The 55,070-nt window shown below is 70.9% G+C and carries 58 protein-coding genes and 2 tRNA genes (1 of these 60 running past the window's edge); 39 read left to right on the top strand and 21 right to left on the bottom strand.

From position 1 onward, the window contains the following. The 7 genes from ACZ6S4_RS41435 to ACZ6S4_RS41405 form a co-directional block, all read left to right on the top strand. Positions 1-555, top strand: the 3' portion of a protein-coding gene (locus ACZ6S4_RS41435; protein ID WP_465480136.1) for a uridine kinase family protein. Its footprint begins 54 nt before the window's first position; the window shows 555 of its 609 coding nt (coding positions 55-609); its start codon lies beyond the left edge, outside the window; the stop codon is at positions 553-555. Positions 556-597: 42 nt separating this feature from the next. Beyond that, positions 598-1,668, top strand: coding sequence for a M48 family metallopeptidase (locus tag ACZ6S4_RS41430; protein ID WP_451913631.1), 1,071 nt, complete (start codon positions 598-600; stop codon positions 1,666-1,668). Positions 1,669-1,813: 145 nt separating this feature from the next. Further along, positions 1,814-3,157, top strand: coding sequence for a M20/M25/M40 family metallo-hydrolase (locus tag ACZ6S4_RS41425; RefSeq protein WP_465480161.1), 1,344 nt, complete (start codon positions 1,814-1,816; stop codon positions 3,155-3,157). 1 nt (position 3,158) lies between these two features. Next, positions 3,159-4,625, top strand: a complete 1,467-nt coding sequence (locus ACZ6S4_RS41420) for an FAD-dependent monooxygenase (protein ID WP_465480135.1) — start codon at positions 3,159-3,161, stop codon at positions 4,623-4,625. Beyond that, positions 4,622-5,413, top strand: coding sequence for an HAD-IIB family hydrolase (locus ACZ6S4_RS41415; protein ID WP_465480134.1), 792 nt, complete (start codon positions 4,622-4,624; stop codon positions 5,411-5,413). The genes ACZ6S4_RS41420 and ACZ6S4_RS41415 overlap by 4 nt, the downstream gene beginning before the upstream one ends. Before the next feature lie 98 nt (positions 5,414-5,511). Further along, positions 5,512-5,718, top strand: a complete 207-nt coding sequence (locus ACZ6S4_RS41410) for a hypothetical protein (RefSeq protein ID WP_360554920.1) — start codon at positions 5,512-5,514, stop codon at positions 5,716-5,718. Between the two features lie 240 nt (positions 5,719-5,958). Beyond that, positions 5,959-7,512 carry an ATP-dependent DNA ligase gene (locus ACZ6S4_RS41405; protein WP_465480133.1) on the top strand — a complete coding sequence of 518 codons (1,554 nt, stop codon included), beginning with the start codon at positions 5,959-5,961 and terminating at the stop codon, positions 7,510-7,512. A gap of 9 nt (positions 7,513-7,521) precedes the next feature. Here the strand turns inward: ACZ6S4_RS41405 and ACZ6S4_RS41400 are convergent, their stop codons facing one another. Genes ACZ6S4_RS41400 through ACZ6S4_RS41390 form a run of 3 tightly spaced genes read right to left on the bottom strand, consistent with a single transcriptional unit; the run spans position 7,522 to position 9,031 of the window. Continuing rightward, positions 7,522-7,704 carry a hypothetical protein gene (locus ACZ6S4_RS41400; RefSeq protein WP_465480132.1) on the bottom strand — a complete coding sequence of 61 codons (183 nt, stop codon included), beginning with the start codon at positions 7,702-7,704 and terminating at the stop codon, positions 7,522-7,524. 60 nt (positions 7,705-7,764) lie between these two features. Beyond that, entirely contained in the window at positions 7,765-8,202 is a 438-nt protein-coding gene (locus ACZ6S4_RS41395) for a hypothetical protein (protein WP_360828966.1), read from the bottom strand. 10 nt (positions 8,203-8,212) lie between these two features. Next, positions 8,213-9,031: an SURF1 family cytochrome oxidase biogenesis protein gene (locus ACZ6S4_RS41390; RefSeq protein ID WP_465480131.1), complete on the bottom strand. Its 819-nt coding sequence runs from the start codon at positions 9,029-9,031 to the stop codon at positions 8,213-8,215. A 111-nt stretch (positions 9,032-9,142) separates the two neighbouring features. Here ACZ6S4_RS41390 and ACZ6S4_RS41385 point away from each other — a divergent pair, with 111 nt between their 5' ends. Both ACZ6S4_RS41385 and ACZ6S4_RS41380 read left to right on the top strand, forming a co-directional pair. Beyond that, positions 9,143-10,606, top strand: coding sequence for a cobyrinate a,c-diamide synthase (locus ACZ6S4_RS41385; RefSeq protein ID WP_465480130.1), 1,464 nt, complete (start codon positions 9,143-9,145; stop codon positions 10,604-10,606). 164 nt (positions 10,607-10,770) lie between these two features. Next, complete coding sequence (locus tag ACZ6S4_RS41380) at positions 10,771-11,370, top strand: TIGR03086 family metal-binding protein (RefSeq protein ID WP_465480129.1); 600 nt, start codon at positions 10,771-10,773, stop codon at positions 11,368-11,370. 14 nt (positions 11,371-11,384) lie between these two features. On the opposite strand, the gene ACZ6S4_RS41375 is transcribed toward ACZ6S4_RS41380, so the two are convergent. Continuing rightward, on the bottom strand, positions 11,385-13,571 hold the full coding sequence (locus ACZ6S4_RS41375; RefSeq protein WP_465480128.1) for a transglycosylase domain-containing protein: 2,187 nt from the start codon (positions 13,569-13,571) through the stop codon (positions 11,385-11,387). Between the two features lie 72 nt (positions 13,572-13,643). Between ACZ6S4_RS41375 and cobC the strand changes: the two genes are divergently transcribed. From cobC to ACZ6S4_RS41355, 4 genes are read left to right on the top strand one after another with little or no spacing between them, the layout of a single operon-like run. Beyond that, positions 13,644-14,747 (top strand): Rv2231c family pyridoxal phosphate-dependent protein CobC, encoded by a 1,104-nt coding sequence (gene cobC, locus ACZ6S4_RS41370; protein WP_465480127.1) that lies wholly within the window; start codon positions 13,644-13,646, stop codon positions 14,745-14,747. Further along, the gene (cobT, locus tag ACZ6S4_RS41365; RefSeq protein WP_465480126.1) at positions 14,744-15,796 is read left to right on the top strand and encodes a nicotinate-nucleotide--dimethylbenzimidazole phosphoribosyltransferase; all 1,053 of its coding nucleotides are present in this window, start codon (positions 14,744-14,746) and stop codon (positions 15,794-15,796) included. Before cobC ends, cobT begins: the two co-directional genes overlap by 4 nt. A gap of 11 nt (positions 15,797-15,807) precedes the next feature. Further along, positions 15,808-16,992, top strand: coding sequence for a uroporphyrinogen-III C-methyltransferase (gene cobA / locus ACZ6S4_RS41360; RefSeq protein ID WP_465480160.1), 1,185 nt, complete (start codon positions 15,808-15,810; stop codon positions 16,990-16,992). A 28-nt stretch (positions 16,993-17,020) separates the two neighbouring features. Further along, on the top strand, positions 17,021-17,395 hold the full coding sequence (locus ACZ6S4_RS41355; RefSeq protein ID WP_360823732.1) for a VOC family protein: 375 nt from the start codon (positions 17,021-17,023) through the stop codon (positions 17,393-17,395). On the opposite strand, the gene ACZ6S4_RS41350 is transcribed toward ACZ6S4_RS41355, so the two are convergent. After that, positions 17,384-18,814, bottom strand: coding sequence for an alpha,alpha-trehalose-phosphate synthase (UDP-forming) (locus ACZ6S4_RS41350; RefSeq protein WP_465480125.1), 1,431 nt, complete (start codon positions 18,812-18,814; stop codon positions 17,384-17,386). The two genes, ACZ6S4_RS41355 and ACZ6S4_RS41350, sit on opposite strands and share 12 nt — an antisense overlap. Before the next feature lie 129 nt (positions 18,815-18,943). Between ACZ6S4_RS41350 and ACZ6S4_RS41345 the strand changes: the two genes are divergently transcribed. The 5 genes from ACZ6S4_RS41345 to ACZ6S4_RS41325 all read left to right on the top strand — a co-directional run bounded on the left by ACZ6S4_RS41345 (position 18,944) and on the right by ACZ6S4_RS41325 (position 23,031). Then, a complete protein-coding gene (locus ACZ6S4_RS41345) occupies positions 18,944-19,462 on the top strand; it encodes a hypothetical protein (protein WP_465480124.1) in 519 nt (172 codons plus the stop codon). A 119-nt stretch (positions 19,463-19,581) separates the two neighbouring features. Then, on the top strand, positions 19,582-21,258 hold the full coding sequence (ettA, locus tag ACZ6S4_RS41340; RefSeq protein WP_465480123.1) for an energy-dependent translational throttle protein EttA: 1,677 nt from the start codon (positions 19,582-19,584) through the stop codon (positions 21,256-21,258). Beyond that, positions 21,251-21,655, top strand: coding sequence for an acyl-CoA thioesterase (locus ACZ6S4_RS41335; RefSeq protein WP_465480122.1), 405 nt, complete (start codon positions 21,251-21,253; stop codon positions 21,653-21,655). Before ettA ends, ACZ6S4_RS41335 begins: the two co-directional genes overlap by 8 nt. A 2-nt stretch (positions 21,656-21,657) precedes the next feature. Continuing rightward, complete coding sequence (locus tag ACZ6S4_RS41330; RefSeq protein ID WP_465480121.1) at positions 21,658-22,317, top strand: DUF8185 domain-containing protein; 660 nt, start codon at positions 21,658-21,660, stop codon at positions 22,315-22,317. Between the two features lie 129 nt (positions 22,318-22,446). Further along, positions 22,447-23,031: a type III secretion system chaperone family protein gene (locus tag ACZ6S4_RS41325; protein WP_451916353.1), complete on the top strand. Its 585-nt coding sequence runs from the start codon at positions 22,447-22,449 to the stop codon at positions 23,029-23,031. A 52-nt stretch (positions 23,032-23,083) separates the two neighbouring features. Here ACZ6S4_RS41325 and ACZ6S4_RS41320 read toward each other — a convergent pair whose 3' ends face one another. The 4 genes from ACZ6S4_RS41320 to ACZ6S4_RS41305 form a co-directional block, all read right to left on the bottom strand. Beyond that, entirely contained in the window at positions 23,084-24,343 is a 1,260-nt protein-coding gene (locus ACZ6S4_RS41320; RefSeq protein ID WP_465480120.1) for a delta-60 repeat domain-containing protein, read from the bottom strand. A 62-nt stretch (positions 24,344-24,405) separates the two neighbouring features. Continuing rightward, positions 24,406-24,831: a globin gene (locus ACZ6S4_RS41315; protein ID WP_465480119.1), complete on the bottom strand. Its 426-nt coding sequence runs from the start codon at positions 24,829-24,831 to the stop codon at positions 24,406-24,408. Next, positions 24,828-26,189, bottom strand: a complete 1,362-nt coding sequence (locus tag ACZ6S4_RS41310) for an MFS transporter (protein ID WP_465480118.1) — start codon at positions 26,187-26,189, stop codon at positions 24,828-24,830. The genes ACZ6S4_RS41315 and ACZ6S4_RS41310 overlap by 4 nt, the downstream gene beginning before the upstream one ends. 220 nt (positions 26,190-26,409) lie before the next feature. Next, complete coding sequence (locus ACZ6S4_RS41305) at positions 26,410-27,495, bottom strand: mechanosensitive ion channel family protein (protein ID WP_465480117.1); 1,086 nt, start codon at positions 27,493-27,495, stop codon at positions 26,410-26,412. Between the two features lie 213 nt (positions 27,496-27,708). Between ACZ6S4_RS41305 and ACZ6S4_RS41300 the strand changes: the two genes are divergently transcribed. Next, positions 27,709-28,251, top strand: a complete 543-nt coding sequence (locus ACZ6S4_RS41300; RefSeq protein WP_465480116.1) for an HNH endonuclease — start codon at positions 27,709-27,711, stop codon at positions 28,249-28,251. 21 nt (positions 28,252-28,272) lie between these two features. Here the strand turns inward: ACZ6S4_RS41300 and ACZ6S4_RS41295 are convergent, their stop codons facing one another. Further along, a complete protein-coding gene (locus ACZ6S4_RS41295) occupies positions 28,273-28,866 on the bottom strand; it encodes a class F sortase (protein WP_465480115.1) in 594 nt (197 codons plus the stop codon). Positions 28,867-29,104: 238 nt separating this feature from the next. Continuing rightward, the gene (locus tag ACZ6S4_RS41290) at positions 29,105-29,593 is read right to left on the bottom strand and encodes a hypothetical protein (protein WP_465480114.1); all 489 of its coding nucleotides are present in this window, start codon (positions 29,591-29,593) and stop codon (positions 29,105-29,107) included. 216 nt (positions 29,594-29,809) lie between these two features. On the opposite strand from ACZ6S4_RS41290, the gene ctaJ reads away from it, so the two are divergent. Both ctaJ and ACZ6S4_RS41280 read left to right on the top strand, forming a co-directional pair. Continuing rightward, entirely contained in the window at positions 29,810-30,109 is a 300-nt protein-coding gene (ctaJ, locus tag ACZ6S4_RS41285) for an aa3-type cytochrome oxidase subunit CtaJ (RefSeq protein WP_465480113.1), read from the top strand. 70 nt (positions 30,110-30,179) lie between these two features. Continuing rightward, positions 30,180-30,587 carry a DUF5130 family protein gene (locus ACZ6S4_RS41280; protein ID WP_465480159.1) on the top strand — a complete coding sequence of 136 codons (408 nt, stop codon included), beginning with the start codon at positions 30,180-30,182 and terminating at the stop codon, positions 30,585-30,587. Here the strand turns inward: ACZ6S4_RS41280 and ACZ6S4_RS41275 are convergent. Next, positions 30,584-31,144 (bottom strand): Uma2 family endonuclease, encoded by a 561-nt coding sequence (locus tag ACZ6S4_RS41275; protein ID WP_465480112.1) that lies wholly within the window; start codon positions 31,142-31,144, stop codon positions 30,584-30,586. The two genes, ACZ6S4_RS41280 and ACZ6S4_RS41275, sit on opposite strands and share 4 nt — an antisense overlap. Before the next feature lie 122 nt (positions 31,145-31,266). Then, on the bottom strand, positions 31,267-33,825 hold the full coding sequence (gene pepN, locus ACZ6S4_RS41270) for an aminopeptidase N (RefSeq protein WP_465480111.1): 2,559 nt from the start codon (positions 33,823-33,825) through the stop codon (positions 31,267-31,269). Between the two features lie 126 nt (positions 33,826-33,951). On the opposite strand from pepN, the gene ACZ6S4_RS41265 reads away from it, so the two are divergent. The 5 genes from ACZ6S4_RS41265 to ACZ6S4_RS41245 all read left to right on the top strand — a co-directional run bounded on the left by ACZ6S4_RS41265 (position 33,952) and on the right by ACZ6S4_RS41245 (position 37,592). After that, positions 33,952-34,578, top strand: coding sequence for a mycothiol-dependent nitroreductase Rv2466c family protein (locus ACZ6S4_RS41265; RefSeq protein ID WP_465480110.1), 627 nt, complete (start codon positions 33,952-33,954; stop codon positions 34,576-34,578). A gap of 65 nt (positions 34,579-34,643) precedes the next feature. Further along, complete coding sequence (locus ACZ6S4_RS41260) at positions 34,644-34,886, top strand: hypothetical protein (RefSeq protein WP_465480109.1); 243 nt, start codon at positions 34,644-34,646, stop codon at positions 34,884-34,886. Positions 34,887-34,945: 59 nt separating this feature from the next. Continuing rightward, positions 34,946-36,136 (top strand): DUF1015 family protein, encoded by a 1,191-nt coding sequence (locus ACZ6S4_RS41255; RefSeq protein WP_465480108.1) that lies wholly within the window; start codon positions 34,946-34,948, stop codon positions 36,134-36,136. 38 nt (positions 36,137-36,174) lie between these two features. Then, positions 36,175-37,095, top strand: coding sequence for an alpha/beta hydrolase (locus ACZ6S4_RS41250; RefSeq protein ID WP_465480107.1), 921 nt, complete (start codon positions 36,175-36,177; stop codon positions 37,093-37,095). A 23-nt stretch (positions 37,096-37,118) separates the two neighbouring features. Continuing rightward, positions 37,119-37,592 (top strand): ribose-5-phosphate isomerase, encoded by a 474-nt coding sequence (locus tag ACZ6S4_RS41245; RefSeq protein WP_212989805.1) that lies wholly within the window; start codon positions 37,119-37,121, stop codon positions 37,590-37,592. Positions 37,593-37,606: 14 nt separating this feature from the next. Here the strand turns inward: ACZ6S4_RS41245 and ACZ6S4_RS41240 are convergent, their stop codons facing one another. Then, positions 37,607-37,954 carry a hypothetical protein gene (locus ACZ6S4_RS41240; RefSeq protein WP_465480158.1) on the bottom strand — a complete coding sequence of 116 codons (348 nt, stop codon included), beginning with the start codon at positions 37,952-37,954 and terminating at the stop codon, positions 37,607-37,609. 260 nt (positions 37,955-38,214) lie between these two features. After that, positions 38,215-39,456: a GNAT family N-acetyltransferase gene (locus ACZ6S4_RS41235; protein WP_465480106.1), complete on the bottom strand. Its 1,242-nt coding sequence runs from the start codon at positions 39,454-39,456 to the stop codon at positions 38,215-38,217. 98 nt (positions 39,457-39,554) lie between these two features. Here ACZ6S4_RS41235 and ACZ6S4_RS41230 point away from each other — a divergent pair, with 98 nt between their 5' ends. Together ACZ6S4_RS41230 and ACZ6S4_RS41225 are read left to right on the top strand one after the other, a co-directional pair. Continuing rightward, positions 39,555-40,208, top strand: coding sequence for a DNA-directed RNA polymerase II (locus ACZ6S4_RS41230; RefSeq protein WP_465480105.1), 654 nt, complete (start codon positions 39,555-39,557; stop codon positions 40,206-40,208). A 67-nt stretch (positions 40,209-40,275) separates the two neighbouring features. Next, a complete protein-coding gene (locus ACZ6S4_RS41225) occupies positions 40,276-41,172 on the top strand; it encodes a glycosyltransferase family 2 protein (protein ID WP_465480104.1) in 897 nt (298 codons plus the stop codon). 27 nt (positions 41,173-41,199) lie between these two features. Here the strand turns inward: ACZ6S4_RS41225 and ACZ6S4_RS41220 are convergent, their stop codons facing one another. Then, positions 41,200-42,339 carry a CAP domain-containing protein gene (locus ACZ6S4_RS41220; protein WP_465480103.1) on the bottom strand — a complete coding sequence of 380 codons (1,140 nt, stop codon included), beginning with the start codon at positions 42,337-42,339 and terminating at the stop codon, positions 41,200-41,202. A gap of 153 nt (positions 42,340-42,492) precedes the next feature. Between ACZ6S4_RS41220 and ACZ6S4_RS41215 the strand changes: the two genes are divergently transcribed. The 4 genes from ACZ6S4_RS41215 to ACZ6S4_RS41200 all read left to right on the top strand — a co-directional run bounded on the left by ACZ6S4_RS41215 (position 42,493) and on the right by ACZ6S4_RS41200 (position 44,845). Beyond that, positions 42,493-42,870, top strand: a complete 378-nt coding sequence (locus ACZ6S4_RS41215) for a LapA family protein (RefSeq protein ID WP_360554863.1) — start codon at positions 42,493-42,495, stop codon at positions 42,868-42,870. Positions 42,871-42,954: 84 nt separating this feature from the next. Then, complete coding sequence (locus tag ACZ6S4_RS41210; protein WP_360824985.1) at positions 42,955-43,278, top strand: ArsR/SmtB family transcription factor; 324 nt, start codon at positions 42,955-42,957, stop codon at positions 43,276-43,278. After that, positions 43,275-43,802 (top strand): SRPBCC domain-containing protein, encoded by a 528-nt coding sequence (locus ACZ6S4_RS41205; RefSeq protein ID WP_465480102.1) that lies wholly within the window; start codon positions 43,275-43,277, stop codon positions 43,800-43,802. Before ACZ6S4_RS41210 ends, ACZ6S4_RS41205 begins: the two co-directional genes overlap by 4 nt. 191 nt (positions 43,803-43,993) lie before the next feature. Continuing rightward, on the top strand, positions 43,994-44,845 hold the full coding sequence (locus tag ACZ6S4_RS41200) for a hypothetical protein (protein ID WP_465480101.1): 852 nt from the start codon (positions 43,994-43,996) through the stop codon (positions 44,843-44,845). Here ACZ6S4_RS41200 and ACZ6S4_RS41195 read toward each other — a convergent pair. The 4 genes from ACZ6S4_RS41195 to ACZ6S4_RS41180 form a co-directional block, all read right to left on the bottom strand. Further along, on the bottom strand, positions 44,766-45,242 hold the full coding sequence (locus ACZ6S4_RS41195) for a Crp/Fnr family transcriptional regulator (protein ID WP_465480100.1): 477 nt from the start codon (positions 45,240-45,242) through the stop codon (positions 44,766-44,768). The two genes, ACZ6S4_RS41200 and ACZ6S4_RS41195, sit on opposite strands and share 80 nt — an antisense overlap. A 316-nt stretch (positions 45,243-45,558) precedes the next feature. Further along, complete coding sequence (locus tag ACZ6S4_RS41190; RefSeq protein WP_465480099.1) at positions 45,559-45,708, bottom strand: hypothetical protein; 150 nt, start codon at positions 45,706-45,708, stop codon at positions 45,559-45,561. A 26-nt stretch (positions 45,709-45,734) separates the two neighbouring features. Continuing rightward, a complete protein-coding gene (locus ACZ6S4_RS41185) occupies positions 45,735-46,346 on the bottom strand; it encodes a hypothetical protein (protein WP_465480098.1) in 612 nt (203 codons plus the stop codon). Positions 46,347-46,476: 130 nt separating this feature from the next. After that, positions 46,477-46,547: transfer RNA gene (locus ACZ6S4_RS41180), tRNA-Gly, on the bottom strand. A gap of 141 nt (positions 46,548-46,688) precedes the next feature. On the opposite strand from ACZ6S4_RS41180, the gene ACZ6S4_RS41175 reads away from it, so the two are divergent. From ACZ6S4_RS41175 to ACZ6S4_RS41145, 7 genes are all read left to right on the top strand, one after another. Beyond that, positions 46,689-46,762 (top strand) — tRNA-Pro (locus tag ACZ6S4_RS41175). 39 nt (positions 46,763-46,801) lie between these two features. Beyond that, the gene (tig, locus tag ACZ6S4_RS41170) at positions 46,802-48,151 is read left to right on the top strand and encodes a trigger factor (protein ID WP_465480097.1); all 1,350 of its coding nucleotides are present in this window, start codon (positions 46,802-46,804) and stop codon (positions 48,149-48,151) included. Between the two features lie 205 nt (positions 48,152-48,356). Continuing rightward, positions 48,357-48,989: an ATP-dependent Clp protease proteolytic subunit gene (locus ACZ6S4_RS41165; protein WP_212989817.1), complete on the top strand. Its 633-nt coding sequence runs from the start codon at positions 48,357-48,359 to the stop codon at positions 48,987-48,989. Positions 48,990-49,000: 11 nt separating this feature from the next. After that, the gene (locus ACZ6S4_RS41160; RefSeq protein WP_465480096.1) at positions 49,001-49,663 is read left to right on the top strand and encodes an ATP-dependent Clp protease proteolytic subunit; all 663 of its coding nucleotides are present in this window, start codon (positions 49,001-49,003) and stop codon (positions 49,661-49,663) included. Positions 49,664-49,934: 271 nt separating this feature from the next. Further along, positions 49,935-51,227: an ATP-dependent Clp protease ATP-binding subunit ClpX gene (gene clpX, locus ACZ6S4_RS41155; protein WP_125811422.1), complete on the top strand. Its 1,293-nt coding sequence runs from the start codon at positions 49,935-49,937 to the stop codon at positions 51,225-51,227. Positions 51,228-51,337: 110 nt separating this feature from the next. Next, complete coding sequence (locus ACZ6S4_RS41150; RefSeq protein ID WP_465480095.1) at positions 51,338-51,871, top strand: GNAT family N-acetyltransferase; 534 nt, start codon at positions 51,338-51,340, stop codon at positions 51,869-51,871. 127 nt (positions 51,872-51,998) lie between these two features. Continuing rightward, positions 51,999-52,796: a carbon-nitrogen hydrolase family protein gene (locus ACZ6S4_RS41145; protein WP_465480094.1), complete on the top strand. Its 798-nt coding sequence runs from the start codon at positions 51,999-52,001 to the stop codon at positions 52,794-52,796. 1,487 nt (positions 52,797-54,283) lie between these two features. On the opposite strand, the gene ACZ6S4_RS41140 is transcribed toward ACZ6S4_RS41145, so the two are convergent. Then, on the bottom strand, positions 54,284-54,499 hold the full coding sequence (locus tag ACZ6S4_RS41140) for a hypothetical protein (RefSeq protein ID WP_433725851.1): 216 nt from the start codon (positions 54,497-54,499) through the stop codon (positions 54,284-54,286). Positions 54,500-55,070: the final 571 nt, after the last annotated feature.

Raw genomic sequence — 55,070 nt, 5'->3', positions numbered from 1 at the left:
CGGCTGGGACCGGTACGGCTGATAGCTGTCGACGGGCCCAGCGGGGCGGGCAAGAGCTGGTTCGCGGCTCGGCTCGGCAAGGCCGCTGACATCCCTGTCGTGCACACCGACGACCTGCTCGACGGCTGGGACGACCAGTTCAGCTTCTGGGCGCGGCTTGAGGAACAGGTGCTCGACCCGTTGCGCCACGGCCGTCCGGCCACTTACCGGCGATACCTCTGGCACCGCGGGGCGTTCGGGGGGAATCCGGTCACCGTTGAGCCTGCTGACGCCGTACTGCTGGAGGGTGTGACCGCCGCCCGGCGGGTGATCCGTCCGGAGCTTTCCCTTTCCGTCTTCGTCACCGCGCCGGCTGATTTGCGGTGGCGGCGGGCTTTGGCACGCGACGGTGCCGACGATGTTGCCTTCCGGGCGTACCTTGAGCGCTGGTGTGTGAACGAGGACCGGCACTTCGCCGCGGATGCCACCGCGGCGCACGTGGATCTCCTGGTCGACGGAGCCGCGGAGGGTCTCGACGATCGGTACGAACGGCTCTGGCCGGCGCCGCCGGACTGAACCACGATCAGCCGCGGTGGCGGCGGGAACGGTGGACGGACGATGACGACCGAGGAAGAGAACCGGCCGGCGCGGCGCCGGATCACGCTGACCGGCATCAGCTCGCGCGCCTGGGAGCACCCCGCCGACCGTGGCGCGCTCACCGCGCTGCGCGAGCTACGGGGCTTCGACGACGTGGTGAAGGCGTTCTTCGGCATGTGGAACGAGCGCGGCTTCCGGCTGTCGTTCCTCGCCGGCTCGATCCGGGTCGACCACCGCCAGTATCCGCGCGTCTACCAGCGCTTCGCCGAGGCCGCCGCCACGCTCGACGTGGCCGAGCTGCCCGAGCTCTACGTGAGCCAGTCGCCGGTGATCAACGGCCAGGCGATCGGCATGGACAAGCCGTTCATCGTCATCACCACCGCCGCGGTCGAGAAGCTCGACGACGAGGAGCTGCGCGCGCTGCTGGGCCACGAGATCGGGCACGTGCGCAGCGGGCACGCCGTCTACAAGACCATCATGATGATCCTCACCCGGTGGGCCGCGAGCCTGAGCTGGCTGCCGGTCGGCGCGATCGCCCTGCGCGCCATCATCGCGGCGATGTACGAGTGGTGGCGCAAGGCCGAGCTCTCCGCCGACCGTGCGGGCCTGCTCGCCGGTCAGGACCCGGCCGCGTCGCTGCGGCTGCTCATGAAGCTCGCCGGTGGTGGCGACCTCTCCCAGATCGACACGGCCGCGTTCCTCGAGCAGGCCGCCGAGTACGAGGGCGGGGGAGACCTGCGCGACAGCATCCACAAGCTGGGCATGACCGCCTGGAGCACCCACCCGGTGCCCGTCGCGCGCGCCGCCGAGCTGCGCAAGTGGGTCGACTCCGGCGAGTACGGCCGGATCCTCGGCGGGGACTACCCGCGTCGCGACTCCGACGGCAACGCCTCGGTCACCGACGACGTCAAGGCCGCCGCCGACTCGTACCGTGAGTCCTTCAACACCTCGCAGGACCCGCTCGTCGGCCTGCTCCGCAAGCTCGGCGACGGCGCCGCCGACCTGGCCGGATCCGCCGCGCGCGGTGCCCGGGGCTGGGCCGGCAAGGGCCGCCGCCCCGACGACGAGCCGCCGGCGCCGCCGGCCGGCTGAGTTGTCCACAGGCCGATGAAGCAGGCCCGCACGACCCGAGCCGCCCGGCTTAGGATCGGTTCATGAGCGAGCTTGCTACCCGATCATCAACTCCGCGCCCGACGGATCGTCTCGCCGGAGCGCCGGCGGAGGCGATGGCATGAGCCTGACCGAAGACGACCTGCGCGCCGCGATCGCGCGCGAGCTGCCCGGTGTCCGCGCCGACCTCGAGCGGCTGGTCCGCATCCCCGGGATCGCGTTCGACGGTTTCGACCACTCGCACGTCGAGCGGTCCGCCGAGGCCGTCGCCGAGCTGCTGCGCGGCTGCGGCCTCGAGGTGCAGATCGTCCGCGGCACGGGGCAGCCCGCCGTCATCGGCCGCAAGGTCGCGCCCGAGGGGGCACCGACCGTTCTGCTCTACGCGCACCACGACGTGCAGCCGGCCGGTGACCCCGCGCTGTGGACCAGCGACCCGTTCGAGCCGGTCGAGCGCGACGGCCGGCTCTACGGTCGCGGCGCCGCTGACGACAAGGCCGGCGTGATGGCGCACGTCGCCGCGCTGCGGGCGTTCGGCGACGAGCTGCCGGTCGGGGTCGTGCTGTTCGTGGAGGGCGAGGAGGAGTTCGGCTCCGATTCGCTCGACGAGCTGCTCGAGACCCACAAGGAGACGCTGCGCTCCGACGTCATCGTCATCGCCGACTCCGGCAACTGGGACATCGGCGTGCCGGCCCTGACCACCTCGCTGCGCGGCCTGGTCAACTGCTTCGTCGAGGTCAGCACCCTGAACAACGCCGTGCACAGCGGCATGTTCGGTGGCGCGGTGCCGGACGCGCTCACGGTCCTGGCCCGGCTCATCGCCACCCTGCACGACGAGAACGGCGAGGTTCTCGTCGACGGCCTGGCCCGCCGGGAGGCCGCGACCGTCGACTACCCGGAGGACCGGTTCCGCCACGAGGCCGGCGTGCTTGACGGCGTCAAGCTGATCGGCGAGGGGCGGCTCACCGACCGGATCTGGACCAAGCCGTCGATCTCCGTGCTGGGCATCGACGCGCCGAAGACCAGCGAGGCGCCCAACGCCCTGGTGCCCCGGGCCAAGGCCAAGCTGAGCGTGCGGCTCGCACCCGGCGACGACTGGAATTCGGCGTACGCGGCGATCCGCGCCCACGTCGAGAAGTTCGTGCCGTGGGGGGCCCACGTCGAGGTCACGCTGGAGAGCGGCGGCGAGCCCTGCGTCATCGACGCCACCGGCCCCGCGTTCGACGCCGCCCGGGCCGCGTTCCAGCAGGCCTGGGACGGGGTCGCGCCGGTCGACATGGGCGTGGGTGGCTCGATCCCGTTCATCGCCACCTTCCAGGAGCTCTTCCCGGAGGCGGCGATCCTCGTGACCGGTGTCGAGGACCCGTACGCCGGCGCCCACGGGCCGAACGAGAGCCTGCACCTCGGCGAGTTCGCCCGGGTGTGCCTCGCCGAGGCCCTGCTGCTGCGCAACGTGGCCGCGCTGGGCAGATGACATGGCCGCCGAGCTGAGCTGCGACGTGCTGGTCGTCGGCGCCGGCCCCACCGGGCTGATGCTGGCGAACTGGCTGGTGAAGCTCGGCGTCCGGGTCGTCGTGGTCGACGGCAAGGACGGCCCCACCCGGGAGTCACGCGCGCTCGTGGTGCAGGCCCGCAGCATCGAGGTGTACGACCAGCTCGGCATCGCGGACAAGGTGCTCGCGGCGGCACACCGGGCGGTCGCGCTGGCTCCGGGCTTCGGGGATCGCGTTTTCGGCCGGATCCCGATCGGGCCGCTCGGTGGCGACGTGACGCCGTACCCGTGGATCGAGATCTTGGAGCAGAGCCGCAACGAGGAAATCCTGTACGAGAACCTGCGGGCCCTCGGCGGCGACGTCCGCTGGGGCCGGCAGGTCACCTCGCTGACCGCCACCGCCGAGCACGTCGAGGCCGTGGTCGGCGACGAGACGATCACGGCCCGGTTCTGCGTCGGCACGGACGGGGCGAATTCGGTGGTCCGCAAGTCGCGGGGCATCGCATTCGACGGCGTGACCAGCCCACACCTGTTCTACGTGATCGACGCGACGGCGGTCGGTGGGCTGGTGGCCGACGCGATCAACGTCCGGCCCGCCGGCGACGAGTTCCTGCTCGGCTTCCCGATGCGCGGCCGCGGCAACTGGCGGCTGATCGGTCTGGCCCGCGACGACGACGGCGACGGGGAGATCACCGAGCAGGACGCTCAGGCCCGCATCCGGCGCTCGTTCGCGGTGACCTACGCGCAGTCCCGCTGGTTCGCGACATACAAGGTGCACCATCGGGTGGCGGCGACGTTCCGCGACGGCCGCTTCTTCCTGGCGGGCGACGCCGCGCACGTGCACTCGCCGGTCGGCGGCCAGGGAATGAACACCGGCCTGCAGGACGCGCACAACCTGGCCTTCAAGCTCGCGGACGTGGTGCACGGCCACGCCGGCGACGCGTGGCTGGACCGCTACGAGGCCGAGCGGCGTCCGGTCGCCCGGACCCTGGTGGCGACGACCGACCGGATGTTCGGCTTCATCACCTCGCAACGCATCCAGCTGCGGGCGCTGCGCCGGTTGATCGTGCCTCTGCTGGCGCCGGTCGGCGTTCGGCTGCTGCCGCGGACGGGTGGTGGCTCGCGCTTCTTCGGCTACGTCGCCCAGATCCGGATCCGCTACCGCATGACCCCGGACGAGGGGCGCGACCCGGTGGTGGGCCGCCGGCTCGCGTGGGCGGGCAGCAACTACGAGGTGCTTCGGTCACTGCAGTGGCAGATCCACGGGTACGGCGGCATCGACAAGTCCGACGTGCCGGAGCTGGGACTGCCGGTGCACCTGTTCGACGCCGCGCCGCAGACGCCGCTGCTTCCGGGGCGGCTTTATCTCGTACGGCCGGACGGTTTCGTGGCCGCGGCGGCGTCACCCGAGCAGGCCGCCGCGGTGTTCACACAGGCCATGCCCCGGTGACCAGCGCGGCAGTCGTCACCGACCTGGACGGCACGATCGTCCGCGCCGACGGGACGATCAGCGCGGCGACCGTCTCGGCCTGCCACGCACTGCGCGCACAGGGCATACCGGTGATCGCCGCGACGGCCCGCTCTCCGGCTGGAGTCCGCGCCCTCACAGAGCTGACCCCACACCTCACGCTGGCGGTCTGCTGCGGCGGCTCCCTCGGGTACGCGTTCGAGCCCGCCTCAGTCCTGTGGCGCGACACCCTCCAGTCCGACGCCGTGCAGGCGCTGCTGTCGCTCGTACGCGCCGAGCTGCCGGAGGCGGGAGTCGCGATCTACGACGGCGAATCGTGGCGCATGAACGAGCCCTACGTCGCGATCCGCACGTCCCAGCACAATGGCCCGTCGGCTGTGGTTTCCGTCGACGCGTTCGCCGGCGTTGCGGCATGCGCGATGACGCTGTGCCACCCGACGCTCGGCCCGGCCGACCTCATCGACCTGCTGACCCAGCGCGGCATCCCTTTGAGCCTGAGTCTCGCGGGCCCCGAAATCGTCGAGATCGCGCCGGCCGGCATCAACAAGGCCAGCGGAGTGGCGCGGGCCCTGCGCGAAGTCGACGTGCCGGCCGACCAGGCGGTGGCCTTCGGCGACATGCCGATCGACATCCCGATGTTCACCGCGGTGGGCAGATCGGTGGCGATGGCGGACGCCCCGAAGGAAGTGCTGGCCGCGGCGACAACGGTGACCGAGACCGTCGAAGAGGACGGCTTTGCGCGGGCCTTGACCCGCCTGGGCCTCATCTAGCGGCACTGTTCCGGGCAAGTTCACCCCCGCGGCAATCGACTTCGCTTGATCGGGTGAGTCTGCTGCGCGGGCGAGATCATTCCTGTTAGGATTCGAACATGAGTTCGAACGAGGCGATCGTGGCGCTCCGCGCCGCCGGCAGTGCTCTGGGAGACGTCGACGTCTCCGGGTGGGACGACACCGCCCTCACCGCTCAGCTCGCTGAGCTGTCCGACGCCCTGTGCCAGCTCGACGCGCAGCTCAGCCGCGTCGCCGAGGCCATCCGCGCCCGCGGCTACCGCATCACGGAGCCGGTGGCCGCCTGACTTTGCTCCATGTCCCCGGGCCCGTCGCCCGGCGCACCCCGTCGCCACGCGGTGCGCCGGGCGGCAGGCCCCTCGCGGCGCCTGGGTGAGCCGATGTGGGGCCGGCCGAGGCGCCCGGAGCTCGGCGCGGACGAGGTGCGGATCAGCGCGTCCCCCGGACCGGGCCGGTTGCGAACGCTTCACGGGGGAGCGGATCGCGACCGGCCCGCGAATGTCGTACCTGGCTGCCAGGATGGTTTCGTGCAGTTCCTCAACCTGGCAGCCACGTCGGCCGCCGTTTCCGCCACCTCCGGCCGCAAGGCCAAGATCGACCTGCTCGCCGATGCCCTCCGGCGTCTCGATCCCGGCGAGCTGGCCGCCGGCTCCGCCTACCTGGCCGGTGAGCTGCGGCAACGCCAGACCGGCGTCGGTTACGCCGGCCTGCGTGACCTGCCCGCCCCGGCCGCCGAGCCCGTGCTCACCGTGGCCGAGGTCGACGAGCGGATCGCCGCCATCTCCGTTGTCGCCGGCGCCGGGTCGCAGGCTCGTCGGCGAGAGTTGCTGGCCGGGCTCTTCGGCCGGGCCACCGCCGATGAGCAGCGACTGCTCGTCGGCCTCTTCAGCGGCGAGTTGCGCCAGGGTGCCCAGGCCGGGCTCCTCGCCGACGCCATCGCCCGCGCCGCCGAGGTGCCTGTCACGGCTGTCCGGCGGGCTCTGTTGCTCTCCGGTGACCTCAAGCAGGTGGCTGTCGCCGCGCTCACCGGCGGGGCGCCCGCGCTCAGCGAGATCAGGCTGCGGGTCGGCACTCCGCTGACCCCCATGCTCGCCAGCAGCGCCCCCGACGTCGCCGCGGCGCTGCTGGCCACCGGGTCCCCGGCCACTGTCGACGTGAAGCTCGACGGCATCCGCATTCAGGTGCACCGTTCCGGCGACGAGGTCGCTGTCTTCACCCGCAGCCTCGACGACATCACCGCGCGGTTGCCGGAGGTCGTCGCGGCTGCGCGGGCCGTGCCGGCTCGGGAGTTCGTGCTCGACGGTGAGGCCATGGCCCTTGATGCCCAGGGGCGGCCGCGGCCGTTCCAGGAGACGTCGAGCCGGGCCGCCACCCGGGGTGCCCGGCGCGGCGGGAAAGAAGGGCCGGTCGACGGGCCCGGGCTGGTTCCGTACTTCTTCGATCTTCTCCACCTGGACGGCACCGACCTGCTGGACGAGCCGGGGCGGGTGCGCTGGGCCGCGCTGGCCGACGCGCTGCCCGCCGAGCTGATCGTGGGGCGACGGACCGTCGAGACCGAGGAGCAGGCCGCCGAGGCGTTCGCGGCCGCCCTTGCCGCCGGGCAGGAGGGCGTCGTGGTCAAGGCTTCGCAGGCCCCGTACGACGTGGGCCGCCGGGGCGCCGCCTGGGTCAAGGTCAAGCCGCGGCACACGCTTGACCTGGTGGTTCTCGCTGTCGAGTGGGGGCACGGCCGGCGGCAGGGGTGGCTGTCCAACCTGCACCTGGGCGCCCGGGATCCGCGGACCGGCGGGTTCGTCATGCTGGGCAAGACGTTCAAGGGACTCACCGACGAGCTGCTGCGCTGGCAGACCGAGCGGTTCAAGGAGCTCGCGATCGACGACTCCGGCTGGGTCGTCACCGTGCGGCCCGAGCAGGTCGTGGAGATCGCCTTCGACGGCGTGCAGACCTCACCCCGCTATCCGGGCGGGGTGGCGCTGCGGTTCGCCCGCGTCCTGCGCTACCGCGACGACAAGCGTGCCGAGGAAGCCGACACCATCGACATGGTCAAGGCCCTCGGCTTCCCCATCACACCGGAAAGCTGAGACGAGGGGTCAGTTGTCGGTCAGGTCGGTGAGGACTTCGGCGGCGTGTTCGCTGCCGCCCTCGGCCGGCCTCCGCAGCTCCGCCACATCACCACGCTCCCCGGCGATCTCGACCAGCGCTGACACCGCTTCAGCACTGCCGCCAGCAGCGAGGCGCCGCAACCGGTCCCGGTCATCACGCTCGATCGCCACCGCAAACACGATCGTCGCCCGCCATGCCGTCACCCTCTCGTAGGAACGGGGAGACCCAGATCAGAGAGCAGCGAGAGACCGCACGTAGTTGACCTGCTGATGCACATAGGTCACCTGCGATTGATCGGTCACCGGGATCCGAGCGACATACTGCCGTGTCGCGTTGGTCACCGTCACCTGCACCGTTCCCCGCGGGACAGTCACCTTCACCAGCAGGAACAGCAAGCTGAAGATCGTCAGCACGCAGAACCCCACGATCGCCGCCGCGATGGCCCATGGCGGGATCTTCTGCTCGCTGTGCCAGTAGTCGTTCACCGTCCACGTCGAGCCCGCCAGCGGGATGTCCCCGGCCGGCGTGTGGACCACCGTCGACGTGACCGCCATGTCGCCGATCTGGGCGATCACCGGCCCCGGCACCAGCGGGTCCGGCGGCGGAACCGGCTGTGCGGGGGTGGGCACGCTCCAGGGGTCACTCGGCGTGGAGTCCGGAAAGGTCACTCCGCCGAGGTTAGTCGGGCTGCCGCGCGGTGGGAACGGCCGCCATGCGCTGGTCTGCCGCCGCCACCCGGTCCACCCGCTTCTTCGGTGCGTCGCCGTCGGCTTCCTTGCGGGCCTGCCACCCGTACGCGAGCAGCGCCATCACCGCGAACAGCCACCACTGGACCGCGTAGCCGCCGTTCTGCCACGAGTCCTCGTGATCGATCGGGATCCGCGCGAAGCCCGGCTCCGGGTCGCTGACCAGCACGTACGCCCCGTACAAGGGGAACGGCAGCTCGGCCGCCAGCTTGGGCACCGCGATCCGCCGGGTGTCGATCCGGCCGTCGCGCCGCGCCAGCGGGGCCGGCCGGCTCTCGGACAGGTGAACCTGGCCCACCACCGTGACCTCGCCTGTGGGGGCCGGGGCCGCCACCGGCGCGGAGATCGCGTCGCCGTCCTTGGACGGGACCCAGCCGCGGTCGATCAGCACCGCCGTGCCGTCGGCCAGCAGCAGCGGGGTCACGATCTCGAAGCCGACCGAGCCGCCGACCGTGCGCCCGCGGGCCTGGATCTCGTGCGCCGGGTCGTACCGTCCGGTGACCGTGACCTTCGTCCAGGCCGCGTCCTCGCCGGGGGACGCACCCGGCTTGCCCGGCCCGACCGGCTTGGCCAGCACGGACGTCAGCGGCACCGCGGGGCTGGAATCAGCGGCGTCGATCCGCGCGTTGATCGCGCTGCGTTCCTGGTAGCGGTGCAGCTGCCAGTTGCCGAGGAACACCATGATCACCGAAGCGGCCACGGTGAGCGCCGCGGCGGCCAGCCAGCGGGGCGTCAGCAGGAACCGGTACACGTTCTGAGGCTACCCGGCTCGCGACGGCCGCTTTCCGCTGGCAGGTAGGGTGCGATGTCCGGCGGTCAATATCATGTCGCCGCCGTTTTCCGTATCCCCGAGGGAGCCGTGATGTCCGCCCACTCGCGCCTGGTGGTGAGCGCACCCTCGTCCGGGCACGGGAAGACCGCGATCGCGGTCGGGTTGCTCGCCGCCTGCACGGCACGCGGAGTGCCGGCCACCGGTTTCAAGGTCGGCCCCGACCACACCGACGCCGCCTACCTCGGCCTGGCCGCTGGGCGTCCCGGCCGCAATCTCGACCCGCGCCTGGTCGGCGCGCAGCGCATCGCGCCGCTGTTCGCGCACGGCGCGGCCGGGTCACAGATCGCGGTCATCGAAGGCGCGATGGGCCTGTTCGACAGCCTGACCGGACAACCCGAGATCGACGGTACGGCCGCAGTCGCCGCCGCGCTGCGCGCGCCGGTGGTGCTCGTGGTCGACGTGGCCGCCATGGGCCACTCGCTGGCCGCGCTGGTTCACGGCTTCCGGATGTTCGACGAGATGGTGCACCTCGGCGGCGTCATCCTGAACCGCGTCGCCTCGCCCCGCCACGAGGAGATGCTCCGCACCGCGCTGGACGACATCGGCATGCCGGTGCTGGGCGCGCTGCGCCGCGGGGACCTCCCTGCCGTGCTGCCGGCCCGCGCCCAGGGGCCGGTTCCGGTGGCGCACCGCACGGTCGAAGCGGTCCGGGCCGTCCGCCGGCTCGGCGAGGCCGTCGCCGGTGCGATCGACCTCGATCGGGTGATGGCGCTGGCCGACGCGGCGCCGCCGCTGCCCGAGCAGGCCTGGTCACCGGTGGACGCGCTGGCCGAGGCGACCGGCGAGCCGCCGGTGCCGCCGGAGAACCGCCCGGTGATCGCGCTGGCCGGCGGACCGGGCGCCCCTTACACGTACGTGGAGACGGTCGAGCTGCTCACCGCGGCCGGCGCCGAGGTCGCGATCATCGACCCGCTGCGCGACGAGACCCTCCCGGCGGGCACGCGCGGGCTCATGATCGGGGCGGCCCTGCCGGAGGGGTACGCGGAAGAGCTGTCCGCGAACCGCCGACTGTGCGCGGCCGTGGCCCAGCTGGCGCACGACAACCGCCCGATCATCGCCGAGGGTGTCGGTCTGCCCTGGCTGACCCGCGACTTCGACGGCCGCCCGATGTGCGGGATCCTGGACGCGTCGGCGCTGACCGCCGGCCAGACGATCGCCGGCTACCGCGAGGCGACCGCCCCGGCGACGTCGCCGCTGGCCCCGGCCGGTGCGCGGATCACCGGCTACAAGCAGCACCGGGCGATCGTCACGCCCCGGGCGGGCCAGGTGCCGGCCTGGACCTGGGCGGGCGGCAACCCGGAAGGCTTCGTCTGGCGTCAGGTTCACGCGTCGCAGCTGGGTCTGCACTGGGCCGGGGCCCCGGAGATCGCCCGGCGGGTGGTTGCGGCGATGCTGACCCCGGCCCAGCCGGCGCCGGTCGTCTCGCCGCAGCCGGACGCGGATCCGGGCGAGCAGACCCTCTCCCTGTCTGGCCTGACCCCACCCCCGACCTGACCGACGCCTGCTGAGCCGTCCGACCCGGGCCGGGCCCAGGCCGGCCCGGATCGCGGGCGTTCTCACCCCGCCGGGGACTGGCGCCGACGCCGGTGGATCTGATTTCGGTCGATGTCGCACCCCGGCCTTACGGTGAAGGGGTTCCACGAGAAGGGAGCACCGCCGTGGCCGATCGTGTCCCGCTGGATTTCGCCCCGCCGGTCCGCCAGGTGCGGTCCCTGCTGCTGGGTATCACCGACGACCACCTGCGGGCCCCCACTCCGTGCCCCGACTGGACGGTCGGCGACCTGCTCGATCACCTCGCCGGCCTGTCCCGGGCGTTCACCCAGGCAGCGCAGAAGAAGTTCGACGCGCCGGACGGTGCTCCGCCTGAGCCCTCCGCGGCCCACCTGTCGGCCCAGTGGCGCAGCCGTCTGCCGGTCGTCCTGGAGGATCTGGCCATCGCCTGGCGTTCGCCCTCGGCGTGGGAGGGCACGGCTCGGGCCGGCGGCGTGACCATGCCCGCCACCGAGATGGGACTGGTCGCGGTCAACGAGCTCACCATGCACGGCTGGGATCTGGCCCGGGCGACCGGCCAGGAGTATGCCGCCGATCCGCGGCTGCTCGAGGCGCTGATCGAGTTCCTCTCCCAGGGACCGCCGGAGGGCACCCCGGGAATGTTCGGCCCGGTCGTGCAGATCGAGAGCGAGGCCGAGCTGCTCGATCAGGCCGTCTCACTCGCCGGCCGCAACCCCCGCTGGCGCCCGGCCACGTCCGCACACTGAAATCCGCGGACCAGTCACCAGCCGGAGCGGTCCGAGGAGCCGGAGCGGTCCGAGGAGCCGTGGATCAGCGCGTCCGGCGGCGGCGTGAACTTCACCTTCGGCTGCCCCTTCAGCGCGTCCTTCAGCGTCTCCGCCACGGTGAACTTCGAGATCGTCCCGCGGCTCGACCCCACCGTGTTCTCCGGATTGTCCGGGTCCGCCACGAAGGCCGCCGCCGCCAGTTGCGGGGTGAAGCCGCAGAACCAGGCGCTCCGGTTGCTGTCTGTCGTGCCGCTCTTGCCCGCCACCGGCCGTTTCAGGGTCGCGTACACCATGGGTGAGGTCTCCCAGCCGCCGCAGCTGCCCTTCGCCGCTCCGTAGCCGGTGACGCAGCGGGCCGCGTCGGTCGCTGCCTGGGCGACCTCCGGTCGCAGGGCCTGGCGGCAGCGCGGGCCGGCGACCTTCTTGCCTTTGTACGTCAGCGACGCCCCGTCCCGCGTATTGATCATGCGGACCGGGATGGGTTCGCAGTACCTGCCCTCGGCGCCCAGGGTGGCGAAGACGTTGGCCATCTCGATCGGGGTCGCGTCGCTGACGCCCAGGGTGAACGCGCCCCACCCGTCGGCGTGGTCCGGTCCGGCCAGCGTGCGGTCGATCTCCGTGCGCCACTTCAGGCCCAGCCGCTCGGCCATCCGGACCGCCTTCTCCGCCCCGACCTTCTGTTCCAGCTGCACGAAGTACGTGTTGACCGACTTGCCGAAGCCGCTCCACATGGTCTGCCGGCCGGTCATCGAGGCGGTGGAGTTCTTCGGGCACCAGTGCACGCCGCAGGTCGCCGGCCCGGGGGCGGTGATGTACTTCGTGACGAACCGCTGCGGGGAGTTGAAGGCCGTGTCCAGCGGCATTCCTTCTTCCAGCGCCGCCAGCATCGTGAAGATCTTGAAGGTCGAGCCGGCCTGGTAGCCCGCCATGTCACCGCCGCCGAGCAGCGGGTTCACGGTGTTCGGGTAATTGCCCTTGAAGTCGTCGCGCTTGCGGCGGTCGCTGTGCTCACCGTTGTTCTCCTGGTCGAGCGAGTACTTGCGGTTCACCGCCATCGCCTTGATCCGGCCGCTGCCGGGCTCGATGACGACCTCGCCGTGTGCGTAGACGCTCTTCTTCTTCTCTTTGTCGAGCACGTGCTTCAGCGCCGACTTCTGGATCTTCGGGTCGATGGTGGTGACCACCTTGTAGCCACCGCGGCGCAGGTTGGCCATGCGTTCCTGCGACGTCTTGCCGAAGGCCGGCTGTTCCATCCACCAGTTGCGCAGGTAGTCGCAGAAGAAGCCCCAGTCGTTGTGCTTCTTCGGCACGGAGACGCAGTCGTTCGGCGGCGTGGTCAGCTTCAGCTTGATCTTGGACTTCTTCGCCGCCGTCGCCTCGGCCGCGGTGATCGCGTTCATCTTGAGCATCTGGTCGATCACGTAGTTGCGCCGGTTGGTCGCCGCGGACTGGTCGTTGGTCGCCGGGTCGTACGCCGAGGGCGCCTTGACCAGCCCGGCGAGCAGGGCCGCCTCGGTCAGCGACAGGTCCTCGGGCTTCTTGGAGAAGAAGACCTCGGCCGCCGCGAAGATCCCGTACGCCCGATGCCCGAAGTACGCCGAGTTCAGGTACCGCTCGAGGATGTCCTGCTTCGACAGCCGCTTCTCCAGCTCGATGGCCAGCCGCATCTCCCGCAGCTTGCGGGCGGTGGTCTGCTCGGTCGCCTCGAGGGCCTGCTTCGGAGTCTTCGCGCCGTCGCGCAGCGCCATCCGCACGTACTGCATGGTCAGCGTGGACGCGCCCTGGGAGACGCCGCCGGCCTGCTGGTTCGCCACGAAGGCCCGGGCCACGCCCTTGGCGTCCACGCCGTTGTGCTCGTAGAAGCGGGTGTCCTCGGACGCCACGATCGCCTGGATGATGAACGGCGACATGTCGGCGATCTTCGTCGGCTTGCGATGCTCCTCGTAGAAGGTCGTGAGCAGCGTCTTGCCGTCGTTGGCGTACACGTAGGTGGTCTGCGCCGACGGCACCTCGGTGAGCCCCTCCGGCATGCTCTCCAGCGCGCCGGCGCCGTTCTTGGCGCCGACGCCGGCCAGCGCCACCAGCGGGAAGATCAGACCCGCGACCACGATCCCGGCGATGAGTCCCGCGCGGATGAGCGGCGCGATCCGTCCAGCTTTGGCGAGTCCGGTCTTCGTCACCCTTCGAAGGTATGACAAAACCGCTCATGTCCTCACGGAACGGCTGAAGTAATCGGCCGGATCACATCCGGCATGCTGAAGCGTGTGACCTCTTCCGTGGACCTTCCCGCGCCCGCCGGGGCAGCAGCGGCGGATCTGCACCACCACGGTGACGCCGAAGTGGCTCCCGGGCTGGTGGACCTGGCGGTCAACGTGCGGCGCCAGCCGATGCCGGAATGGCTCGCCGGGCCGATCCAGGCGGCGCTGACCGAGCTGGCGGCGTACCCCGATGACACCGCGGCGACCGCCGCCGTCGCCGCCCGGCACGGCCGCGACCCGGCCGAGGTGCTGCTCACCGCCGGTGCGGCGCAGGCCTTCGTGCTGATCGCCCAGGCGCTGCGCGACGCGCGCCGGCCGGTCGTGGTGCACCCGCAGTTCACCGAGCCGGAGGCCGCGCTGCGCCAGGCCGGGCACCGGGTCGAGCGGGTGCTGCTGCGCGAGGCGGACGGCTTCCGGCTCGACCCGGCGCTGGTGCCCGCCGACGCGGACCTGGTCTTCGTCGGCAACCCCACCAACCCGACCTCCGTGCTGCACCCGGCCGCCGACGTGGCCGCGCTGGCCCGGCCCGGACGGGTGCTGGTCGTGGACGAGGCTTTCGCGGACACCACGTACCGGCCCGGGGCGGGCGGTGAGCCCGAGTCGCTGGCCGGCCGCCGCGACCTGCCGGGCCTGCTCGTGCTGCGCAGCCTGACCAAGACCTGGGGACTGGCCGGTCTGCGGATCGGCTATGCGCTCGGCCCGGCCGGGCTGCTGGCCCGGCTGGCCACCGCGCAGCCGCTCTGGGCGGTCTCCACCCCGGCGCTGGCCGCGGCCACTGCCTGCGCGAGTCCGGTCGCGGTGGCCGCGGAGCGGCGGATCGCCGCCGAGCTGGCCGCCGAGCGTGACCACCTGGTGGAACAACTGGCAGGCGTGCCGGACGTCACTGTCGCCGGGCGGCCGGCCAGTGCCTTCGTCGCGGTCCGCTTCCCGGGCGCCGACCAGGTGCGTCTTGAGCTGCGCAAACGGGGGTACGCGGTACGCCGCGGCGACACCTTCCCGGGGCTGGGCGCCGATTGGCTCCGGATCGCGGTGCGCGACACTGCCACCACGGACGCGTTTGTTGCGACCCTGACAGATGTGCTGAAGGAGCGACAGTGACCCTGGAGACGACCCTCGCCGCGATCGGCCCCGCCGATGAGCCGGCCATGGCCGCCGCCCGTGACCTGCAGGCCCGCCTGACCAAGCCGGCCGGCTCGCTGGGCGCCCTCGAGGAGTTGTCCGTCCGCCTGGCCGGACTGGCCGGCGCCTGCCCGCCGCCGCTGCCGGAGCCCGCCGCGATCGCCGTCTTCGCCGGGGACCACGGCGTGCACGCCCAGGGCGTCTCGCCGTGGCCGCAGGAGGTCACCGCCCAGATGGTGGCGAACTTCGTGGCCGGCGGTGCGGTGATCAACGCGTTCGCCCGCCAGGTGGGCGCCTCGCTGATGGTCGTGGACGTCGGCGTCAAGATCCCGCTGCACGGCGGGGACACCCTGCTCGACGCGAACATCCGCCGGGGCACCCGCGACCTCGCCGTGGAGCCGGCGATGACCGTTGACGAGGCCCGGGCGGCGCTGGAGGTCGGCATCTCGGTGGCCGGCGCGCTGGTCGACGGCGGCGCGAAGTGCCTGCTCACCGGCGACATGGGGATCGCCAACACGACCCCCGCGGCGGCCCTGGTGGCCGCCTTCACCGGTGCCGACGCGGCGGCGGTGACGGGCCGGGGCACCGGCATCGACGACGAGACCCACGCCCGCAAGATCGCCGTGATCGCCGGTGCGCTGGCCACCCACGCACCCGACCCGCAACAGCCGCTGGCCACCCTGGCCGCCCTCGGCGGTCTGGAGCACGCCGCGCTGGCCGGCTTCATCCTCGGAGCGGCCGAGCGCCGGGTGCCCGTGATCGTCGACGGAGTCATCGCCTGCTCGGCTGCCCTGGTCGCCGCCGCGTTCGCCCCGGACGCCGTCGCCGCGATGGTGGCGGGACACCGCTCGGTCGAGCCCGGTGCCGCGGTCGCGCTGGCCGAGCTGGGCCTCACCCCGCTGCTCGATCTGGGTATGCGACTCGGCGAGGGCACCGGCGCCGCGCTGGCCCTGCCGATCGTCGCCGGCGCGGTCCGGGTCCTGCACGACGTGGCCACCTTCGACTCGGCGGGAGTGTCGGAGAAGTGAACCTGTATCCCATGGCGCTCAAGCTCGACGGCCGTCGGGTGCTGGTCGTCGGGGGCGGCGCGGTGGCGACCCGGCGGATGCCGGCTCTGCTCGCCGCCGGCGCCCGGGTCGACCTGGTGTCACCCGCGCTGACGCCGGCGCTGCACGCGTACGTGGCGGCGGGCCGGCTGACCTGGCAGGAGCGGCGGTTCGTCGCCTCGGACGTGGACGGCGCCTGGCTGGTGCAGGTGGCCATCGACGATCCGGCGGCCGCCGCCGAGGTGAGCGTGGCCGCCGAGGAACGGGGCGTGTTCTGCGTACGCGCGGACGACCGCGACGCCGCGACCGCCTGGACCCCGGCAGTCACCCGGCACGACGAGGTCACCGTGGCGGTCACCGACAGCGGCGACCGTAAGCGCGCCCGGGCCGTCCGGGACCTGATCGCTGCCGCCCTGGAGGAAACCCCGCAGCGGCGGCAGGAGCCGTTGCGCGGCCAGGTGGCGCTCGTCGGCAGCGGGCCCGGCGACCCCGAGCTGATCACCGTCAAGGGGCGCCGCCTGCTGGCCCGCGCCGACGTGGTGGTGGCCGACCGGCTCGTGCCCGGCATGCTGCTGGACGAGCTGCGGCCCGACGTGGAGCTGGTCGACGCGGCCAAGATCCCGTACGGCGCCTCGGTGGCCCAGGAGGAGATCAACCGGGTCATCGTCGAGCGGGCGAAGGCCGGGGCTTTCGTGGTACGGCTCAAGGGCGGTGACCCGTTCGTCTTCGGCCGCGGCGGCGAGGAGGTCGTGGCGTGCGCCGAGGCGGGCGTACCGGTGCTGGTCGTCCCCGGGGTGACCAGCTCGATCGCCGCTCCGGCGCTGGCCGGCATCCCGGTCACGCACCGCGGCGTGGCCCACGAGTTCACCGTGGTCTCCGGGCACGTGCCGCCGGACAGCCCCGAGTCGCTCGTGGACTGGGCCGCCCTGGCCCAGCTGCGCGGCACGCTCGTGGTCCTGATGGGCCTGAAGAACCTGCCGAGGATCGCCGCCCGGCTCGTCGCCGAGGGCCGGGATCCGCAAACGCCGGCCGCTGTCGTGCAGGAGGGCTCGACAGACGCCCAGCGCGTGCTGCGCAGCACCCTCGGCGAGGTGGCCGCGGCCGCTGCCGAGGCGGGAATCAAGCCGCCCGCCGTCGTGGTGGTCGGCGACGTGGTCGCGGTCCTGGAACGGGGATAGCCGCGTGAGCGATGGGTAACGGTCAGACATGAGTGAGCGACCGCACATGACATTGTCCGGGATCGTGCTCGATGCCCCGGACGCACAGGAACTCGCCGCGTTCTATCAGCGGCTGCTCGGCTGGAGCGTCGTCCAGGACGAGCCCGGCTGGGTCAAACTGGGCGCGCCCAACGGCGGGCCGGGGCTGTCCTTTCAGACCGAGTCGGCGTACGTGCGCCCGGTCTGGCCGGCCGGCCCCGACGATCAGCAGATGAGCGTGCACCTCGACATCGAGGTGGAGGACCTGGAAGCCGCCTGCGCCCACGCCGAGAAGGCCGGGGCGACCAGGGCGGACTTCCAGCCGCAGGACGACGTCCGGGTCTATCTCGACCCGGACGGCCATCCCTTCTGCCTATTCCTTTAGCTGCTCCTGCTCGGCGGCCGGCTTGGCGTCGGTGTCCGGCACGCCGAGCTCGTTGAGGAACGTGCGGGCCCACTCGGCGACGTCGTGGGTCCGCAGGTGCCGCTGCATGACCCGCATCCGGCGCTTGAGCTCGGCCGGCTCCGCGCCGACCGCGCGCAGCAGGGCGTCCTTGACCCCGTCCGGGTCGTGCGGGTTGCACAGGAACGCCTGGCGCAGCTCGGTCGCCGCCCCGGCGAACTCGCTGAGCACCAGCGCGCCGCCGCCGTTGGCCCGGCAGGCGACGTACTCCTTGGCGACCAGGTTCATGCCGTCGCGCAGCGGCGTCACCATCATGACGTCGGCCGCGACATAGAGCGCGGCCAGCTCCTGCTTGCTGTACGACTGGTGCAGGTAGTGCACCGCCGGCATGCCGACCCGGCCGAACTCGCCGTTGATCCGGCCGACCTCGCGCTCCACCTTGACCCGCAGCGTCTGGTAGTGCTCGACGCGTTCCCGGCTCGGCGTCGCGACCTGCACCATGACCGCCTCCGGCACCTTGAGCTTGCCGTCGGCCAGCAGCTCCCGGAACGCCTTGAGCCGCAGCTCGATGCCCTTGGTGTAGTCGAGCCGGTCGACGCCGAGGATCACCGTCTCCGGGTCGCCCAGCTCGGCGCGGATCTGCTTGGCCCGGGCCTGTACGGCCGGGTCGGCCGCCATCTTCTCCATGTCCGCGGTGTCGATGCTGATCGGGAACGCCCCGGCCTTGACCTTGCGGCCGTCGACCTGGATCGACTGGCCCTCGTAGCGCAGCCCCAGCAGGTGCCGGGCCAGCCGGACGAAGTTCTGCGCGGCCAGCCGCTGCTGGAAGCCGACCAGGTCGGCGCCGAGCAGCCCGCGCAGGATCTCGGCCCGGAACGGCATCTGCATGAACAACTCGATGGGCGGGAACGGGATGTGCAGGAAGAAGCCGATCCGCAGGTCGGGACGCATCTCGCGGAGCATCGCGGGCACCAGCTGGAGCTGGTAGTCCTGCACCCAGACGGTCGCGCCCTGCTCGGCGACGTCCGCCGCGGCCTGCGCGAAACGCTGGTTGACCAGCCTGTACGCCTCGCGCCAGCGCCGTTTGTAGACCGGCGTCTCGACGGCGTCGTGGTAGAGCGGCCAGATGGTGGCGTTCGACTGGCCCTCGTAGTAGCGCTCGAGCTCCTCGGCGCTCAGCGGCACCGGATGGATCTTGATGCCTTCGAGCTCGAACGGCTCGGGCGCCTCCCCGTCCCCGCCGGCCCAGCCGATCCAGGTGCCCTGTTGCTGGGTGAGCACCGGATGCAGGGCGGTGACGAGTCCGCCGGGGCTCGGGCGCCATTGCCGCTCGCCGTCGACCATGACTTCGTCGACGGGCAGGCGGTTGGCGACGACAACAAAGGAACTTCGTTCGGCCACGCTGAGTGCACCTCCGGGTCGTGCTGGGTTCCCAACCCTGAGCCTACTGTGCGTAGCTGCTCGGGGCTGGCCCCGCTATGGTCCGGCCGCGCGGCACCGCCTCTGGCGGGAAGGTGCCATTCTGGGCCGGTGAGCCAGTCCGTTGATCTTCCCCCGCCGCGCCGGCCGCTGTTCTTCCCTGTGGTCATTGCCACCGTGCTGCTGAGCATCATCGGGATGTCGGCGGGCCTGGTTCTCGGATCCCGCCACGAGACGCAGCGGCAGGCGGTGGACCAGACGGGTTATGTACCCACTGAGCCCACAGTCTCACCTGAACGTTGTCCCCAGGAGATGCACGACACCGCCCGCCGGGTCCTCGGCCGCGCCGTCGAGCTGCGTCAGGTGCTGCGGGTGCGGGTGGAGCAGACGGGCACCTCGGTGTGGATCTGCGCCGACGACGGCGGCAGCCTGTATTACCAGGCCAACCGGGGTGGGGAGGAGCAGAAGTGGATCGAGGGCGAGACCGCGCTGTTCCTGGACGGCGTCGAGGAGCGTGATGGCGGCTACTTCGCCAAAGCCCACGACGGCAACACGTTCTTCGTCACCGAGAACCGGCTGGAGGTGGTCAGGAAGGGCAAAATGCAGCCCTACGACGTCGTGCCCGAGTGAAGTGAGCGGGGAATCCGGGCGGCCCGGTCGGGGTTGCTGTAGGTGGCCGGTAGGGACCTGGAAAGATTGGTCTTTCGTTCCGGCAACCGGAAATCACGATCTCGGAGGTAGGCCGCACCGTGGCCCAGTTCATCTACGTCCTGGAAAAGGCGCGCAAGGCGCACGGCGACAAGGTCGTGCTCGACGATGTGACGCTCAACTTCCTGCCCGGCGTCAAGATCGGTGTGGTCGGCCCCAACGGCGCCGGTAAGTCCAGCCTGTTGAAGATCATGGCCGGTGTCGACACCGTGAGCAACGGCGAGGCGCGGCTCATGCCGGGCTACTCCGTCGGCATGCTCGCCCAGGAGCCCCCGCTCAACGACGCCAAGACCGTCCTCGGCAACATCGAGGAGGCGGTCGCGGAGACCAAAGCCAAGCTCGAGCGGTTCAACAAGATCGCCGAGCAGATGGCCACCGACTACACCGACGAGCTGATGGAGGAGATGGGCAAGCTCCAGGAGGAGCTCGACCACTCCAACGCGTGGGACGTCGACTCCCAGCTCGAGCTGGCCATGGATGCCCTGCGGTGCCCGCCGCCGGACGCCGACGTCACCCAGCTCTCCGGTGGTGAGCGCCGCCGCGTCGCGCTGTGCAAGCTGCTGCTCGAAGCGCCCGACCTGCTGCTGCTCGACGAGCCCACCAACCACCTGGACGCCGAGAGCGTGCAGTGGCTGGAGCAGCACCTGGCCAAGTACGCCGGCACAGTCATCGCCATCACACACGACCGGTACTTCCTGGACAACGTCGCGACGTGGATCCTCGAGCTGGACCGCGGCCGCGCGTTCCCGTACGAGGGCAACTACTCGACGTACCTCGACAAGAAGGCCGCCCGCCTCAAGCTGCAGGGCCGCAAGGACCAGAAGCTGCAGAAGCGCCTCGAGAACGAGCTCGAGTGGGTGCGCTCCAACGCCAAGGCCCGGCAGACCAAGTCCAAGGCCCGCCTGGACCGCTACGAGGAGATGGCCACCGAGGCCGAGAAGACGCGCAAGCTGGACTTCGAGGAGATCCAGATCCCGCCGGGCCCGCGCCTGGGCAACACGGTCATCGAGACCAAGGACCTGGTCAAGGGCTTCGACGACCGGGTGCTCATCGATCACCTGTCGTTCTCGCTGCCGCGTAACGGCATCGTCGGCATCATCGGCCCGAACGGCGTCGGCAAGACCACGCTGTTCAAGACCATCGTCGGGCTCGAGCAGCCGGACGAGGGCCAGGTCCGGGTCGGCGAGACCGTCAAGCTGTCGTACGTGGACCAGAGTCGTTCCGGCCTCGACGGGTCCAAGACGGTGTGGGAGGTCGTGTCCGACGGGCTGGACCACATGATGGTCGGCAAGGTCGAGATGCCGTCCCGCGCCTACGTCGCCGCGTTCGGCTTCAAGGGGCCGGACCAGCAGAAGCCGGTCAAGGTGCTCTCCGGTGGTGAGCGCAACCGGCTCAACCTGGCGATGACCCTGAAGATCGGCGGCAACGTGCTGCTGCTCGACGAGCCGACGAACGACCTGGACGTGGAGACGCTGTCCAGCCTGGAGAACGCGCTGCTGGAGTTCCCGGGCTGCGCCGTGGTCATCTCCCACGACCGGATGTTCCTGGACCGGATCACCACCCACATGCTGGCGTGGGAGGGCACCGATGAGGACCCGGACAAGTGGTTCTGGTTCGAGGGCAACTACGACGCGTACGAGAAGAACAAGATCGACCGTCTCGGCGCCGACGCTGCCCGCCCGCACCGGGTGACCTACCGCAAGCTGACGCGTGACTAGGTTTACCTATGACGCGGCTGTGCGCTGGTCCGACATGGACGCGTACGGCCACGTCAACAACGCGCGCTTCCTCACCCTGTACGAGGAGGCGCGCGTTGCCATGTTCTTCATCGGCGCCCGGGCCCAGGGGCTGACGTCGTTCGAGGACGGGATCGTCATCTCCCGGCACGAGGTCGACTATCTGCGGCCGGTCGACTACGGCGAGGCGGTCCGGATCGAGCTGTGGATCTCCGAGCTGCGGGCGGCCAGCTTCACCGTGAGCTACGAGTTGTTCGACGAGGACGTGCTGGCCAGCCGGGCGAAGTCGGTCTGCGTGCCGTTCAACCTGGCCGAGCAGTTCCCGCGCCGGCTGACCGACGCCGAGCGGGATTTTCTCCAGCCGTACCTGGAGAATTGAGGATGGCAGCCCACGGCATCGCCGGCGTCGCGGATGCGGGGGCTTTCCTGGCCCGGCTGACCCGGCTGGACCGCAACGTGCTGGTCCGGCTGCGCTCGGCGGGTGAGCACACCGCACTGTGGGCGGTGCTGCCCTGGGGTGTGCTGGTCACCCGCCTGGTGGCCGGGCCGGGCCCGGGTGATGCCACCGTGCCGGCGGCCGAGCTGCTCGCGGCGCTGGCCACGCAGAACCCGGAGCTGCCGGCGCGGCGGGACGCCGACTGGCGCTGGCCGTTGCCGCCGGCCCGATCGACAGCGGTCGAAGCGGTGGCGGCGGCCGAGCTGAGCCGGCTGGCCGAGGCGGCGGCCGGCACGTTGCGCGAGGTGACCGCGGGTGGTCTGGCGGGGCGCGCGGTCGGGCAGCGCGCCGTGCGCGACGCCTTGCTCGATCACGTTGCGCTCGTCGTCACGCGCCCCGGCGGGGAGCCGGTGGAGGTCTCGCAGCGCCTCGTCCAGGCGGTGTCGCGGATGGGCTTTCTCGGTCCGGCCGACAAGCAGACCTCGGCCGCGCGAGTGTGCGTGGCGGGACGCTGGGTGGGACTTTCTGCACCATATGGAGTCGCGTGGCTACAGCCGGTCCAAGTATTGACCGTCATGCCTATAGGGGGTCACCCGAAAGGGTGATGCTGCATCGGTCGTCCGGTCGCGCCCTCCCTTTGAGGGGATGACCTCCGCGACCTGTACGGGTACCGTCGCCCCGAGGTCCACCGCTACGTCCGGCGGCGGGCCTGCTGGGGAGTGAGGTGCACAACGATGCCGTGGTGGTCATGGCGTCCCGGGTCGGCCGGAGGCGATGAGCCCGAGACCGGCGGCGAGGTGGCGTTGCAGAGCAGCGTCCGCGTCGGAGTGCCGACGCAGCGTGAGCCGGGACACTCTTCGATGTCCTCCGCTGATCTTTCCTCGATCGACGAGCCGGAGCATGTCGCTCCGGTCGATCTGGCCCGGATCGGCAAGGCCCTCGATCTGCTCGATATCCGGTTCCTGGCCGATGGCGGTGGCAGCCTGCTGGCCATGTGGGAACGGCACGCGGTGCTGTTCACGCTCGAAGGCCCCGACGACGAGATCCTGGTCATGCGGGCCCGTCCGCACGCGACCGTCCCGCCGGACTGGGCCGACCGCGCATACCGCGTGGTCAACGAATGGAACCACACCCGCCGCTTCTGCAAGGCCTACGTCGGCGATCCCACCGAACGCGGACAGCTGCCTATCTACGCCGAGCTGCAGGTTCCGCTCGCCTCGGGTGCCCACGACCCGCTGCTGGTGGAGATGCTCGACTGCGGCGCGGCCGTCGCGACCTCGTTCGTCGACTGGCTGCACGACGAGGGCGCACTGCTCTGACGGAGGAATGAAAAAGGGCCCCGGATCACGGGGCCCTTTTCCGTGTCCGGTCTCAGCCGGGCGGGAACATGCCGATCCGGCCGTGGAACTCGCGGCCCAGCTTGTCGGTGTCCGAGCCGACGATCAGCCCCTCCGGCACGACCTGGAACGCCCGCACGCCGACCCCGCGGTCCCGGCTCGGGTTCCAGCCCAGCGCCTTGCCGGTGGACGGGTTGAGCGCGCCGATGCCGACCCGCGGAACGGCGCCCGGGCCGGGGCCCTTCGCGTCGCTGCCGTAAGGGTTGTCCAGGTAACGCTGGTGGCCGCCGACGTACACGGCGCTGCCGGTCACGGCGACCGCGTAGAGCGAGTCACCGCCGGTGCGCTGCACCCAGGTCGGGTTGTGCCGGCCGCCGCCGGTGGCCTCGAAGCGGGCCGCCGAGTCGCACAGCTTCGTCGGCGAGGATGCCCGGCCGGTCGCCGCGACGACCAGGTACTTGCCGTCGGGGGAGAACTTCACCTGCCGCAGGTACGTGTCGAAGCCCTGCAGGCACGGCGGCGCGTACGCGTCGGTGTACCAGCTGGTCAGCACGGCCGCGGGGCCGGCGACGTCGAACATGGCGATCTGGTTGCGGGCGGCCGTGCCGGACTTGAGCAGCGCGCCGACCGCGATGAGCCGGGTGCCGTCGGGGGAGATGTCGAAGTGCTCGACCCGGGTCCGGCTCAGGCCGGGGGCGGACAGCTTGGCGTCGAAGCCGGTGTCGACCGCGCCGGTGCCCGCATCCATCCGGGCCAGCCCGACGCGGGTGACGCCGTTGATCGCCGAGAAGGTGCCGGCGGCGTAGAGCTTGCTGCCCCGGGCGCTCAGGGCGCGGACGTCACCCCAGTTGATCTTCGCGCCGAACGCGGTGATCCGCGCGCCGGTGCTGACCGCGACCCGGGCGACACCCCGCTGGGCGGCACCGTTCACGGTCTTGAATCCTCCGCCCAGGTAGACGGTGTTGCTCGCCCCCGCGGCCAAGGAGTAGACCGCGGCGTCGACGGCGGGGGCGAACGAGCGCACCGCACCGTCCTTCAGCCCGTACGCGAAAATGTTCTTCCGGGCGTAGGTGGTCTTGCGCGCGCTGTCCTGGACCTTGGTGAAGCTGCCGCCGACGACGACCGTGTCCCCGACCACCGCCAGCGCCCACACCGTGCCGTCCAGGACGTGCGGCGTGAAGTCGACCGGATTGGCCGAGACCACCGCCGGTTGGGCCATGTCAGCCGCGGCGGGCGTCGCGCCCAGCAGAGCGGCGCAGGTCAGCGCGGTGGCAGCGAACAAACGGCGGCGCATCGGTCAGCTCCAGGGATCGGGACCGCGACGTCGGTGAAGTGACGATCGCGTCGTTCACCCGATCAACGAGCGGGTTGACCTCCGGGATGCGCGTCCATCTTGTTGACCATGAAGTACGCGGCGCGCTCCAGATAGTCCCAGAGGGCGCTGTGGTGCGGCTCCGGCAGACCGAGCGAGTCGACCGCGGCCCGCATGTGCAGCAACCAGGCGTCCCGCTCGGCCGGACCGACCGTGAACGGCGCGTGCCGCATCCGCAGCCGCGGGTGCCCACGCTGCGCCGAGTACGTGTTCGGGCCGCCCCAGTACTGCATGAGGAACAGCGTCAGCCGTTCCGCCGCCGGGCCCAGATCCTCCTCGGGATACATCGGTCGCAGCAGGGGATCCTGCGCAACCCCCTCGTAGAAGGCGTCGACGAGCCGGCGGAAGGTCGGCTCGCCGCCGACGGCCTCGAAGAAGCTGACTTCCGGTTCCTCGCTGGATGCGCTCACCGATCCAGTTTGCCAGCCGCCCGGTGCCGGGCCGGGCCGGGTGTGACGCGCGTTGCTCTGGCCGGTGCGGCGGTGACCGGGACGTCGGCGACCGTATAGGTCGGCCGCCGGACCACGAGCACCACCATCAGGGCCAGGCCGCCGAGACTCCACAGGCCCACGACCAGCGGGATCGAGGAGAACTGGGCCAGCGCGCCGGTCGCCACCACCGCGAAGAACTGGGTGAACTGCACCCCGCCCTGCATGACCGCGTACGCCCGGGCGCGGTAGCCGTGCGGGAGGGCGAGCACGAACTCGCCGTTCAGGGTGGGCATGAGACCGCCCTGGGCGACGCCGGAGATCGCCGCCAGCACGGCCACCGTGGTGGCGTTGGGTGCGAACGCGGTCAGCGCGAGGGCCAGCGGGGTCAGCACGGCGAGGGGTTTGACCAGGCGGATGCGGTCGGGCTGACTGACCAGCCGGCCCACCACCAGCCCGCCGATCACAAAACCGACCGGGCCGGCCGCCATGATCATTCCCTGGTCGAAGCCCCGGGCGGCCGGATCCTGGTCGAACACCGCGGCCCAGCCGGCGGCCAGGCCCTCGGGCAGGATCGTGAGGGTGGTCAGCCCGAACACCATGAGGGCGATCGAGCGCAGCAACGGCGTACCGAAGACCAGCCGGAAGCCCTCGCCGGTCTCCCGCAGCAGGTGCCGGCGGTGGTCCGGCCCGGCGGCGGCCGGCCGCGGATGCACCCACAGCGCGATGATCGCGGCCGAGATGATGAAGGACACCGCGTCCAGCGCGATGCCGAGCCGGGCGTTGATGCTGGTCGCGATGAAGGCGCCGACCAGATAGCCGAACACCTGCGCGGCCTGCGAGGTGGAGGCGTTGACCGCGAGCCCGCTGACGAGCCGGCGGCGGTCCAGGATCAGCGGCAGCAGCGCCGAGCGGGCCGCCTGCGTGGGTGGCGCCCCCAGCATGGCCACGAAGAGCAGGATGAGGATGGCATAGACCGGCATGCCGGGCAGGGCGATGAGCGCGATCGGCACGGCCCGGGTCAGATCGGCGACGATCATGACCCGGCGGTACGGATAGCGCTCCGCGAGCGCCGCCAGCACCGGCCCGCCCACGATCCACGGCAGATAGCTGATCGCGAAGGACGCCGCGGACAGCAGCACCGAATCGGACTGCTGGTAGACCAGCACGGTGATGGCGGCCCGGGCCAGATAGTCACCGAGCCAGTTGACGACGAGCGAGAAATAGACCGCTCGGTATTCGCGGACCGCGAAGAGGTCGCGGAAGGTGACGGGACCATCCGGCTCCGCAGCGTCCCCGGCCCGGTGGGCCGGCTGCGCAGCGCGTCGGTCGTCCGACACCTGGACCCTCCATCGATCGCGACGACCGGCGGGATCACCGCCGGTCGGACACGTCCGGGGGAAAATCGGGGTGCTCAGATCCCGCGCGAACGTGCCGCTGCAAGTGCAGATGCTCTTTGCACGATTCTGCCCGATCGTCCGAGTCCTGGCTAGGGCATACGGGGCGAACGTCGGCCGTTCGGTCGAGGCCGGACCTCCCCCATCATGCCGTAAGCCCAGGTCAGGTCGCACCACCCGGTGTACCGGAAGAGTCACCCGGCCCGCTGGAAAACGTCGGGGGAACCGCCGAACGGGGCAGCATCCGCGACACCGCGATCCGCTCGGAGATGCCGGAGGTCTCCAGCGCCTCGGTGAGCCGGCGCCGCAACTCGCGCTGCACGATCGGCTGACCGTCCGCCGTGGTCTTGGCGATCGTGCGGATCACCGCGCCGTCGACGGTCAGCTGCTCGACCCCGATCACGTCCGGCGGCTCCAGGAACTCGGTCGCGTGCTCCGGCTCCTCGGCGAGGGCCAGCGCGGCCCGGCGCAGCACCGAGGTGGCCTCCTCGGAGTTCACGAAGCCGATGGGGATGTCGATGACCACCATCGCCCACCCCTGGCTCTTGTTGCCGACCCGGATGATCTCGCCGTTGCGGATGTACCAGAGCACCCCGCGCATGTCCCGCACGGTGGTCACCCGCAGCCCGACGGTCTCCACGACCCCGACCGCGTCGCCCAGGTCCACCGAGTCGCCGACGCCGTACTGGTCCTCCAGCAGCATGAACAGGCCCGCGATCAGATCCTTGACCAGGCTCTGCGCGCCGAAGCCCAGGGCCACCCCGACGATGCCGGCGCTGGCCAGCAGCGGGCCCAGGTTGAAGCCGAGCTCGCCCATGACCAGCAGCACGGCCATGGTGAAGACCACGGCGGTGACGAAGCTGCGCAGCACCGAGCCGATCGCCTCGGCCCGCTGCCGGCGGCGCTCGGGGATGAACGTGTTCTCCGCGGCTTCCTGCTGCTTGTCGGCGCGCTCCCGCAGCGGCTTGAGCAGCGCCGGCATGGCGGCCCGCGACGTGGTGGCGGTCAGCCGGCGGATGCCGCGGTGCAGCAACCACCGGATGAGCATCGCGACGAGGATGATCGCGATGATCCGCAGCGGCTTCACGATGAACACGTAGCTGCTGTTGGCCAGCCACTGGGTGTCGGTCTGCTCGAACACCCAGGAGCACAGCGCGTCGGACTTGCAGCTCTCCGAGACGTCCGGCGTCCCGTTGAAGATCGGTTCGGCGGAGCCGGAAGGGGCGGGGATGGGGGCCAGCGGAATCACGGGGCCCTAACCTACCGGGCCAGGCACCCCGCGGTGGAACCGGACATCTCCCGTGGAGACCTCAGACGTTTACGGTCCGGCCACAGATTGTGCTCGCCAATTCGTCATTCATCAGGGACTATTGGGCCACGAGCACCGGTAGATCCGGCGCTCGCGTCATGACGATCAGCACACGGGAGCGGTTGCTAGCACCTACACCGAAGGGTGATCGCGATGCCTGACATACGACCCACAGTGGGCTCCTCCGCGTTGGTGTTGAACGCTACCTACGAGCCGCTGTGCGTCGTATCGGTGCGTCGGGCGACCATCCTGGTGTTGACGTCGAAGGCCGAGTGCGTCTCCGACGGCGACGGCATCCTGCACAGTGCACACCACACTCTCCCGGTGCCGTCGGTGGTCCGGTTGACCAGGTACGTGAAGGTTCCGTACCGCACCCACGTCGGACTTTCCCGGCGGGCGATATTCGCCCGGGACGGCGGCCGCTGCGCCTACTGCCGCGGTTCGGCCGAGACCATCGACCACGTGTTCCCGCGCAGCCGCGGTGGGCTGCACGCCTGGGAGAACGTGGTCGCCGCCTGTGCCAAGTGCAATCACAGCAAGGGCGACAAGACCCCGGCGGAGCTGGGCTGGCGCCTGCACGCCGCCCCGGCTGCCCCGCGCGGCGTGGCCTGGCGCGTGCTGGGCCATCGCACCCCCGACCCCCGCTGGGCGGACTGGCTCGACCTGCCCAAGCCGCTCGGGGCCGAAGCCGCGTAGCCGGCCACGGGTCCTCGCCGGCTATGTGTCCTCGGCGCTGACCAGGCTGGCGAAGACCACGACGTTGTCGCTGTAGCCCTGCTTGCCGCCCAGCCACTTGCCGCCACAGGTCAGCAGGCGCAGCGACGGCCGGCTGTAGTCGCCGTAGACCCGCTTGACCGGCAGCTTCTCCTTGCTGAAGTGCTCGACCGAGTTGATCTGGAAGATCGCCACGGAGTCGTCCTCGCGGAGCACCTCGATCTTCTGGCCCGCCTTGAGCTTGCCCAGGTTGAAGAAGACGGACGGGCCCGACCGGGTGTCCGCGTGGCCGACGATCAGCGCCGGGCCGAACTGCCCCGGGGTCGGCCCCTGGTCGAACCAGCCCGCCTCGTTGTGCCGCTGCAGCGGCGGTACGTCCACCGAGCCGTCCTTCGCCCGCCCGACGTGCAGGATCGGCGCCTCGACCTTGATCGAGGGGATCGTGAGGCGCTTCGGCGGGCTCGGGTCCAGGACCGGGAACGCCCGGGGTGGGGGCTTGTCCGGGCCGCGGAACAGCTCGCTCAGGTCGAAGCCGGTCGCCGCGCCGAGGCCGGCGCCGACCGTGAAGAGGCCGACGAACACCAAGATCGCGGCCATCAAGCCGAGCGGCATCGGCCGGCGTGCGGCGGCCGGCATCGCACGGGCGGCGGCCACGGGGTGGGGCGAAGGCCTGCGGGCCGGTACCCGTGCCGGGGCGGACCGGGGCTGCGGTCGGGGCCGGGGCTGGGGTCGGGCCACGATCTCGGCCGGGCGGCGGCGCAGCACCGACTCGGGCATCCGCGGCCCAGGAGGAGGCGTCGACCCGGAGATCGCCCGGCGGGTCATCCGCCGCCCCTCAGCCGAACCGGCGGCGGCGCGCGGCCACCACGCTCAGCGCGACACCCGCCGCCAGCGCCGCCAGCCCGCCGCCGATCAGCAACGGCGCCGACCCGCCACCCGCGGTGCCGCCACCGCCGGTCGCCGGTCCGCGCGCCGGCTCGACCCGGAGCACCACGTGCATCGTGCTCTTGGCGGTCTTGCCGTCGGGGCATTCGAGGGTGACGTCATAGTCGCCGGCGTCGGTCGTGGCCGGCACCCGGGCGGTCGCTGTCAGGAAGCCGTACCGGGGGGAGACGATGACCGCGCCGGTCGGATCCGTGGTGACCGTCGCCGCTTTGAGGTTGTCGTCACAGCTCGCCCGGATGCCGACCTCGTCGCCGGCGCGGACCGTGCTCGGGTTGGTCTCCACGAAGACACCGGCCGCGTGAGCGGGGATGTCGTCGATCAGCACCAGCGGCAGGGCCAGGGCCAGCGCCGCCAGCGCGGCCGGGACGGGTGTGCGCATGACCTCCCCCTCCTGCCGTCCGGGGCACGAACTTCACGGACGGCTCATGGGGGAGATTTTCGCACCTCCGGGCCGTTTTCGCGTGGCTGCGGAGATCCCGCTTATGAGTGTTGACACCCGACGCTCCGCGACGACCCGCACTCCGCTACCGTGATTGACGTTCGGATCACTGGGAACACAGTGAATTGGCCCGGTTCCTTATGACGCCTGGGGGCGTTGAGGTTGTCGATATTCAGCACGCTTCTCATCTACGCGATCATCCCGTTGGGTGTCATCGTCGTTGTCGCGGCGCTCGTCGCCGCCGGTTCCAGCCGGAGCCGGCCCGCGCGTCGCTACCGTCCCGGCCGGCCGTACGACTTCAAGCCGATCTGGTTCCTCGCGTCGCCGGCGCAGGTGAGCCCGGCGTTCGGCGGCAAGACCTCGTCCGCTCGGGAGCTGCCCCCCGGTGTCCTCGAGGACGCCAAGGGCATGCAGGTCCGGCCCGGCACCACAGGAGGCGCAAGTGACCGTTGGTGAGCACCAGGCCATCGTCAGCGGCCCCGCCGAGCAGCCGCTGACCGCGCTGGACGAGCCCGGCGGCCCGACCCTGAGCGAGGAGCCCGAGCTGTCGACGTCCGACGCGGGCGTCGACGCGCTGGACGGGCCGTTCACCACCCGGCAGCTGCTGCGCCTCGACGAGGCGCTGCGCGTCGCCGACCAGCAGACCGGCCTGACCTTCAGCGTCTACATCGGCGACCTCGAGGAGCCGACCCGGGAGTATGCCGAGCAGCTGCACCGCCAGCTCGACGGCGCGGCGAAGGCCGTCCTGGTCGCCATCTCGCCGAACCAGCGGGTCCTGGAGATCGTCACCGGCAGCGACGCCCGCAAGCGCATCTCCGACCGCGACGCCAAGCTGGCGGCGCTGTCGATGGCGGCGTCGTTCGCCGGCGGTGACCTCGCCGGGGGCGTGCTCGCCGGGCTGGACCAGCTGGCGTCACACGCCGGCCGGCACTAGAGCCAAGCGGACGGGGCGACCCGGACCGGGAACGGGGCGTCGACCTGCACCAGGTCGTCGCCCCGAATCGTCTGCCGGGGCAGGTAGCCCTCGGGTCCCAGGGCGTAGGTGTGCAGCACCGGCGCCGGGTCCGGCTCGATCCGCCAGTAGGTGGCGATGCCCGCGTCGGCGTACAGGGTGGGCTTGAGCAGCCGGTCGTAGCGGCGGCTGGTGTCGGTCTCGACCTCGATCACGCACGCGACGTCGGCCGGGTCGGCCCAGATCGCACCGGACGACTGCGGCTTCAGCACGGTCACGTCCGGGATCAGGTTGCTGGCGCCGGCCTCGATGCCGAGCCGGGCGCAGATCCACCAGCCGCTCGGGGCGGCGCCGCGCAACGTGGTCAGCACGGCCCGGACGACGGCCTCGTGCGGGCCGTCCAGCGGCGGGGTCACGTGCAGGCTGCCGTCGACGATCTCGTAGCGGTGGCCGTCCTGCGGGAACAGGTGCAGGTCCGGTTCTGTCCAGCGGCCGTCCGGGGCGGTCCACCTCGGCAGTGAGTTCGTACCGATCGCCACCGGGCCACCTCCAACGCCGTGGAGTGCCAGCGTACTCACGCTGAGTTGTTTCCGCCGGGTTTCGGGCGCCGTAAGTTTCGCGGGTCGTGCGGATTCAGTCCCGCACGACCCGCACAAACTCGTCAACCGGCGGCGGCGTCCTTCGCCCGGGCCTTCAGCGCCCGCAGCACACCGTCACGGCCCTCGGCCACCAGCCGGCGCAGCGAGGGGGAGTGCCCGTCGCCGGCCAGCCAGGCGTCAGTCAGCGCGACCGTCTCCTCACTGACCTGGTACGCCGGGTAGGCCAGCATCGCGAACTCCTGCGCGGGCTCACTGTCGGAGCGCGCCCACACGTCGTCGACCACCTCGAAGAACTTCGGCGCGTACGGCGCGGTCAGCTCCACCTGCGACGAGGTCTGGAAACCCTGCAGCAGCGAACGGCTGAGCCAGTTCGGCAGCTTCTCGTCGCCGGTCAGCTGCGCCCACACCCGCGCCTTGTTCTCGGGCGTCGGCAGCAGGGCCCGGGCCAGCGCCGCCTCCCGCTCACCGCTGGCCGTCCGGTCCGTGGCCAGCTCCTCGGCGATCTCCTCCTCGGTCGCCGCGCCCCGGGCCGCCAGCGCCTCCAGCAGCGACCAGCGCAGCTCGGTGTCGATGGTCAACCCCTCGGGCACCCCGGCACCGGACAGCCAGCCGCGGAGCACCACGAGGTCGTCCTCGCCGCGGCCGGCGTTGATGAAGGCGCGCGCCCAGGCGAGCTGGAAGCCGCTGCCCGGCTCGGCCGCCGCCAGCGCCGCCCGGGCGGTGTCGGCGAGCAGCGCCCAGCCGGTCGGTGCCCACGCCGGGTCCGCGTACATGGTCAGCGTCGTGGCCGCCTGCCGCAGGGTCGCGGTGGTCAGGTTGATGTCGCGTTCCTTGGGCAGGCCGGTGCTGACCAGGGCCAGGTAGTCGCGCGCGGCCAGCTCGGCGTCGCGCAGCATGTCCCAGGCCGCGGCCCAGCACAGCGCCCGCGGCAGGGACGACTCGAAACCGTCGATGTGCTGCACGACCGCGGCCATCGAGCGCTCGTCCAGGCGCAGCTTCGCGTACGTCAGGTCGTCGTCGTTGAGCAGCAGCACGTCCGCCGCGGGCACGCCGGCCAGCGCGGGGATCTCGGTCTCCTCGCCGCTCACGTCGATCTCGAGCAGGTCGCGGCGCACCAGCCGGTCGCCCTGCACGTCGTAGAGGCCGACGCCGATGCGGTGGGTGCGCAGCGTGGGGTAGGCGGCGGGCGCCTCCTGCTTGACCACGACCTTGGAGTACGCGCCGTCGCCGCCGATGGTGAGCACCGGGCGCAGCGTGTTGACCTGGGCCGTCTCCAGCCACTGGGCGGCGAACTTGCGCAGCTCCCGGCCGGACGCCGTCTCGAGCTCGGTGAGCAGGTCGTCGAAGGTGGCGTTGCCCCAGGCGTGCCGCTGGAAGTACGCCCGCAGCCCGGCCAGGAAAGAGTCCAGCCCGACGTACGCGACGAGCTGCTTGATGACGCTCGCGCCCTTGGCGTACGTGATGCCGTCGAAGTTGACCTCGACGGCCTCCAGGTCCGGCATCTCGCAGTAGACCGGGTGGGTCGAGGAGAGCTGGTCCTGGCGGTAGCCCCAGGCCTTGCGGACGGACAGGAACGTCGACCACGCGTCGGTGAAGCGGGTCGCCGAGGTGTTGCACCAGTGGCTGGCCCACTCGGCGAACGACTCGTTCAGCCACAGGTCGTTCCACCAGCGCATGGTCACCAGGTCGCCGAACCACATGTGGGCCAGCTCGTGCAGGATCGTGTTGGCGCGCTGCTCGTACTCGTAGTCGGTGACCTGCGAGCGGAAGATGTAGTGCGCCTCGGCATGCGTGACGCAGCCGAAGTTCTCCATCGCGCCGGCGTTGAAGTCGGGCACCCAGAGCTGGTCGTACTTGGGCAGCGGGTACCGCACGCCGAACTGCTCGTGGAAGAAGTCGAAGCCCTGCTTGGTGATCAGGAACAGGTCGTCCGGGTCGAGGTACCGCGCCATCGAGGCCCGGCAGAAGACGCCCAGCTCGATGCCGTCGTGACTGTCGCGCACCTCGTGGTACGGCCCGGCGCAGAGCGCGGTGATGTACGTGCTCATCCGCGGCGACGTGCTGAAATGCACCGTCTTGGCGCCGCCGGCCGCCTCGGACGTGGACTCCACCGGCATGTTGGACACGACTTTCCAGTGTCCCGGGACGGTGGCGTGCCAGGTGAAGATGCTCTTGAGATCGGGCTGGTCGAAGGCGGCGTAGACGCGCTGGGCGTCCGCCGTCTCGAACTGGCTGTACAGGTAGATCTCCTGGTCGACCGGGTCCTCGCTGCGCTGCAGGCCCTGCCCGCTCGCCGAGTACGCGAAGTCGGCGTCGACGACCAGGGTGTTGTCCGCCGCCAGGCCGGTCAGGGCCAGGCCCCGCTCGGCCGACCAGCCGGACAGGTCCACCGGGGTGCCGTTGAGCACCGCGGACCGGACACTGGCCGCCCCCACCTCGATGAACGTCTCGGCGCCGGGCTCGGCGCAGCGGAACGTGACCTCGGTGGTCGACCGGAACGTGCCGGCCCCGGGCCCGCCCTGGCCGTCGGTCAGATCCAAGGCGATGTCGTACCCGGTCACCTCGAGCAGGCGGGCCCGCTCGGCGGCCTCGACCTGGGTCAGGTTACGAACTCCGGCCACGTTCACTCTCCTCCATGCTGGTCCAGGCTTCGTCGCCCGACCTAGAGCTTTCCACGTCACCCTATGCGCTTGACCGGTGGCGCATGTCACCGCCGGGTGCGGGCGGAAAGGGGCAGGATCAGAGGTATGACTGAACGCTCCGCGGTCGACATGTGGTTCGACCCGATCTGTCCCTGGGCCTGGATGACCTCGCGCTGGCTGCTCGAGGTGGAGAAGGTCCGGCCGGTCGACATCACGTTCAACGTCATGAGTCTCTCGGTGCTCAACGCGGGCCGTGACCTGCCCGAGCAGTACCAGGACCTCATGGCCAAGGGATGGGGCCCGGTCCGGGTCTGCATCGCCGCCGCCGAGGCGGCCGGCCCGCAGGTCCTGCGCGACCTCTACACGGCCCTCGGCACCCGCATCCACCTGCAGAAGTACGAGCTGGACGAGAAGCTCTACACCGAGGCGCTGACCGAGGTCGGCCTCGACCCGGCGCTGGCCGACGCGGCCGGCAGCGACGCCTGGGACGACGCGCTGAAGGCCAGCCACGACGCCGGCATGAAGCCGGTCGGCACGGACGTCGGCACGCCGGTGATCCACGCGCCGGGCCCGGTCGAGGGGGAGAAGGTCGCATTCTTCGGCCCGGTGGTCACCCCGGCCCCGAAGGGCGACGTGGCAGGCAAGCTCTGGGACGGCGTCCTGCTCGTCGCGGGTACGCCGGGCTTCTACGAGCTCAAGCGCAGCCGCGACATCGGACCGATCTTCGACTGAATCGCCACCTGAGCCTCCGGCAGATCGTTGGATGTAATGAGAACCACATCTGACCGGAGGCTCTGATGGCCGAGTCCGACAGCGTTGCCACTTCCACGATCGCTGTGCATCGTGGCGTGTGGGACAGCTTCTGCCCCAATCTGCCGGCGGATGTCGCCGCGATGGTGGCGCCGCCCGTCACTGTCACCGCCTTTCCGGTGGCCGAGGCGGGCCCGCCCGTCGCGGCGGTCCGCAAGGCGAAGCAGGCCAAGTTGCGCGGCAACATGCCGTCCGTGCCCGCGTACGGCAAGGACCGCCGCTCGAAGTGAGCGTGGGAACACACCGGGGTGTGCGCGCGACTGTCACAGCCGGTCGGTAGGTTCGCGGCATGACGGTCGTGCACCCGATCAGCCGGGCCTGGATCACCACTGGCGGCACCGGCGCGCAGAACTACGACGAGTTCGCCGACGATGCCGAGATCACCGAGATCATCGCCGCGAACCCGCACAGCGCGCTCGCCATCGAGATGCCCCACCGGGCACCCGAGTCCCTGGGCAAGTCGTTCCTCGACTGCCTCGGCGACGCCGCCCAGCGGCTCGCACGGGACCAGGCCGAGGGCAGTTACACGCCCGCTGAGCAGGTGGTGGTCCTCTACCGGATCACTGCCGCCGGCGAGCCCACGGCGTACGGTCTGTGGGCGCTGGTCGACACCGACCAGATCTCCACCAGCGCCGACGAGCCCGGCCTGGTCATCCGCAACGAGGACGTGTTCATCGCCAAGGTGCGCGAGCGCGTCGCCCTGGCCGACGCCCTGCAGACCCTGCTCTCCCCAGTGCTGCTGCTGCAGACCGGCAAGGGCGAGGAGCTGCACGCCGCTCTGGCCGCGGCGAGCGACGCCGCCGGTGCGCCGGCCGCGACCGACACCGACCAGAGCGGCCGCACGCACGCCATCTGGGTGATTCCCGCCGGTCCGCTGCAGGACGAGCTGACCGCGCTGGCCGGCGGCGGCGAGCTGGTCGTCGCGGACGGCAACCACCGCAGCCTGGCCGCGCAGACCGGTGGGCTGCCCCGCTTCCTGGCGGTCGTCACCACCCCGGCCTCGGTCGCGATCCAGCCCTACAACCGGCTGATCGCCGAGCTCCCGGACGCCGACTTCGTCGCCCGTCTGACCGCGGCCGGTGCCCGGGTCGAGGAGCTGCCGCGCCCCGCGACGGTGCCCACCAAGGGCACGATCGAGCTGTACGCGGCCGGCCGCTCGTACTCGGTCGTCCTGCCCCCGGCGCCGGGCTCCTCCCCGGTGGAGAACCTCGACCACGCCCTGGTGGAGCGCATCCTGCTCGGTGACGTGCTCGGGCTCGACCCGGGCGACAAGCGGGTCTCGTACATCGGCGGCGACTACCCGGCCGAGTGGCTGCGCGGCGAGGTCGACGCGGGCCGGGCGGAGCTGGCCGTGCTGGTCGCCCCGGTCACCGTCGAGGACTTCGTGGCGGTCAACCTGGCCCGGCAGAAGCTGCCCCGCAAGAGCACCTGGTTCACCCCCAAGGCCCGCGGCGGCCTGGTCCTGGCCCAGCTCGACTGATCCATCCGACCGCCCCGCCCACCACCCTGAGAAGGAAGATGGCCCTACATCCCCAGGTCGAGGCCTCCCTGGCGATCCGCCGCCGGCCCAGTGCCGAGGTGCTCGCCGCTGACCCGTACGAGCAATTGCTCTTCGCCCGGCAGGCGATGGAGGAGTCCAACGAGGCCGAGTGCGGACCGGCCATCCCGCTGCCGGTGGTGGTCGACGTGGACGCCGACGGTGTGCCCTGCCGGCTGTACGCGGCCCGCACCAACGCGCCCGTCTTCGTCTACGTGCACGGCGGCGGCTGGTGTTACGGCAGTGTCGAGACGGTGGACCGGCTCTGCCGGCGCATCGCGGACCGCTCGGGCTGCGCGGTCCTGTCGGTGGGCTACCGCCTGGCCCCGGAGCACGTCTTCCCGGCGGCGCTGGAAGACGTCGAGACGGTGCTGGGCTGGGTCCGCAAGGAGGGAGCGGATCTCGGTGTCGACCCGTCCCGGCTGGCGATCGGCGGGGACAGCTCCGGCGGTCAGCTCGCCACGGTCGCCGCCCGCCGTCAGCGCGACGCCGCCACCCCGCTCGACTACCAGGTGCTGATCTACCCGGCGATCGACCCGATGACGGCCTCGGAGTCGTACGACGAGGTCGGCGGGCACGGCCTCGACCGGGCGTCGATGCGGCTGGCCTGGGAGGCGTTCGTGCCGGAGCCGGCGCAGCGCTTCAGCCCGGACGTGGCGCCGCTGGCGGTGGCCGATCTGGCCGGCATGCCGCCGACCCTGCTGCTCACCGCGGAGTACGACGTCCTGCGCGACGAGGGCGCCGACTACGCGGATGCGCTGCTCAGCGCGGGGGTACCGGTGGTCCACGTCCGGTACGCGGGCGTCAACCACGGCTTCGTCCGCAAGCTCGCCCTCTTCGACGCGGCGCGGGCCGCGGCGGACCAGATCGCCGTGAGCCTGCGGGCCGCGCTGACGTTCTGATCGCGGTTTGACAGACTGCGGTCATGCGCGTCTACCTGGGTTCCGATCACGCCGGCTACGAGCTGAAGATGCACCTGGTCAATCACCTCGGCAAGCAGGGCTACGACGTCGTCGACGTCGGACCGCACGTCTACGACCCCGAGGACGACTACCCGGCGTTCTGCCTGGCCACCGGGGCCAAGGTGGTCGCCGACGAGGGCAGCCTGGGCATCGTCATCGGCGGTTCCGGCAACGGCGAGCAGATCGCCGCCAACAAGATCGCCGGCGTCCGCTCGGCGCTGGCCTGGAAGGTCGAGATCGCCCAGCTCGCCCGCCAGCACAACGACTCGAACGTGCTGAGCATCGGCGGCCGCGAGCACACCCTCGACGAAGCCACGGCAATGGCCGAAGCGTTCCTGACCACCCCGTTCTCGGGCAACGAGCGGCACGCCCGCCGTATCGCCCAGCTCGCCGAGTACGAGCGCACCCGCGAACTCCCGCCCCTCCCGGCAAGCTGACGGTCGCGGGCGGGCTAGCGGTTGCGGGGCAGGTCCTCGCGTGGCATCCAGTTGCGCCGCACGATGACCAGCTCCGTCTCGGCCTCGGCGAGCTGCTCGGCCGTGGGCCGGGCAGCGTCCCGGGCCCGCAGCGCCGCGCCCACGCTGACCTGTGACGACCCGGAGCCGACCAGACCACGCAGCCCCCGCTCGGACTGGTCGTCCCCGCCGGCCCCCGCACCGGACGTAGGCCGGGCGACAGGCCGCGCGGGACGCCCAGGCGGCAACCCGGTCCGGTTCGGCCGGGCCCCCGGCCGAGGCCCCACCTCGGCGACATCCACCGGCGCCGGCTCAGGGTCGGCGACGGGAGACGTCTCAGCCACCGGCTGGGCGTCCACAGCCCGGTCAGCCACCGGCCGCGCGACTCCGGACGGGACGACGGCGGGCCGGGCAGCGGCAGGCTGGGCGCCCCCCGGCTGGGCGGTGGTCCCCGGCCCGCCGGTCACGGCTGGCCGCGCCGCCCCGGAGGCCGGGCCGGCCGGCGTGGCGGGCGGGGTCGCGGCCGACGAGGAGGGACGCAAGCGACGGCGTCGACGTTCGGGTTCTTCGCCCATGACGCCGAACCTACCGTCGCCCGCCCCATTCAGAACACCTCGACGGGATTGGGCATCCGATGCCAGCCGAACGCGATGGAGGCCCGCCGCAGGCTCCCCGGGGTCAGCTCGCGAACCGTCCCCGCGGCACCCAGGGCCGCGAGTGACGTGGCCCCCAGATAGGCCGAGCCCAGCTCCAGCACCGTGCAGGCCAAATCGGCCGGGTCGGTGGTCGCCGTACAGGTGGCGCGACCGTCCGGGCCCGCGGTGAGGCGCCAGCGCCCGGTGTTCTGCTCCAGCAGCGGGTCCGTGACGTCCAGCACGACGTCGACCGGGGCCGCGTACGTCCGCGCGGCCAGGGCTTTCGGCAGGTCGGTGATGCGGATCCAGAGGCTGTCGGTCAGGGTGGTGCCGAGCCGGCGGGGCTCGTCGACCAGGTACTGCAGCGGTTCGTCCACGGCCGCGAAGCTGACCGTCACCGAGCGGGCGAGGTCGATGGTCAGCAGGAAGTTCCACAGGGCGGCGTACGCGGCCGGATCGTCGGCCACCACCTCGCGCACCTGGACGTCGCTGTTCGCGCCATGCCGTTCCCAGCGGCCCTTGGTGCGCCACAGCGCATATCCCGTCGGGCCGTGCGGGGTCTCGTGCACCACACCGCGCAGACTGGTCGCGCCCTCGCGCTGGGACTCGATGTCGGCCAGCACGAAACGCCACCAGCGGTCGTCGCGGCTGGACCAGCCGGTGCGCTCCGGGCGTACCCGTTCGTAGACCTTGGCCAGCTCCGCGATCGCGTCCTTCGGGTCGACCAGGCGCAGCCGGTCGGCCGAGCCGGGTGCGAGCCCGGCCGGCGGCCGTAGCTCCCGCATCATGATCTCCATCTGCAGGCGCTGCGCCGCCGGTCCGTAGCCGAAGCGGGGATAGATCTTGGTCTCGCTGGCCCAGAGGGCCGCGATCGGCTCGCGGCCCGCGGCCGCGATCTCCCGCAGCTGGCGGTGCATCATCCGGGTGAGCAGCCCGCGGCGTTTGTGGGTGGGCGCGACGGCGACGAGCGTGACGTGCGCGGCCGGCAGGATCGTGCCGGGCACGGTCAACTCCCGGGTGTACGCGGCCGCGTGCCCGACGATGGTGCCGCCGTCCTGGGCGACCAGCGTCCGCTCGGGCTCGACGACCGATCCCTCGACGTCGCGGGCCTCCGGGGTGACGTGCTCGTGGAACGCGAAGCTCAGCAGTTCGGAGACGGCCGGCCAGTCGTCGGCGTCGCCCGTCCTGACGGTGATCCCGGAGTCGCCCATGCTGATTGTGTAACGGACGGCGCGCGCGACGGCGACCTATTTGTTGGCTCGTTACTCTCGAAGCAGGGCGGCAACCGGCCGTACCGGGGAGGGGAACGATGCCTGAGCAACCGCAGTGGTCCGAGCGGACGCTCGACATGCCACCGCAGGATCCCTGGGCCAACCCGCCGACGGCCCCGGTGCCGTCGCGTCCGGCCTCCGGGCCGCCGACCCAGCCGGTCCAGCCGAGCCAGACGACTCGGCCGGCCCAGCCGACCCAGCCGGCACCGCCCGCGCCGCCGCCCTCCCCGTTCTCCAGCGGCCGGGCCGCGGTGAATCCGCATCCGCGCACCCAGCAGTTCGCGGCCGAGCACGAGCCGACCGGCACGGGCTGGCCGGGCGCCGAGGCACCGCAGGAGCGCCGGCCGCTCGGCTGGCACCTCGGTCAGCTGCGCCGCGGCGGCGAGTGGAGCTTCGCCGGCCTGCTGTTCGCGTTCGTCTGCTGGGGCATCTGGGCGATCTCGTCCGACGGTGACCTGACCGCGCCGGTCGTGGTCTTCATCGTGTCGCTGCTGGTCGCCGCGGGCCTGTTCGCCCTGTCCCGGCTGGTCGGCCGGCTGGTGCTGGAACGGCAGTTCGGCCGGGTCCGCCGCACCGCGCGGGGCTCGCACATCGTCGCGGGGATCTTCCTGGCCGGCGTGGGCGTCGCCCACCTGCGCCAGACCGAATGGGTCATGACGGCGTTCAACTGGACGGTCGACCTCTTCCGCTGACCGGTTACAGCGTGTGATGTTGCGCGGATGACGCCTTAACGACCTGTGGCTGGGTACCCGCGCGACCATGGTCGATGAACGGACAGGCGTCGTGGTCATCACGTGGCAGCGGCGCGAGGAGGCGCTGGCGGCCCTGAGCCGCCTGGTGGAGCTGCCGGAACGCCCACCGGTCGTGCTGGTCGACAACGGCTCGACCGACGGCACGGCCGAGGCGGTGCGCTCGCGCTTCCCCTCGGTGCGCGTGGTTGCTCTGAGTGAGAACCTCGGCGCCGTGGGTCGCAACATCGGCGTACGCGAGCTTGACACTCCGTACGTGGCGTTCTGTGACGACGACACGTGGTGGGAGCCGGGCTCACTGTCCCGGGCCGCGGATCTGCTCGACGCGTACCCGAAGATTGCTGTGCTCTGTGCCCGGATCGTCGTGGAGCCCAGTGGCGTCGACGATCCGATCGTCACCGAACTGCGTGAGTCCCCGGTGCCGGGCCCGGACTGGCTACCCGGCCCCGCGATCGGCAGCTTCCTGGCGGGAGCGTCCGTGGTCCGCCGGGACGCGTTCCTGGCCCACGGCGGTTTCAGCAGCCGGTTGTGGCTCGGCGGTGAGGAGGAGCTGCTCGCCACCGACCTGCTCAGCGGCGGCTGGGAGCTCTGTTACCGCGAGGATCTGGTCGTGCACCACCGGGCCTCGAAGCTGCGGGACGCCCGGCTGCGCCGCCGGGTCGGGATCCGCAACACGCTGTGGTTCACCTGGCTGCGGCGCCCGTTGCCGGCGGCGCTGCGCCGGACGATGTTCCTGGCCCGGACGGTGCCCCGGGACCGCACCTCCGCGCTCGCCGCCTGGGACGCCGCGCGCGGCCTGCCGTGGCTGGTCACGCAGCGGCGTCCGCGGCCGGCGGCCGTCGAGGCCCGGCTCGCGCCGCTCGACGCGGCCCAGCGCCGCTCGTCCGCCCGCCGGTACGTGGGCTGACCGAACGGCGCCGGGCCGGCTGACTGCCTACAGCGGGCTGGCGAAGTCCTGGGTCCACACCAGCGAGCCCTTGGCGTCGGCCGCCACGCCGACGCCGATGTTCTTGAACCCGCAGTTGAGGATGTTCGCCTTGTGCCCGGCGCTGTTCATCCAGCTGGTCATCACGTCGGCCGGGGTGCGCTGGCCCTTGGCGATGTTCTCGCCCGCCCCGGACCAGCGGTAACCGGCGCTGGTGATGCGGGTGGAGAACTCGACGCCCTCCGGCGTGGTGTGGCTGAAGTAGCCCCGGGCCGCCATGTCCGCCGAGTGCCCGCGGGCCGCCGCGGTGAGCCGGTCGTCGGCGGTCAGTGCCGCGCAGCCGGCCTTCGCCCGTTCGGTGTTGACGATCCGGACGACCTCGGCCTCCAGTGCCGCGTTGCCGGTCGGTTCGGTGGTCGGCTTGGGCGCCGCGGTGGTCGTCACGGGTGCCGACGGGCTGGCCGGGGTGGTGGGAGTCGCCGTCGGCCGCGGCGTGGAAGGAGTGGCCGGGGTGGTGCCGCCGGGTGCCGTACCGGTGGGGCTCGGGCTGCTCGGAGCCGGTGTCCCGGAGGCCGGCGGCGACGTCGGCAGAGTGGGCGGCGCGGTCTCGCCGGGCGTGACCGTGGCGGTGGCACCGGGCACGGCGGAGGCCGTGGCCGTCGGGGCCGAGGTCGGCGGGGTGCCGTCGGTCGTGATGACCACCTTGTCGATGTCCGGCGCCGCACCGACCGAGTTGGCGAAGGCCAGGTTGTTGTCGCCGGCGCGCAGCGTCGCGGTGAGCCGCAGGGTGGCCGGCCGGGACGTGCCGCGGGTGCCGGGGAAGACGATGGCCGTGGGGACGGCGCCGTTCACGCTGATCTGCGCGGTCCGGCTGCGCTCAGCGGTGTACGTGACGGCCAGGCGGGCCGGTCCGTCCTTCTCGGCCACCACTGCGGTGATCGTGAGGACGCCCTGGCCGCCGATGCCGGTGACCCGGCTGCCGCCGGAGCAGCGCCGGCAGTCGACGGTGTGGGCGCCGCCGGCGAAGGTGTTGACGGAGGCTTCGGCCTCGTACGTCGTGGTGCCGGCGCTGGCACTGGCCGCGACGGCGATTCCGGCGACGACGGTGACGACGGCCATGCCGCCGACGATGAGGACGGGTCTGCGCATGGTGATCCGAATCGTTGGGGGTGGGGTGGGGATGGGCGGTCCGGCGCCGACGGTAACGTCCTTTTTCGACACAGGTCTATTAGCTTCGGCTTAAATCTGGCAAGACCGGTGAACAGGGTTGACGGAGTGCGCCGATGGGCAAGACTGAGAGTTATGGTCTTCCCATCCGAGAACCGTCCGCTCACCCCCGCCGAGGACGCGCCACCGCCGCTCCCGCCGGAGCTGGCCGGGACGCTGGCGGGTCTCGAAGGCGCTGGTGAGGCGCCGCCGCGCCGGGAGTCGCCACGGGTGCCGCGGACGCGTACCAGTGCGGTCTGGTTCGGGGTCTGGGCCGGCGCCGTCGGCCTGATCCTGCTGATCATCTTCGTCGCCCAGAACACCGGCAACGTGCGGCTGAGCTTCCTCTGGTTCGACGGCCAGATCCCGCTGGCCCTGGCGATGCTGATCGCCGGGGTGTGCGGCGCGTTCGTCGCGATGGCGGTGGCGTCGGTCCGGATCATCCAGCTGCGCCGGCTGGTCCGCCGCCGCTGAGCACCATCGACTCCGTCCGGCCTGACGCCGGGCGGAGTTTTTCACGCCTTGACATGTGACCCAATGGTCACATAACTTGGCGTCATGACGGACGACGACGACAGGGTGTTCAAGGCACTCGCCGACCCGACCCGTCGCTTCCTGCTCGACCTGCTCTTCACCCGCGAGGGCCGCACGCTCACCGAGCTCGAGTCCGAGGTGGAGATGACCCGCTTCGGCGTGGCCAAGCACCTCAAGGTGCTCGAGGAGGCGGGACTGGTCGTGGTCCGCCGCGCGGGCCGGGAGAAGTTGCACTTCCTCAATCCCGTGCCGATCCGGCTGATCCACGACCGCTGGATCGACAAGTACACCGAGCGTCACGTGACGGCGCTCGTCGATCTCAAGAACGCGCTGGAGGACGAGACATGACCACCGAGACGACCGCTCCGCCGACCCAGGTCTACCGCGTGTGGATCAAGGCCACGCCGGAGAAGATCTGGACCGCGATCACCGACCCGGAGTGGACCGTGAAGTACGGCTATGCCGCCCCGGCCCACTTCGACCTCAAGCCCGGCGGCGAATACCACTCGGACGCCACCGACGAGATGCGCGCGTTCGGCAAGGAGAACGGCTTCCCGATCCCGGACCGCATCGTCGACGGCGAGGTCGTGGAGAGCGACCCGCCCCGGCTGCTGGTGCAGACCTGGCGGATGCTGATGGACCCGACGACCGCCGCGGAGCCGTATACGACGCTGACGTACCTCATCGAGGAGCTGAAGTCCCAGCCCGGCGTCTGCCGCCTGACGGTCACCCACGAGATGGCCGGTGCCCCGGCCACCGCGACGATGGTCGCGGGTTCCCCGCTCGACGAGGCGGGCGGCGGCGGCTGGGCCTGGGTGCTCAGCGACCTCAAGTCGGTCCTGGAGACGGGTACGGCGCTGAGCGGCCGCTAGCCACCAGGCGATGCCGGCCCGCGCGCCGGGCCGGCATCGTCAGGTGAGCCGGTCTTCGGTATCCCGGTGCCGCCCCAGCGCCAGCCGGCCATCATAGGGATCAGCGAAAGCCCGGCGCTCAACGGCACCAGAGCGGCCACCGGCCACCAACGCCTACTCCTCGGGTTGACTCAAGTTGTCAGTCTCCAGGAATGCCGACAGCGATCGATGCGGCCACGCTGCGCCGCGTGGTGAGTCACCCCGCGGTCTGGTGCGTGCCGGTGGCGGCGGTCCTGGCCTGGGCGGCGATGCCGTTCAACACCGGCTACTACGAGTACTGGGTCAATTTCGACCCGCAGGGAGACGGCCAGCAGCTGGAGTGGGTGCAGACCCGGCGCATCTTCCGGTACACCTCCGGCGTGCTCTGCGGTCAGCTGCTGGCCCTGATCGCCGGGATCGCGCTGAGCCGCCGGCACCGGCACGCGGTCGCTCTGGCGATGGCGGTGGCGCTCGGTGTCGTGCTGGCCGGCGTGACGGTCGCCGCCGCCTTCCCGCTGGCGGCGGCCCTGGAGAGCGTCCGGCCCGCCGCCTTCCCCGCGGTCGACGATCCGATCCTGATGCGGGTACTGCTCCGCGAGCTGGCGGCCTTCCCCCTGTACGCCGCGGCGGGAGTCGGTCTCGGCATCCTGATCGACAGCAGCCGGCGCCTCCGGAGACGCCGATGGCCGCTGCTGGCTCTCTTCCTGATGTTCTGGAGCGTGACCACCCTGACCGGGCTGGTTCAGGACGACGAGTTCGACGCCTGGCCGTGGTTGCTGTGGGCGGTCCCGTTCGTGGCGGCGGGCGCGGCGATCGCGCTGGCCGGGCTGTCGGCCGACGTGTGGGAGTTCCCGCCCGTACCGGTGGGGGACATGGGCCGGTCCGCCACCATCGCCCTGCTGGTCAGCGCGGCCGCGTACGCGGTGATCTTGAATTTGCTCGCCGTCACACGTCGTTCCGGTGACCGGCCGCCCGCTGGCAGTCCTGCAGCCGGCTTCGGGCCGACTGGAGACGTTCGCCCATGACGCGCAGGAAGCGGCTGGTGAGCTCGAAGCCCAGCGCCGGGTCCCGCTGGCACAGGGCCCGGACCAGCGGCCCGTTGAAGGTCAGCGTGTGCGCGGTGCTGGTCGCGACAGCACCGAAATGCCACCGGTACGGCGGGAACAACCACGACCACCCGAGCACGGCACCGGGCTTGAGCGTCTCCAGCACGAAGTTGTCGTAACCGGGCACCTCGGCGTCGAGGTACACCCGGCCGTCGGTGATCAGCCAGAACTGCTCGGCGGGTGTGCCCTGGCCGAAGATCCGGTTCCCGGCGTGGAACATCGACCGGCTGGTCAGCGGGGCGAGCAGCCCGAGCTGGTGCTCGGTGAGCCCGGCCAGGAACGGCTGGTCGGCAAGCATCTCGACGGTGGTGAACATGGCCCCAGCACACCGCGGGCAACGGCACCGGAGTGAGGGCCACACGTCAGGTCCCACCGGGTCCAACGGCCCGTCAGACCCGGTGCACCGGATTTCCCGTCGCCGGCGATGCGGCACACAGCCGCCGCAGCGTCCCCGCCATGCGGGCGAAATCCGCCGCCGAGCGCGCCCTGACCGCACAGCGAACCGGTGCGCCCGGAACACGGTGGCCGGCGGATCGAGGCGATTGTCGCCGGTCGCCCTCCTCGACGACGGTCTCACCGACAGCCGGGCCCGATGCTCGAAATGGTCCAGCTCGGCCAGGACGGCGGGCACCTCAGCGGCGGGAATCCGCGTTGCTGCGGTACCAGGGCTCCAGCAAACCGAGCCGGCCGTCCTCGTCGAAGCCGACCGGCCCGACCGGCAGTGGTACGGCCAGCCCGTCCTGCCAGCAACGGCGGCAGTACACGTACGCCTGGACTCCCATGGCCGCCAAGTATGGGCGGGCGAGAGTCAGTGCCGGTCTGGCGCGACGATGTCTCCGGCAGCTTGGACGGCGTCGAGGAAGCGCCGGAAGATCGGCCAGGGGAGCGCCCAGCGGCCGTGCATGGTCATCGTCACGTGGTCGGCCGGCATAGGGACGAACGGCCCGTCCTCCGGCGAGGCGTCGGGGATGCGCACGTCGAGGAAGTTGTTCTCGGTGGCATCCGGGTCGACCTCGTACAACTCGTAACACCACGAGTCGACGTCGCCGTAGTGAAACTGGTTGACCTGGAACCGTTGGCTCCCGTGTGACCAGGTGTTGAGCGTCAGTGGGAGGGCCGTTGCCTCGGCTGACAGGTCGCGCTCCTCGTCGACCAGGTCACCGCTGGAGTCGAGCTGATCGATCAGCTTCATCAGCACGAGCCAGGGCAGGACCCCGCCGCCCGCATGGACCACGACGTGTTGAGCCGGCCTTGGTGTGAAGGCCCCGTCCGGGGTCGCGTCGGGGATGTCGATGGCCAGGTAGGAGCTGGTGGCCGGACGTCCGGTCAGTCCGGTCAGCTCGTAGCGCCAGGCATCGTCGGGGAGGCTGTACATCGAGATGATCTCGTACAGCTCGCCGTCGAAGGTCCAACTTCCCATCGCCGGATGATCGCAGCCTCTGTCAGGAATGCCGAGCAGGTTTCCGCCGGTCGGCAAGACGGTATGCGGACCAGGAATGACGAAGGCCCAGGCCGAGGAAACCGCCTCTGACCTGGGCCTTTATGCTCTGAGCGGGCGACGAGAATCGAACTCGCGTAATCAGTTTGGAAGACTGAGGCTCTACCATTGAGCTACGCCCGCATGCGCCGCACCGAGGTGCCGCGCGTGCCCCACACTACTGAATGCCGTCGCGGCATGCGAACCCGATATCCCCCGCGTGGCGCACCCGGGTGACGCCGCGGCACACGACACGCGGCGGACCGCATACACTTGCCGTCGCCACGGGGTGTGGCGCAGCTTGGTAGCGCACTCGCTTTGGGAGCGAGGGGCCGTGGGTTCAAATCCCGCCACCCCGACTTCACCAACATCGAAGAGATCCATCAAGGAGTACGCCTGTGAAGAGCACCGTCGAGACTCTGAGTCCGACTCGGGTGCGGCTCGCCATCGAGGTGCCGTTCGACGAGCTGAAGCCCAGCCTGCTGAAGGCGTACCGCGAAATCGGTTCTCAGGTCCAGATCCCCGGCTTCCGCCGGGGCAAGATCCCCGCCGCGGTCATCGACCAGCGCGTCGGCCGGGGCACGGTCCTCAACGAGGCCGTCCAGGAGGCCATCCCGCAGCAGATCCTCGCCGCGGTGCGCGAGCACGACGTCAAGACGCTGGGCCGGCCCGAGGTGGAGATCACCGAGTTCGCCGACAACGAGCCGCTGAAGTTCACGGCCGAGGTCGACGTCCGGCCGGAGATCTCGATTCCCGACCTGTCCGGCATCTCCGTCACGGTGCCGGCCGTGGAGATCGGTGACAACGAGATCGACGAGCAGATCAACGGCCTGCGGGAGCGTTTCGCCACCCTCAAGACCGTGGACCGCCCGGCCGAGGAGGGCGACTACGTCCAGCTCGACCTGCGCGCGACGGTCGACGGTGAGGAGGTGCCCGGCGGCTCCGCGACGAACATCTCGCACGAGGTCGGCAGCAAGCAGCTGCTCCCGGGCCTCGACGAGGTCCTGGTCGGCCTGGTCGCCGGTGCCGACGCCACCTTCACCACCCAGCTCGTCGGCGGCGACTTCGCCGGCCGCGACGCCGAGGTGTCGGTCAAGGTCAACTCGGTCAAGGACAAGCAGCTGCCTGAGATCGACGACGAGTTCGCCCAGCTGGCCAGCGAGTTCGACACGCTCGACGAGCTGAAGAACGACCTGCGTGAGCGGCTCGGCAAGGTCAAGAAGGTCGAGCAGATCTACGCCGCCCGCGACGAAGCGCTCAAGCAGCTCGTCGAGGCCGCCGAGATCCCCGCGCCCGAGGGCATCGTCAAGGACGAGGTCGAGGGCCGCAAGCAGGCCATGACCGACCAGCTCGAGCGCATCGGCGCCACCCTGGAGGACTACCTGACCTCCGAGGAGAAGACCGAGGAGCAGATCGACACCGAGCTGACCGAGGCGGCCACCGAGGGCGTCCGGATCCAGCTGCTGCTCGACACCATCGCGGACGCCGAGGACATCCAGGTCTCCGACGACGAGTTCGGGCACGAGATCGTGCACCGCGCCCAGCGCGCCCAGATGCAGCCGCAGCAGTACTACGACCAGCTCGTCCAGTCGGGGGCGGCCGCGGCCGTCTTCGGCGACGTGCGGCGCGGCAAGGCCCTGGCCAGCGTCATGGAGCGGGTCACGATGAACGACACCGCCGGCAACACGCTCTCCCTCGACGACCTCCGCGAGGCCTCCGAGGACGAGCACGCCGGGCACAACCACTGAGCTGGTGCCATGGATCGGCCGCCGCGCGTCGCTTCCGGCGCGCGGCGGCCGCTCTTTTTCCGGGTACGGCGGGAGCTGATGCGCTGTCAGCGAACACCTGCCCGAGCGGGAAGCTGATGCGCATGCGACCGGTTAGGTTGGTCGTACGACGGACAACCTGCCGGCCGGATAGCTCGGCCGACACAGTCAGCTGTGAAGGGCTGCCATGACCGATCTGCACATCCCTGCGAGCCCCACCCTGCGTGGTGGTGACTCCATCAGTGGCAACCTCGACGACTCGGTCTACAACCGCCTGCTGCGGGAGCGGATCATCTTCCTCGGCAGCGAAGTGACCGACCAGGTTGCCAATCGCATCTGCGCGCAGTTGCTCCTGCTCTCCGCGGAGGACCCGGACCGCGACATCAATCTCTGGATCAACTCGCCGGGTGGTTCGGTGTACTCCGGCATGGCGATCTACGACACGATGCAGTTCATCGACAATGACGTCTCCACCGTGGCCATGGGCATGGCCGCGTCGATGGGTCAGTTGCTGCTCTGCGCCGGCACCAAGGGCAAGCGCTACGCGCTCCCGCACGCGCGGATCATGATGCACCAGCCGTCGGGCGGCATGGGCGGCACAGCCGCCGACATCGCCATCCAGGCCGAGCAGATGCTCTACACCAAGCGCATGTTCCAGGAGCGGGTGTCTTTCCACACCGGCCAGGACCAGGCACAGATCGAGGCCGACTCCGACCGGGACCGCTGGTTCACGGCCGAGGAGGCAAAGAACTACGGCTTCATCGACAAGGTGATCACCGGGGCCACTCAGGTTCCCGAGGGCGCCGGAACGCTGAACTGAGGAGCTGCACGATGACTGACCTGACCATGCCCTCCGGGTTCGCTCCGGTGCACAACCGCTACGTCCTGCCCTCGTTCGTCGAGCGCACGTCGTACGGCGTGAAGGAGTCGAACCCGTACAACAAGATGTTCGAGGACCGGATCATCTTCCTCGGCGTGCAGGTGGACGACGCGTCGGCCAACGACGTGATGGCCCAGCTGCTGACGCTGGAGAGCGCCGACCCGGACCGTGACATCCTGATGTACATCAACTCGCCCGGTGGCTCGTTCACCGCCATGACGGCGATCTACGACACGATGCAGTACGTCCGCCCGGACATCAGCACGGTCTGCCTGGGCCAGGCGGCCAGCGCGGCCGCCGTGCTGCTGGCCGGCGGCACCCCCGGCAAGCGGATGGCGCTCCCGCACTCGCGGATCATCATCCACCAGCCGGCCACCGAGGGCGGCTACGGCCAGGGCTCGGACATCGAGATCCAGGCCCGCGAGATCCTGCGGATGCGCAGCCAGATGGAGGAGATGATCTCCCGCCACTCCGGCCGCACCACCGAGCAGGTCCGCAAGGACGTCGACCGCGACAAGATCATGACGGCAGCCGAGGCCAAGGAGTACGGCCTGGTCGACACCGTCCTGGCCACCCGTAAGAAGAGCCTGCAGGGCGTCGGGGCCGGCAGCTGAGCCTGCCCCTGGGCAGGTGAGGCACGGCGCCATCTGTGCCCGGAGCACGCGGTGTCGGGGGTCGGTCGGCTCACGCTAGACTGACTGACCCCTGACACGCCCGTTTTGGGGGGTCGGAGAACGGCCCCACAGCGGGTAACGTCAAGCCAGCAACCTCAGTAACGCGGGCCGGCAGACGATGAACTCTGTAGGACGTGGTTCGGCAACGAGGAAATTCATCCTCAGGCCAGGGGCCGGCAGCAGCCGGCCGATGAGCGCAGGGAGAACGTAGGTGGCACGGATCGGCGACGGTGGCGACCTACTGAAGTGCTCCTTCTGTGGGAAGTCCCAGAAGCAGGTCAAGAAGCTCATCGCGGGCCCTGGTGTCTACATCTGCGACGAGTGCATCGACCTCTGCAACGAGATCATTGAGGAAGAGCTGGCCGAAACCGGCGAGGTGAAGTGGGAAGAGCTTCCCAAGCCGATGGAGATCTGCCAGTTCCTCGACACCTACGTGGTGGGGCAGGAGCAGGCCAAGAAGGCCCTCTCGGTAGCTGTCTACAACCACTACAAGAGGATCCAGGCCGAGTCGGCCGGCGCGCCCGGGGGTGGCAGCGACGTCGAGGTGGCCAAGTCCAACATCATGCTCATCGGCCCCACCGGCTGCGGTAAGACCCACCTCGCGCAGACGCTGGCCCGGATGCTCAACGTGCCGTTCGCCATCGCGGACGCCACGGCGCTGACCGAGGCGGGCTACGTGGGTGAGGATGTGGAGAACATCCTGCTCAAGCTCATCCAGGCCGCCGACTACGACGTCAAGCGCGCCGAGCAGGGCATCATCTACATCGACGAGGTCGACAAGATCGCCCGCAAGAGCGAGAACCCGTCGATCACCCGGGACGTCTCCGGCGAGGGTGTGCAGCAGGCCCTGCTGAAGATCCTCGAGGGTACGGTCGCGAACGTCCCGCCGCAGGGCGGCCGTAAGCACCCGCACCAGGAGTTCATCCAGATCGACACCACCAACGTGCTGTTCATCGTGGGTGGCGCGTTCGCCGGCCTGGACCGGATCATCGAGTCGCGGGTCGGTCAGGGCGGTGTCGGTTTCGGTGCGCACCTGCGGTCGGTCTCCGAGCGCAACACCGACGACATCTTCAGCAAGGTAATGCCGGAGGACATGCTGAAGTTCGGGCTGATCCCCGAGTTCATCGGCCGCCTTCCGGTGATCACCACGGTCCGCAACCTCGACCGTGAGGCCCTGATCAAGATCCTCACCGAGCCCCGCAACGCGTACGTGAAGCAGTACCAGCGTCTCTTCGAGCTGGACGGCGTGGAGCTGGAGTTCGACACCGGCGCCCTCGAGGCGATCGCCGACCAGGCGATGCTGCGTGGCACCGGCGCTCGCGGCCTCCGCGCGATCATGGAGGAAGTCCTCCAGACGGTCATGTACGAGGTCCCGAGCAACCCCGACGCGGCCCGGGTGCTCATCACCCGCGAGGTCGTGGTGGAGAACGTCATCCCGACGATCGTCCCCCGCGAGTTCGTGGGCCGTCGCGCCCGCCGTGAGCGCGAGGAGAAGTCGGCCTGACCGCTCAGCACGGACTGCCGGAGATCCTGGCCGGGATCGAGCATCACGAGCGATTCCCGGCCGATCCCTGGCTCGAGCTGGTACCGCCACCGTCGCCCCAGCGGGCGGCGGTGGCGTCGTTTCCGGGTCACGTCGTCGTGTCGGCCGACATCGACCGGTTCTGGCTCGACTCGTACCTCGGCACCGGCGACGACCTGTCCATGCCGCTCTCCGCGACCTTCCTCGGTGCGCTCGAGGAACGCCTGCGCCTGTCGGCCGGCAACATCGACGCGGTCCTGCTGGCCCCGCCCGCCGTCGGACCGCCCTCAGTCGAGCTCTCCCTGATCGAGGACAGCAACCACCCCCGGGTGGTACGCGCCCGCCGTTACCGCACCGAGGTACGGGTCTGGACGTGCGGGCCGGGCGTGCTGGTGCTCGGCCGGGGACTCGGCGGACGGTGGGAAGCCGCGGTCGAGGTCGAGCCCGGCGCCCGCAACGGGGGAGTGGGCCGAGCCTTGGCGGCAGCGGCGCGCCACGTCGTACCCGAGGGCCGGCCGGTGTGGGCTCAGGTCGCCCCCGGCAACGCGTCGAGCCTGCGGGCTTTCCTTGTCGCCGGGTATGCACCCGTGGGGGCCGAGGTGCTGCTGATGCCGCCCGGCCGCTGAGCGTCGTGCTTGCGGGCTTTCCTTGTCGCCGGGTATGCACCCGTGGGGGCCGAGGTGCTGCTGATGCCGCCCGGCCGCTGAGGTCCGTGGCACGCGGGACGGGGCTCTGCGCCGTACCCTTGCAGTCATGCGTGTCGCCGTGTGCCAGCTCAATGCTCGCGACGATCGGGCGGCCAATCTGGCCGCCGCCCGCGAGCTGCTGGGCCGCGCGGCCGCGGCCGGCGCGGACCTGGCGGTCCTGCCCGAATACGTCGACTACCTCGGCCGGTCCGCCGGCCTGCCCAAACCCGAGTCGATCGACGGCGAATTCGCCGAGTTCTTCGCCGGCGCGGCCCGCGAGCTGGGCATCTGGGTGCACGCGGGCTCGTTCCACGAGGCCGGCCCGGACCCGGACCGCACCTACAACACCTCGCTGATCTTCAACCGGACGGGCGAGCTCGCGGCGACCTACCGCAAGATCCACCTGTACGACGTGGAGATCCCCGGCCGGGTGTCCTACCAGGAATCCCGCTCGGTGGCGCCGGGCGACGAAACCGTGGTGACCGACATCGAAGGTGTCCGCACGGGCCTGTCGATCTGCTACGACCTGCGCTTCCCGGAGCTGTACCGGCGGCTGGCAGTGCAGGGCGAAGCCAAGGTGATCATCGTGCCGGCGGCGTTCATGATGCACACCGGACGCGACCACTGGGAGGTGCTGCTCCGCGCCCGGGCGATCGAGAACCAGTGCTACGTGGTGGCGGCCGGCCAGATCGGCGACCACGACCCCGGCCGTACGTGCTTCGGCCGCAGCATGATCATCGACCCATGGGGCACGGTGGTGGCACAGGCGCCGGACACGGTGGGCATCGTGACGGCAGACCTCGATTTGGACCGCCTGGACGAGATCCGGACCGAGCTACCAAGCCTGGCCAACCGCCGGCTCTGACCCCTGCCTCTTCGGCGATCATGGGTCCCGAACTTCGGGATTCGGAGTCACGTAGCTGGGGTTCGCGGCCTTGACAGTATGCGGCTGCGCACCGTGGTCGCATTCTGCCGGTGAGTGGGCATCGTTGCTGCTCGGTCGGCTGCCGGTGGCAGACTTGAGGGTTTCATCGGTGCCTTGATCGGGGTCTTTGGTTCCGCGTTCGGATGCCGGGTTGCGGCAGGCAGCAGGTCACTGCCGGAATCCCGATTGGTGGTCTTGACGGTTCTCACCCGGGGGGGCGGCGCCCGTCCCCGGCACTCACCCGACCGGCGTCGAGGAGCCGCCACTGGCTGTCAGCGGCTGCTGGACTCTCGCCGCTGTTCTGCGAGCGACCGTTGGACCGCCACTGCTTACGGGCGACTGCTGACCGGGCGCTGCGTTGCGGGCGGCCGCTAGACACGCCACTCCGCCGGGCGATTGCCGGGCCCGCGATTCCCGGCGGGCGCTTGCCGGACCCCCGATTCCCGGCGGGCGCTTGCCAGACCGGCGATTCCCGGCGGGCGCTTGCCAGACCGGCGATTCCCGGCGGGCGCTTGCCAGACCCCCGATTCCCGGCGGGATTCTTGTTGGACCGCGAATGTCGGCATGCGAGTGCTGCGCCCGGCGCTCCCATCGGGCGTTGCTGACCCCGCAAGCCTCGGTCCTCGATTGCTGGACCCGCGGATGCCGGCATGCGAGTGCTGCCCTGGCGCTTTCATCAGTAGTTTGCTGACCCCGCGAGCCTCAGCCGGCGATCGCTGGACCCTCGGATGCCGTTAGCAACTGCTGCCCCACCGCTCCGGCCAGGTGTTTGCTGGATCCGCTTGTCCCGGGGGACGAGTGCTGGCCGCACTCACATTGCTGGACCCGCGAGTTCCGGCGAGCGAATAGTGGACCCTCGGATGCCGGCGTGCGAGCGCTGCGCCGGTGCTCCCATCAGGCGATTGCTGGACCTGCCACTTTCTGCGGGCTCACTGTTGGACCCCAGCACCTACAGGCGAGTGGCATGTTGGACCGCGACTTTGTGCGGGCGGCTGTTGGACCGGGCACTCCGGGTGGGCGGCTGTTGGGCCCGGCTTCGTGGTGGGTGGCCGTTGGGCCTGGCCTTCCCGCCGGAACCGCTGTTAGGCCCGGCCTTCCTGGTGGGTGGCCGTTGGGCCTGGCCTTCCCGCCGGAACCGCTGTTAGACCCGGCCTTCCTGATGGCTGGCTGTCGAGCCCGGCACTCGTGGTCCGGCTGTTGAACCCGGCCTTCCCGGCGAGGCAACTGTTGGACCCGCGACTTCCCACGGAGCAGCCGATGCCCGGCACTCCCGGTGGGGAATCTCCAGACCCGCCACTCCTGGCGGGTGATTGGCAGACCCGCCATTCCGTTGTTCCGGCTCTGCCTTCCGGATCTTCACCTCTAGCCCGGGGGACGATGGCCGTCACCCTTGCGACGCCGGCTCATCGAGCCCTCGTTCCGGATGTTCAGAAGGTCTGCACCAGGTAGCTCAGGACCGCGACACAGACCAGCGCACCGCCGATGAGCAGCATCGCTCCGCCCATCCGGGTCGGTCCACGCTGGACCAGACGGTGTACCGACACGACCACCGCGGCCAGCACCAGGACACCGATGATCACCTGTGTCAGCGGCGCCAACAGATTGAACAGCGCGTCGGCGGCGAGCACCGGGGGATGGGCCATGACTGCCACTCTGGCACGGTGTCGCACCTGATGGCGGGATGGGCACTCCTGTCGATTTGCGTTTCGGGTGGGGCGTCGCGTAACTTTCTCTCTGCCCGAGGGGAACCCGGACGGAACGGCACGAAAGTGACCGATCCGGCGGCAACTTGGAGGCAGCTGAAGGAAGGCGCTATGCTTACCGACAGCACCGGGCGATGCAGGCCTAACCGGGAAACCGGAGTTGCGCCAGCGAGACCGACCGGGTAAAGTACAACAGCCGGCAGGAGCCGGGCGGATGGATCGCCAAGCGATCATCGGCCGGTCTGCAAGGCCACCCGACGACAATCACACCTCCTGGGGTGAGTGTCAGCGCGGGAAACATTCGGGCGGTGCCACGAAGGTCCTCGGATCTTCCAAGACTCAGGTCTTGCGCTGGCGAAGCCGACCGGGTAAGTTTGAGCGGTTGCCCCGAAACGGGTTCCGATAGGAACCTGGTGCGGTGTGTGGTTGTTCTTTGAGAACTCAACAGGGTGCTAGATAAGCCAGTGCCATGAGTAATGCCTCGGCCTCTTTTGTGGGGTTGGGGGTTCTT

It is taken from the genome of Actinoplanes sp. NPDC051405, assembly GCF_055586185.1.
Note: the sequence above shows the minus strand (reverse complement) of the source record. Positions and strands in the feature narration are given on the sequence as shown.

Coding starts and splice junctions, on each gene's coding strand:
- ACZ6S4_RS41430 (WP_451913631.1), top strand. CDS start 598: ATGACGACCGAGGAAGAGAACCGGCCGGCGCGGCGCCGGATCACGCTG.
- ACZ6S4_RS41420 (WP_465480135.1), top strand. CDS start 3,159: ATGGCCGCCGAGCTGAGCTGCGACGTGCTGGTCGTCGGCGCCGGCCCC.
- ACZ6S4_RS41410 (WP_360554920.1), top strand. CDS start 5,512: ATGAGTTCGAACGAGGCGATCGTGGCGCTCCGCGCCGCCGGCAGTGCT.
- ACZ6S4_RS41385 (WP_465480130.1), top strand. CDS start 9,143: ATGTCCGCCCACTCGCGCCTGGTGGTGAGCGCACCCTCGTCCGGGCAC.
- cobC (WP_465480127.1), top strand. CDS start 13,644: ATGCTGAAGCGTGTGACCTCTTCCGTGGACCTTCCCGCGCCCGCCGGG.
- cobA (WP_465480160.1), top strand. CDS start 15,808: ATGGCGCTCAAGCTCGACGGCCGTCGGGTGCTGGTCGTCGGGGGCGGC.
- ACZ6S4_RS41355 (WP_360823732.1), top strand. CDS start 17,021: ATGAGTGAGCGACCGCACATGACATTGTCCGGGATCGTGCTCGATGCC.
- ACZ6S4_RS41330 (WP_465480121.1), top strand. CDS start 21,658: ATGGCAGCCCACGGCATCGCCGGCGTCGCGGATGCGGGGGCTTTCCTG.
- ACZ6S4_RS41325 (WP_451916353.1), top strand. CDS start 22,447: ATGCCGTGGTGGTCATGGCGTCCCGGGTCGGCCGGAGGCGATGAGCCC.
- ACZ6S4_RS41320 (WP_465480120.1), bottom strand. CDS start 24,343: ATGCGCCGCCGTTTGTTCGCTGCCACCGCGCTGACCTGCGCCGCTCTG.
- ACZ6S4_RS41300 (WP_465480116.1), top strand. CDS start 27,709: ATGCCTGACATACGACCCACAGTGGGCTCCTCCGCGTTGGTGTTGAAC.
- ACZ6S4_RS41295 (WP_465480115.1), bottom strand. CDS start 28,866: ATGGCCGCGATCTTGGTGTTCGTCGGCCTCTTCACGGTCGGCGCCGGC.
- ACZ6S4_RS41290 (WP_465480114.1), bottom strand. CDS start 29,593: ATGCGCACACCCGTCCCGGCCGCGCTGGCGGCGCTGGCCCTGGCCCTG.
- ACZ6S4_RS41265 (WP_465480110.1), top strand. CDS start 33,952: ATGACTGAACGCTCCGCGGTCGACATGTGGTTCGACCCGATCTGTCCC.
- ACZ6S4_RS41260 (WP_465480109.1), top strand. CDS start 34,644: ATGGCCGAGTCCGACAGCGTTGCCACTTCCACGATCGCTGTGCATCGT.
- ACZ6S4_RS41255 (WP_465480108.1), top strand. CDS start 34,946: ATGACGGTCGTGCACCCGATCAGCCGGGCCTGGATCACCACTGGCGGC.
- ACZ6S4_RS41250 (WP_465480107.1), top strand. CDS start 36,175: ATGGCCCTACATCCCCAGGTCGAGGCCTCCCTGGCGATCCGCCGCCGG.
- ACZ6S4_RS41245 (WP_212989805.1), top strand. CDS start 37,119: ATGCGCGTCTACCTGGGTTCCGATCACGCCGGCTACGAGCTGAAGATG.
- ACZ6S4_RS41235 (WP_465480106.1), bottom strand. CDS start 39,456: ATGGGCGACTCCGGGATCACCGTCAGGACGGGCGACGCCGACGACTGG.
- ACZ6S4_RS41230 (WP_465480105.1), top strand. CDS start 39,555: ATGCCTGAGCAACCGCAGTGGTCCGAGCGGACGCTCGACATGCCACCG.
- ACZ6S4_RS41225 (WP_465480104.1), top strand. CDS start 40,276: ATGGTCGATGAACGGACAGGCGTCGTGGTCATCACGTGGCAGCGGCGC.
- ACZ6S4_RS41220 (WP_465480103.1), bottom strand. CDS start 42,339: ATGCGCAGACCCGTCCTCATCGTCGGCGGCATGGCCGTCGTCACCGTC.
- ACZ6S4_RS41215 (WP_360554863.1), top strand. CDS start 42,493: ATGGTCTTCCCATCCGAGAACCGTCCGCTCACCCCCGCCGAGGACGCG.
- ACZ6S4_RS41210 (WP_360824985.1), top strand. CDS start 42,955: ATGACGGACGACGACGACAGGGTGTTCAAGGCACTCGCCGACCCGACC.
- ACZ6S4_RS41205 (WP_465480102.1), top strand. CDS start 43,275: ATGACCACCGAGACGACCGCTCCGCCGACCCAGGTCTACCGCGTGTGG.
- ACZ6S4_RS41200 (WP_465480101.1), top strand. CDS start 43,994: ATGCCGACAGCGATCGATGCGGCCACGCTGCGCCGCGTGGTGAGTCAC.
- ACZ6S4_RS41195 (WP_465480100.1), bottom strand. CDS start 45,242: ATGTTCACCACCGTCGAGATGCTTGCCGACCAGCCGTTCCTGGCCGGG.
- ACZ6S4_RS41190 (WP_465480099.1), bottom strand. CDS start 45,708: ATGGGAGTCCAGGCGTACGTGTACTGCCGCCGTTGCTGGCAGGACGGG.
- ACZ6S4_RS41185 (WP_465480098.1), bottom strand. CDS start 46,346: ATGGGAAGTTGGACCTTCGACGGCGAGCTGTACGAGATCATCTCGATG.
- ACZ6S4_RS41165 (WP_212989817.1), top strand. CDS start 48,357: ATGACCGATCTGCACATCCCTGCGAGCCCCACCCTGCGTGGTGGTGAC.
- ACZ6S4_RS41160 (WP_465480096.1), top strand. CDS start 49,001: ATGACTGACCTGACCATGCCCTCCGGGTTCGCTCCGGTGCACAACCGC.
- ACZ6S4_RS41145 (WP_465480094.1), top strand. CDS start 51,999: ATGCGTGTCGCCGTGTGCCAGCTCAATGCTCGCGACGATCGGGCGGCC.
- ACZ6S4_RS41140 (WP_433725851.1), bottom strand. CDS start 54,499: ATGGCCCATCCCCCGGTGCTCGCCGCCGACGCGCTGTTCAATCTGTTG.